We start from the raw sequence: 57,107 nt of genomic DNA on the forward strand, positions 1-57,107 counted from the left end.
ACGCCGCAAACAGCGCTTCCGAAGACAGGAAGATCGCAGCCTGCGCCGAGGTCGTATAACGCTGGCCGATGGCTTGCAGGGTGAAGGCAATGCCGGACGACATCACGCCGGTGAACAGGATTTCCTTCCATGTCAGGGCGATGGCGTTCCAGTTGAAGCCTTCGAGCAGCGATGCGCCAGCCAGACCGATAATGGCTGCGGTGGCAAACTGAACGCAGCTCAGCATGATCGGGCGTCCGGCGCGGTTGGCGCGACCAATCAGCAGCACTTGCATGGCCCAGAAAATTGCTCCGCAGATGACCAGCCAGTCGCCGGTCTTGAGCGCGGTCAGTTCACCGCCCGACAGCAGGAAAATCCCCGCCAGACAGATGACGGCGCAGGGCCAGACAACCGGGTGCGGCCATGTGCGGAACAGTAATACCCCCAGAACCGGCACCATCACGACATAAAGGCCAGTCAGAAAACCGGCATTGGTGACCGAGGTGGTGATGAGGCCAATCTGTTGCAGCAGCAGGCCGGTGAAAAGCACGGCACCCACCAGCATGAAGGAACGATAGTCGGAAGGTTTCAGACGGGCGGACGAGCGACGGCCTTCGGCAAGTGCCCAGGGCAGCACGGTGAGGGCTGCAATGCCGGAGCGAACGCCGATGAACAGGAACGGGCCGATGCTGGCCATGGCGGTCGATTGGGCGACGAAGCCCATGCCCCAGATCACGCCAGCCAGAAGCAGGACAATATTGGCTTGCGTGCGCGTCATCATGGCCTCGGATTGCGAAGAAGAAGGTCCGGCCCCATAGGATCGCCGGAAATTGTTTGTCCTATAGGCATTAGCCGGGCCTCGCGGCAAGCGGCGTCTGTATTCTGCGACAATGCTGCAGATGCGGCCTTAAGCTGGCTTCTTGTCTGGAGATTTGACAGGGTTCGATTTTTTCCGCGTGAAAAGATCGCCAGAAATGCTATAGTTCGGCGAATTAGTCGTTTGAACGGTTCCGAAACGGGTGTTTCGGTGACCGTTTTCTTTTTGTGTATCGGGGGGTGTTGCAGCTCCCGGAAGGGCACCTTGCAGCGCGGTTGTGCAGGCAGGGTGCGGCGGGCAACCAAACTGCCGGCGCGTTCAGTTCTTGGGAAGAGACGGGCGCCGGGCGAAGGAAAGGACTGGGTATGGAAAAGTTCCCTATGACCCCTCGCGGTTTCGAAAAGCTCAAGGAAGAGCTCCGCTGGCGTCAGCAAAACGAGCGTCCTCGGATCATCGAGGCTATCGCCGAAGCGCGTGCCCATGGCGATCTGTCGGAAAACGCCGAATATCACGCGGCCAAGGAAGCCCAGAGCCTCAACGAAGGCCGCATCAACGAACTGGAAGATGTCGTTGCGCGTGCCGAAGTGATCGACGTTACCAAGCTGAGCGGCGACCGAATCAAATTCGGCGCGACGGTCACGCTGATCGACGAAGACACCGAAGATGAGAAAATCTACCAGATCGTTGGCGACCAGGAAGCTGACGTGAAGGAAGGCCGCATTTCGATTTCGTCGCCAATCGCGCGCGCCATGATTGGCAAGACCGAAGGCGATACGATCGAGGTCAATGCACCGGGCGGCTCGCGTTCCTACGAGATCGTGACACTGAAGTTCATCTGATCACCGTGCCCCATTCAAATCCGGTTCCGGTTGAGAGTGTCGAGGTTGTAGCTCCCAACTTCAAGCAGCGCCTTTCCGGCGTGACCTCGACGATTGTGCAGCTCATTCCTTTGCAACGTGCGAAGGGGCTGAACATTGCCACAATGGGACCGGGTTTGCCGGAAAGCCTGCCGCATTTGGGCTGGGGCGCGCTTTTGTCCTTCTGGTCAGTACCGAAAAACCGCCGCTTCCGGATCTGGCATGCGCGGCGTAATATCGAAATGCTTGCCGGTATTTTCATGCGCGATGTCTTGCGCATGAAGCTGCGGCTGGTGTTCACCTCGGCTGCGCAGCGCAACCACAAGCCTTTCACCAAATGGCTCATCCGCCGCATGAATGCGGTCATCGCCACCAGCGGGCGCTCGGGCAGTTTTCTGGAAGTGCCGCATGAAGTCATCATGCACGGTGTCGATCTGGAACGCTTTCATCCCCCGTTGGTGAGGAAGACATGTTTGCCGCCTCTGGTCTTCCGGGCAAATATGCTGTCGGTTGTTTCGGGCGCGTGCGGCATTCCAAGGGCACTGATCTCTTTGTCGATGCGATGATTGCGCTTTTACCGAAATATCCCGAATGGACGGCGATCGTCACCGGGCGAACGACCGCTGAGCATCAATCTTTCGAGGATGACCTCAAGACGAAGATTGCCGCCGCCGGTTTGCAGGATCGGATCCTCATTCTGGGTGAAGTCCCCGATATTCGGGTCTGGTATCGCCGCCTGACGCTTTATGTTGCGCCGTCGCGCAATGAGGGTTTCGGCCTGACGCCGCTGGAAGCCATGGCGTCAAAGACCGCTGTGGTGGCAAGTGACGCTGGCGCCTATGCCGAAATGATCGTGGACGGAACCGGCCGTTTCGTGCCCGCCGGAGATGGCGATGCCTTGCGCAAGGCCATTGAGCCTTATCTCGCAGACCCGGCCATGGCCGAGCGTGACGGCGAAACCGCTCTTGCGCATGTGCGCGCCAATTTCCCGCTCGAAAAGGAAGCCGCTGCGATCAGCTGTGTCTATGAGAGCGTATTCGCCGGGCGTGTCTGATCCAAAAGTCGCCATGCCGGTCTGCAAATGGTGATTTCTGCGCTTCCGGTGCTCACGTACCCAAATGTACGCTGCACTCCGGTACTCGAAAATCACCATTTTCGCCACGGCCTGCCGATTTTTGATTCAGATACTAAAGGCCACGGTGATTCAGAGAATCATCAGCGGTTCGTCCTTGACCGGACGAATGGTCAGCGCGGTGCGGACGGAGTCCACATTTGGTGCTGCGGTTAGTTCCTCGATCACGAAGGTCTGGAACGTGTTCAGATCACGTGCAACGCAATGAAGCAGGAAGTCGGACTCGCCCGAAACCATCCATGCGCGGCGTACCAGCGGCCACTGCTTGGTTTTCTCCGCAAAAGCCTTCAGATCGGCATCAGCCTGACGGTGCAGACCGACCGAACAGAATGCGACCAGATCCTGACCCAGCGCATTGCCGTTGAGAATGGCGCGATAGCCCCGAATGACGCCGCTTTCCTCGAGTTTACGGACCCGGCGAAGGCAGGGAGGTGCCGAAATGCCGACCCGTTCGGCCAGCTCGACATTGGTGATGCGCCCGTTGTTCTGCAGCTCCCGCAGGATTTTCCAATCGATTTCGTCCAGATCGGCCTTGATCGGCATGCATGACTCCGCGCGCAAGGAAATTTCATTCAAGGGTAATTATAGAATATGTGACGCCGTCATGGCGCAATCTAATCATGCTAATATCAAATGAATCCGTGGCGTGTAAACCGTCTAAAGCTCTGTCAACGCACCCAAAAAGCGCGTGTGAACAGGATATATACCGTCACAAGCTCCAGTCGTCCTGCCAGCATCAGGAAAGACAGCACCCAGAGAGCCGGGTCCTGGATGGTGGAAAAATTGCCAACCGGACCGATTGTTTCACCAAGGCCGGGGCCAATATTGGACAGGGCGGTCAGTGCGCCGGTGAAGGCCGATACGAAGTCGAGGCCGAGTGACGCCAGCAGCACCGCGCCGATCACCAGCGATGCGCAATAGAGGAAGAGATAGAGCAGCACGTTCTGGGCGATTTCGCCCGAGATTTCCGATGAGCCATAGCGCATCTTGGTGACGGCATGCGGCACGATTAGGCGCGACAGGCTCGCTTGTGTCAGGCTCCACAGGATGATGAGGCGGTTCATCTTGATACCGCCCGACGTGGAGCCCGCGCAGCTTCCCAGAAACGAGGCGAGGAAGAAAATGCCGAGAGCGGGTGGCCCCCAGAGCGAATAGTCTTCGGTCGCATAGCCGGTGGTCGTGATGACGGACACGAAATGGAACGAGGCCGAAATCAGCGCGTCGCCAAAAGGCACGTCCAGACCAAGCCGCAAAACGACGGCGAGGATGAAGCTGAAGCCGATGACGATGCTGAAGAACAGTTTGACCTGCGGATCTGCCAGCGATTCCAGCCGCTTGGGCATGAAAGCCTTGATGTAGAGCACGAAGGGCAGGGCCGAGAGAATCATGAACACCGTCGCGACAACCAGCAGCAGGCGGTTGCCGTGGTAGAAACCGAGCGAGTTGTCATGCGTGGAAAAGCCAGCCGTGGCTACCGTCGTCAGGCCATGATTGATGGCGTCGAACACGCTCATCCCAACCATGAAATAGCTGATGATGCAGGCAGCCGTCAGGCTCAGATAGGCGAGAATAATGCCAAGCGCGATCTGGTTCATGCGCGGCAGGATTTTTTCTGACTTGTCGGAATTTTCCATGTGAAAGAGCGCAAGGCCACCGGCGCGCAGCGACGGCAGCATCAGAAGCGCCAGGCCGATGAAGCCGATACCACCGATCCAGCAGAGCAGCGACCGCCAGAGCAGAATGCCGCGCTGCATATTATCCAGGCCGGTCAGCGCCGTTGCGCCAGTGGAGGTCACGCCGGACATGGCTTCGAAAAAAGCGGTGGCATAGCTGATCGGCAGATGCGAGAAATAAAGCGGTATCGAGCCGAGGAAAGCTGCGGTCAGCCAGATGCAGACCGTGAGCAGAAAACCGAGGCGGGGCGTGAAACGCACAGACTGGTTCTGCGTCGCAAAAAGGATGAGCGCGGAAAGCGCGCCCGTCGTTGCTGCCGAACGCAGGAAAATCAGCCAGTCGTCGCTGCCGTCGCGCAAGTCGATTGCGGCGGGCAAAAGCATGGCGGCCGCCATGATGAGGCCGAAGCGCGCGCATATGTTGGCGACAGTCTTATAGATGGCGGTCGTCTCCGGCCGTTTGTGGGGCGATTGGCGGACAGTTGAGCGTTGTTTTTCCTGTCTGTTTAACGCGAGATCGACCCGGTCGCAATGCGGGGAGGCGCTTCCTATCGCCTAACTGTCACAAGCTGTGGCTAAAGCGCAGCAAATGCCCGTCAAACCTTGCAAACGGAAAAGGGCAGACCTACCTTGGCCATAATATCAGGGCACAGTTAGGCCGGGTGCGCAGGCGATTCCGGTCAGTCGTGCACCCGCTGCTTTAAATCGATTTTAGGACCGGAGAGGAACCTCATGTCACAGCGTCATGCGCCCGTTATTGTTATCGGCTCAGGTCCTGCTGGTTATACCGCCGCGATTTACGCAGCGCGCGCCATGTTGAAGCCTATCGTCATTGCCGGTCTGCAGCAGGGCGGTCAGCTGATGATCACCACCGATGTGGAAAATTATCCGGGCTATGCCGAGCCGGTGCAGGGCCCATGGATGATGGAACAGATGGCCAAGCAGGCAGAACATGTCGGCGCGGAAATCGTACACGACATCATCACCGAGGTTGAAACCACGGTGCGCCCGTTCCGCCTGAAGGCCGATTCCGGCGCAGTCTATACCTGTGACGCGCTGATCATCGCGACTGGTGCGCAGGCCAAGTGGCTTGGCCTCGACAGCGAACAGACCTTCATGGGCGGTGGCGTCTCGGCTTGCGCGACCTGCGATGGGTTCTTCTATCGCGGCAAGGACGTGGTTGTGGTCGGCGGCGGCAATACGGCTGTCGAAGAAGCGCTTTACCTGTCGCATATCGCCAAGAGCGTGACCGTGGTGCATCGCCGCGACGGTTTCCGCGCCGAAAAGATCATGCAGGATCGTCTCCTGTCGCGCGCCAATGTCAGTGTGGTCTGGAACAGCGTGATCGATGAAATTCTCGGTACCGAGGCCAAGCCTCCGATGGGCGCGACCGTTACCGGTGTGCGCCTGAAGAATGTCGTGACGGGCGAGACCACGGAAGTCGATACACATGGCGTCTTTGTCGCCATCGGTCATGCGCCTGCCGTGTCGCTGTTCGAAGGCAAGCTGAAGCAGAAGCCGAACGGCTATCTGTGGACGGCGCCCGATTCCACCGCCACGGATGTTCCGGGCATTTATGCCGCTGGCGACGTCACCGACGATATCTACCGTCAGGCCGTGACCGCCGCCGGTATGGGCTGCATGGCAGCGCTCGAAGCCGAGCGCTGGCTGGCCGCACAGGAACCGCTGCACGAAGCAGCGGAGTAACGAGGGGGAAATCGTGGTCGCACCGCTCGACTGGGATAAACTGCGCATTTTTCATGCTGCGGCAGAAGCAGGGTCGTTCACCCATGCCGCGCAGACATTGCATTTGTCGCAATCGGCCATCTCGCGTCAGGTCAGTGCGCTGGAACAGGATGTCGGCGTGCCGCTGTTCCACCGCCACGCGCGCGGGCTGATTTTGACGGAACAGGGCGAAACGCTTTATCGCACGGCGCATGACGTGTTGATGAAGCTGGAAAATGTTCGCTCCAAACTGGCCGAGAGCAAGGAAAAGCCGACGGGACGCCTGCGCGTCACCACGACGGTGGGGCTCGGCTCCGGCTGGCTGATCGAACGTATCCAGGAATTCGTCGAGCTTTATCCGGATATCCAGCTTCAACTGATCCTCGATAATGAGGAACTGGATCTGACCATGCGTCACGCAGACTGCGCCTTGCGTCTGCGCCAGCCGCAGCAGCCGGACCTCATCCAGCGCCGCCTGTTTACAGTGCATATGCACCTTTACGCTTCGGCGGGCTATGTCTCGAAATACGGCAAACTGAATTCGATCGACGAGATCGACCAGCATCGCATCGTGACCTTCGGCGAACCGGCGCCGAGCTATCTGACCGGGTTGAACTGGCTGGAAGTGGCAGGCCGCACCGATGGCAGCACGCGCATCCCGGCCTTGCAGGTCAATAATCTTCTGTCGGTGCGCCGCGCCGTACAGCGTGGCGTCGGCATTGCCGTGCTGCCGGATTACATGGCCGACAAGGAATCCGGTCTGGTGCAACTCGTGCCGGAACTGGAGGAAATCCCGTCCTTCGATACATTCTTCTGCTACCCGGAAGCATTGAAGAATTCCGCCAAGCTGCACGCGTTCAGGGATTTCCTGTTTTCGAAGGCACGCAACTGGACCTATTGATCCCAACCATATGTATGCAAAAGGCCGCCTTGGAGAACCCAACGCGGCCTTTTGTTTTGGGATATCGATTGGTAGCGAGCGTACCGTAGCTCCCTCATCCTGAGGAGCCGCCGAAGGCGGCGTCTCGAAGGGCGAGGGAGCCTAGACTGGACCTCGCCCTTCGATCCTTCAACGGGCTCAGGATGATGCTGCGCTCCGCTCCGCACCTCACCCTTCGAGGCTTCGCTCCGCTCCGCACCTCAGGATGAGGGCGTGCGTTGACGCGGAGCGCCCGTTTGCCTGTTACTGGCGCGGCAGGAGGCGCTGCACGTCCTTGGCGGTGTCGGCGAGGACGTCTTCCGGGGTGGCGGACTGTTCGATCAGACGGGAGAGGCCGTCGACGATGGTCTGCGTTACCTTCACGCCGTTGGAGCCGGGGAAGGCATACCACGGCACCATGATCGACATCTGGCTGAGACCGGCCTTAAAGAGCGGGTTTTCTTCGTAGAACTTGCCGAGATATTCATCCGACTTGGCGGCGAGATCGTTGTTCGGCACGTAGCCGGTGCCCGGAACCACGACCGAAGCGCCGTAAGGACCGGCGGCGAACTTGGCGAATTTCCAGGCGGCATCGACCTTGGACTGGTCTTCGGTGAGGATTACGACCGCGTTGCCACCGGTCGGCAGACGACCCTTTTCCGGGTTGATGAGCGGGATCTTTGCGGTGCGCAGATCAAACTTGTCGCCGACATTCTTGATCGTGTTGCGCAGTGCGCCGGTGGTCTGGAAGGCAAAGCCCACCTTGCCAGCGGCAAAGGCCTGTTCGCCCGCAGCCTTGGTCAGAACCGGCATGCCGCCTTCCTTGACCATGCGGTCGACGAGCTTCAGCGCAGCAAGGCCTTCGGGTCCGTCGAAGGCGACCTTCTTCTCGTCTTCGGTCAGCATGGTGCCGCCTGCGCCGAACAGAAGAGCGGAGAACATCCAGTCATCGCCCTGCCAGCGGAAGTCGATGCCTTCATTGCCGTTGCCGAGCGCCTTGATCTTGCCGCCGAGCGCGATCACTTCGTCCCAGGTGGTGGGCGGCGTGTCGGGGTTGCCACCGGCAGCGCGCACCAGATCGGCATTATAATACATGATCGGGTTGGAGGTCGCGAAAGCAAGGCCGACCTGGCGGTTGCCGACGCGGGCGAGACTGAGGATATGATCGGTGAAGCCCTGCGCTTCCATATCCTTTTCCTTCTCGACCAGTGGCTTCATGTCGACGCCGATATTGCGTTCGGCCAGAACGCGCAGGCGATTGAGACCGGTGAAGGTGATATCCGGCATTTCCGACGTGCCAGCCTGACGCATGATCGTCTGGATGCCTTCTTCATAGGTGGCGGAAGGGCTGACGAAGTTGATCTTGATGTCCGGATTTTCTTCCATGAATTTTTTCGAGATGTCGGCCATGACATCCTTGAAGAAGCCGGGCATCGGATAATGCACATTGAGCGTGGTGTCTGCGAAAGCGGGCGAGCCGAGGCCGGTTGCGATGGCCAGAGCGGCAAAAGTGCTTGCGAGGCGTTTCATGGATAACTCCTGTATGTGAGATAGGCGAAAGGGTCAGCCTTTGAGGCCGGTCAGGGTGATGCCCTCGATGAAGCGGCGCTGGGCGGCGAGAAAGGCCAGCAGCAAAGGCAAGGTGATGATGAGCGTTGCCGCCATCAGCGCGCCGTAGTCGTCACCGGCTTCGGCAGCGCGGAAATAGAGCAGGCCGAGCGGCGGCGTGGCGCGTTCCATGCCGTTGACGACGATCAGCGGCCAGAACAGATCGTTCCAGTGCGCAACAACCGAGAAGATCGAGAATGCCGTGATAGCGGGCCAGGCATTAGGCACGATCACACGCATGACAATGCCTGCTTCCGACATGCCATCGAGGCGGGCGGCGCTGATGAGATCGTCGGGCATGGCGCGGAAGAATTGCAGGAACAGGAATATGCCGAATACCGAGATGAAGAACGGTGCGCTGAGCGCAAAATAGCTGTTCAGCACGCCAAGCTGGTTGAAGCCGACATAGAAGGGCAGCGCGGTTGCGTGGATCGGCACCAGCAGTCCCAGCATGACGAGAACCATCATGGTGCGCTGGCCGCGAAAGTTGAGTTTCGCCATGGCATAGGCGCATGGAATGGCGATCACCACCTGCACCACCAGCACCAGTCCACAGACCACAACGCCGTTGAAGAGCAGCAGCCCCATGGGTACGCGGGTGAGGGCTTTGGCGACATTGTCCCAAAGCGCCCAGTTCTGCGGGATCAGCGAGAGCGACGACGAGAAAATGTCCTGCTGCGACTTGGCTGCGGTGGACAGCATGAAGATGTATGGCGCGAGGAAAAGCAGCGCGCCGAACGAGAGAAGACCGAGGCGAAACGAACGGGCAAGTGACATGGGAGGTCCCCTCAATAATGCGTGCGGCGGTCCAGCACACGAAACTGGAGCAGCATCAGGACGATCAGCACGGCGAGGAAAATCACGGTCATGGCCGAGGCGTAACCGACGCGGAGAAAGACGAAGCCTTCCTGATAGATGCTCCAGAGCAGCACTTCCGTAGCCTTGTTCGGACCGCCTTCGGTGAGCGTCTTGACGGTTTCGAACACCTTGACCGCATTGATGATGCTGATGGTCGTGACAAACAGCGTCGTCGGCCCGAGCAAGGGCCAGGTGACGAGGCGAAAGCGCTCCCAACTGCTTTTCACGCCATCCACTTCGGCGGCGGAATAAAGCTCGCGCGGAATGGCGGTGAGGCCGGCCAGAAACAGCACCATGTTGAAGCCGACGCTTTGCCAGACGCCGATCAGCGCAAGGCTGACAAGCGCCGTATCGCTGGAGCCGAGCCAGTTGGGACCGGTAATGCCGATCATGCCAAGCAGTGCATTGACGGGGCCAAGGGTCGGATGCAGCAGATATTGCCAGACGGTCGCCATGGCGACGAGCAGCGACGCCACCGGCAGAAAATAGACGGTGCGGAAGAACGATTTCCCGCGCACTTCGCCTTCGATGAGAAGCGCGACGCCAAGGCCGAGAAACACCGAAGCCGGTGCAACAATCGCCGTATAGATCGCCGTGTTCTTCAAAGAGATGAGAAAAGTGCGGTCGCTAAACAGTTCGACATAATTGTCGAGGCCGATGAATTCGAAACCGGCATAGCCGAGTTCGTAATTGGTGAAACTCCAGAAGACAACCGCTGCGGTCGGCAGCAGGATCAGCAGCACCGTCAGGAGAATGGCGGGGGAGGCGAGTTTCCAGGCCAGTCGCTCCTCGCGCCGCCGCGCATTTTCGGCGGCAGTGCGGGCGCTGACCGCGCCGGGCCTAGCAAGAGCGAGATCAGACATGAGCCGGAGCCTTTTCCGCCGGTGCGAGGGTCACCACATTTCCGGCAGGCTGGCGCAGGCGCGCGCCGTCATCGCCGAAGAGATAGGCGTTTTCCGCATCGAAATACAGGCCAACAGGCAGACCGGGTGCAATGTGATCGGCCTTGACAGGGTCGAGCTTCACGATCAGCTCCTGCGCGGAGCCGGGCGCTTTCAGGTAAACCAACACTTCGGAGCCGAGGAATTCGATGCGCGAGACGGTTCCGGCAATGCCGGTCTTGTCATGCGGGTGCAGACGGAAATGTTCCGGGCGGATGCCGACACGGATCGTTGTGCCCGCATAGGCGGCGACGTTTTGCAGGATCGGGCGGCCCGCGAAATGGACACTGCCCTGATCGCTGACCAAGGCGTCCAGAATGTTGATGCGCGGGGTGCCGATGAATTGCGCCACTTCGATATGGCGCGGATCGTTATAGATCGCGGTGGGCGTATCGATTTGCAGCAGCTTGCCGCCCATCATCACCGCCACACGGTCGGCCATGCTCAACGCTTCAGCCTGATCGTGGGTGACATAGATCGTCGGAACCCCGGCGCGGCGATGCAGATCGACAATCTCGGCGCGGGTATGAACGCGCAGATTGGCATCGAGATTGGACAAAGGCTCGTCCATCAGGAAAACGCCGGGCTGGCGCACGAGCGCACGGGCAAGCGCAACGCGCTGGCGTTGGCCGCCCGACATCTGGCCGGGCTTGCGGTCGAGAAGATGGTCGATTTTCAGGCTGGCGGCGGTGGTTTTCACCTGTTTCTGGATCGCGGCGCGCTTGGCGCGCTGGCCGGGAACCAGCGGTCCCACGAAGGGTAGGCGTTCGGTCGTCGTCATGTCGCGCATGGCAAGCGGCACGGCGATGTTCTGCGCGGCCGTCAGATGCGGATACAAAGCGTAAGACTGGAAGACCATCGCGATATTGCGGTCGGCGGGATGCGCGCCGGTTATGTCGCGGCCCGCCAGTGCGACATTGCCTTCATCGGCATGGTCGAGCCCGGCAAGAATGCGCAAAAGCGTGCTCTTGCCGCAGCCAGACGGGCCGACGAGGGCGATGAATTCGCCCTCCGCCACGTCGATGCTGATGCCGTCCAGAATGCGGTTGCCGCCATAGGACTTCCCGATATCGCGGATGGCAAGCGTGCTCATTGGCTTGCCTCTTCCGTGACCTTCTCTCCGTCGCCCGCATGATGCGGATAGACCTCATGCACCACATCGTCGATCACGTAGGGCGTCAGTTCATCAATGCGCACGATGGCGCTGGTAGCTGCTTCGCCAAGTTCATGCACGACAGCGCCGAGAATACGCTCGCCCGGCAGATCGCGTTCCATCGCGCCGACGATGAAGGCCGCCGCCGGTCCCCAGACATAGCGGGTGCCGAACGCTTCGCCCTTCCATGCCCGGTGCAGGTGGCCGCTGGCGTGAAGCTGCACGTTATACTGCGCGAAGAGATCATAGAGACGCTGGCGCGCCACCGGGCGGATGCCCCAATAGCCGCTGTCGCCTTCTTCCGGATCGTCGACGAAGAGTGGCTTGTGCGCGAAAACGGCGACGGGCTTGCCGTCTGCGTTTTCCAGAACGTTTTCCAGCCACTGGAACTGGTCTTCTTCCTGTTCGCTGCCGGTGCCGATGATAAGGCTGTTGAGGCCGACGATCAGCCAGTCACCGAGGTCCTTGGCCCAGCGGTCTGGACCGATATGGCGCTGCCAGCGCGCAAGGCGCTCGGCATTGACCGGCTGGTGGCTTTCCGGCAGATGGCCGATGTCGTGATTGCCCGGCACGCTGAGGATGGGCGCGGAGAGCTGTTCGAAACAACTGCGGCAGAATTCGAGATCAGCTTCGATATCGGCGCCATCGACGGCAAGATCGCCGGTGTGAATGATTAGATCGGGCTTCTGCTGCTCGATCCACGCCACGAGCGGTTCCCAGTTCGGGTTGAAATGTGTCTTGATCGGGCTGAGATGGGTGTCGGTGATTTGAACGATCCGCATGGGCGCGCTCCCTCATGGCTTGTGAGATGTTCGCAGCGATCACCGTCTTCTCCGGTGGCCGCTTCACGCCGGATGCGTTCTCCCCGCATCGGCTCTGCCGGGGCTTTTAGGCCTGTTTTGTGACAGTCCTGATGCGCCGCAATGACAGTTGGATGACATCTTCTGTGGGGAATCAGTGGAAGGTGATTTGCTGATTTTGCAGGCAGTTTGGTTGTATCGATGCCTGTTCCGTAGGCGCTCTGATTTGCATCCAACCGCTCATTGGGCGGGCAAGATTTGGCTAACAATTTGATTATATTTAAAATAATTGCCTGAACGAGCTATGCGCAGGATGCATGGCAGCATTGCGCTAAAGTTGCATTGCAAAAATGATGAGCAGAGAGCATATAACAATCATCTCAGCGCCGCGTTTCCTCCTCCCATTTGCGCGGGCTGAGTGTTCCCCTCTGGAGGTTTGCCTCAAAGGCACCTTCAAAACTCAAAGCCAGACATTTGTCTGGCTTTTTTTTTGGCTTTTCGCCTGTTATTGGCCGCGACGGCTGACCGCAACAAACTACAAATGCTGATCACCTTCCAGCTGTCTGTTCTGACAGGGTGAAGCCACGTGCTGTTTTTCCGTGAAAGTGCGGATACGAAAAAGGGCCTTGCGGCCCCTCTGTCATTCGCTATTCAGAAGCTTTTGTTCTTACGCATGTCTTTGTCCCGAAACCGGTTCCCATTTTCGGGAGACATGCTTAGCGCAGGCTGGCGCAGAAGCGCTGGATACGGGTGCAGGCTTCTTCGAGCAGCTCATCGGACGTTGCATAGGAAATGCGGAAGTTCGGTCCAAGACCGAAAGCCGAACCGTGAACCACGGCAACGCCTTCTGCTTCCAGCAGTTCGGTGACGAAATCTTCGTCCGTTTCGATGACCTTGCCAGCTTCGGTTTTCTTGCCGATCAGGCCAGCGCAGGACGGATAGACGTAGAATGCGCCTTCCGGTGTCGGGCACTGGATGCCCTTGGCCTGATTGAGCATCGATACGACCAGATCGCGACGAGCCTGGAAAATTTCCTTGTTCTTCGGGATGAAGTCCTGCGTGCCGTTCAGCGCTTCAACCGCTGCCCACTGGGCGATCGAGCAGGCACCGGAAGTCTGCTGACCCTGCACCATGTCCATGGCCTTGATGAGTTGCAGCGGGCCAGCGGCGTAACCGATGCGCCAGCCGGTCATGGCATAGGCCTTGGAAACGCCGTTCATGGTCAGCGTGCGGTCATAGAGCGACGGCTCGACCTGAGCAGGGGTCGTGAAGACGAAATCGCCATAGACCAGATGCTCATACATGTCGTCGGTCAGGATCCAGACCTGCGGGTGACGCACAAGAACGTCTGTCAGCGCCTTCAGCTCGGCTTCCGTATAGGCAGCGCCCGTCGGGTTCGACGGCGAGTTGAAGATCAGCCACTTGGTCTTCGGCGTGATCGCCTTTTCCAGATCGGCAGCGGTTAGCTTGAAATTGTCTTCGATCTTGGTGTTGATGAACACCGGCGTACCGCCGTTGATCGCAACCATTTCCGGATAGCTGACCCAGTAAGGGGCAGGCACGATGACTTCATCGCCGGGGTTCAGCGTGGCCATGAAGGCGTTGAACAAAATCTGCTTGCCGCCGGTGCCGACGATGACCTGATCCGGCGTATAGTCGAGGCCGTTTTCGCGCTTGAACTTGGCGACGATGGCCTTGCGCAGCTCAGGAATACCGGCCACAGGCGTGTACTTCGTTTCGCCGCGATTGATCGCGTCGATGGCGGCCTGCTTGATATTGTCCGGCGTGTCGAAATCGGGTTCGCCCGCACCAAGACCGATCACGTCCTTGCCTTTGGCTTTCAGTTCGCGTGCTTTCTGGCTGACCGCGATGGTCGCAGATGGCTTTACACGGGAAAGGGCGTCGGCGAGAAATGCCATGATAGATCTCCATAGATGGCAGGCTCTGTTAACCGCACTGGGAACGGCGCGGTTTTGCGGATTTTCTATGTCGCATCGGCACGGGAATCGCAACAGATGGATTGACTTTTCGCCGGTGAATCCGGGTTTTCTCGAAATTGTGTTGCGAAAAGTGTCGGATAGATCAGTCTTGCTGACATAATATCTCAAAGAAACTGATTAGACAGGACGCAGTCCGCGCGTCGATATGGTTTTTTGAAACAGGAGATTTTCATGCTGACCATTTACGCCCAACCCGATTCAGGAAATTGCTACAAGCCCCGCCTTCTGCTTGCCTTGCTGGGCAGGCCTTTTCGGCATGTCACGGTTTCGTCGCTCGACGGCTCAACGCGCAAGCCGGACTATCTCGCCAAAAATCCCAACGGAAAGGTGCCATTGCTGGAGCTGGAGGACGGGCGACTGCTGGCAGAATCGAACGCCATGCTGCTCTATCTGGCGGAAGGAACGCCGTTTCTGCCCAAGGACGCCTATGAGCGGGGGCTTGTCTATCAATGGCTGTTCTTCGAACAATATAGCCATGAGCCCCATGTGGCCGTGCGCCGGGCGCTGATGATCTATCCGGAGCGGGCACGGGATGCGACGCCGGAACGTCTGGCCTCAACGCTCGCCGGTGGCAACAAGGCGCTTGGCGTCATGGAAACACAGCTTGAAAAGACGCCCTATCTGGCGGGCGAGACTTATACGGTCGCCGATATCGCGCTCTATGCCTATACGCATGAGGCGCATCTGGGCGGCTTCGACATGCAGCAATATCCGGCGGTTCAGGCCTGGCTCAAGCGCGTTGCGGCCCATCCGGGCCATGTGGCGCTTGACTGGCTGCCTTGAGAATTTTCTCTGATTCCAAAAAATTAGAGCGCCGGTCAGACCGGCGCTCCAATGTTTTCATGTCACATTCGTGCACAAGCCAGATGAAACATCCGGCGGCAAAATGTCTTAGGCTGCGACGAGGTTGTCGGCAGACGAACGGCCCGAACGGCGGTCCTGCACGATCTCGTAGGTGACCTTCTGGCCTTCGTTGAGCGTGGCAAGGCCAGCGCGCTGAACGGCAGAGATGTGAACGAAAATGTCCGTGCCGCCCTGGTCAGGCTGAATGAAGCCGAAACCCTTGGTCGTGTTGAACCATTTAACTGTTCCCGTAGCCATGGGAATGTCCTTTGTAACGATAGTAATTTTTAGTCCGCATGCTCCGCATACGTCCCTGTGGATCGAATTTATGGACAGGAGATCGTCAGGAAGCACGGCAGGCCGCACGGGTCTCAAAGTCACTCGACCGAAAAATCGATTGCCGGACTATATGCGACAAATTTGACCAGCACAAGAGAGCTAGGATGTGTGTCTGGCCATGGTTTTGCTAAAAAAAATCGCAGCTTTAACGTCAACGCTAGGTATTTTTTATCTAAAACGCCGCCGTATCAGCGATTGCGCGCATGGTCGCTCTTTATTGAAGGTGTTGCGACCTTACTATTAAGACGGGCAATAGATCGGTCCTGCCAGAAAAGACAGATCTAAAGTCACAGCCCGAACGAGACATCGCTTTTCTTTGACTTTTGCGTGATATGCATAATGCGCATGTTGCGAATGGCCCGCGATTTCGTCACAGGGATCTGCGAACGGCACGTGGCGAGGCAAATATGACGTCTGAACCGGAACAGAAGCAGCCGAAGCGCAGCGCGCAAAGGAAAAGCCGCAAGCGAGGGAAGTCCCAGCGCGTTGGTATCAAGGGCTTGCTCACCCGTCAGCCGGTCCGGGACGGCAATGATCTGTTCTCACAGGTCTCGATGATGACCGGCGCTTTCTGGAATTCGCCAGTGCGCACCACGCTGATTGCACTCGGAACCGGCATTTTCGTGCTGATCGTGCTGATTGCGATTGGGCAGGTGGCCATCAACCGCTGGAACGAGCCGTTTTACGATGCGCTGGCGCGCAAGGATTTGCAGGCGTTCTTCCAGCAGCTGATGGTGTTCTTCGGTATTGCGGGCACATTGCTGGTGCTCAATGTCGCCCAGACATGGCTGAACCAGATGTTCAAGCTTAAGATGCGTGAAGGGCTGGCGCGCGATCTCGTCGGTCAATGGCTGGTGCCGGGGCGCGCCTTTCGGCTCGCCAATGCGGGCGAGATCGGCATTAATCCCGATCAGCGCCTGCATGAAGATGCGCGCCACCTTGCCGAAACATCCTGCGATCTCGGTATCAACCTGCTGCAATCGACCGTGATTCTGTTGAGCTTTGTCGGCGTATTGTGGTCGCTGTCGAGCGGATTTATTTTCAATATTGGCGGTTATAGCTTCCCGATTCCCGGCTATATGGTGTGGGCGGTGATCATATATGCCGCGTCCGCATCGTGGCTGACATGGATCGTCGGGCGCAACCTCGTCAATATCAATGCCAATCGTTATGCGCGCGAGGCGGATTTCCGCGCCTCGCTGATGCGCGTCAATGAGCATCTCGATTCGGTCACCCTTTCGCGCGGTGAGGTGGATGAGCGCCGCCGTCTCGATCTCGATATCGACGCCGTGCTGGCTGCGATCCGCAAGATCGTCTATGCGACCACGCGACTGACATGGGTGACGGCTGGTTATGGCTGGCTCACCATTGTAGCGCCGATTCTGGTCGCCGCACCGGTGTATTTCTCTGGCGGACTGACCTTCGGTGGTCTGATGATGGCCGTCGGCGCGTTTACGCAGGTGCATAATTCACTGCGCTGGTTCGTGGATAATTTCGGTGCCATTGCCGACTGGCGCGCCACACTGCTTCGTGTCGCCACTTTCCGTCAGGCAATTCTGCGCATGGATGAGTTGGGTCATCTCGACCGGCACGTCGATCTGGCCGTCAACGAGGACGATAGAATCAGTCTCGACGATGTGTCGATTGCGGCACCCGATGGCTGTTTGCGCCTGTCGAAGAGCGCCTTCGCGGTCAAGCCGGGCGAACGGGTGTTGGTAACCGGCGGCACCGAAACCCAACGCACCTTGCTGTTTCGGGCGCTTGGCGGTCTGTGGCCATGGGGCGAGGGGCGGATCGGCATGCCAGCCAATGACGGCGTAGCCTTCATGCCGCGTGCGCCTTATTTCCCGCCCGGGACATTGAAGAGCGTGATCGTCTATCCATTCGACCTGAAGAAATTCTCGCCCGAAGCGCTGGAGGGCGTGTTGCAGCGCGCCGGGCTTGACCGGCTTATCGGCAGTCTCGACTACGCCACACGCTGGGAACGGGTGCTGACCGATGACGAGCGGCAATGTCTCGCTTTCGCCCGCCTCATTCTGCAAAAGCCGCAATGGATCATCATCGATGGCGCGCTGGATGGTCTCGATGCCGAAGCCTATGATCGCATCCGGGACATTTTGACCACTGAGCTGAAAGACGCTGCTGTGATCCATCTGGGCAAGCCGCATCTGCATAACGGGTTTTTCTCCCGGCAGGTCAATCTGGAAGATGATCCCGATGGCAAGCCGCTGGAAATTCCCGCTTTAAAGAGCGCATGAAAAAAGCCGCCGGATCGCTCCGGCGGCTTTTTTCATTATCTGTAAAACAGATTATGCGCGGAAGTAATCCTGCAGCGGACGCACTTCCAGCGAACCGGCCTTCAGCGCCGCGATGGCTTCGGCCGCTGATTCTGCGCCTGCCATCGTGGTGTAGTAAGGCAGCTTCTGCATCAGCGTTGCGCGGCGGATAGACTTGGAGTCGGACACGGCGCTGGCGCTGTCGGTGGTGTTGAAGACCAGATGGATCTGACGGTTGCGGATCGCATCTTCCACATGTGGACGGCCTTCGATGACCTTGTTGACCTTGATCGCCTCGACGCCATTGTCAGCGAGGAAACGCTGCGTGCCGCCGGTTGCCATCACGCGGAAGCCGAGGCTTGCGAGCTTGCGCACAGGTGCCAGAACGCGTTCCTTGTCTTCGTCGCGCACCGACACGAACACCGTGCCTTCACGCGGCAGTTCCACGCCGGCACCAAGCTGCGCCTTGGCGAAAGCCAGTGCGTAGTCGTAGTCGAGGCCCATGACCTCGCCGGTTGAGCGCATTTCCGGTCCGAGCAGCGTATCGACGCCCGGGAAACGAGCGAACGGGAACACGGCTTCCTTGACCGCGATATGCGGGCGCGATGGGGCCTGCGGCTTGCCGCCATAAGCGCCGAGCGCTGCTTCAAGGCTTTCGCCAGCCATGATGCGGGCCGCGACCTTGGCAATCGGGGTGCCGATGGTTTTGGCAACGAACGGCACCGTACGCGAAGCGCGCGGATTCACTTCGAGGATGAAGATTTCGCCATCCTTGATCGCGAACTGAACGTTCATCAGGCCGCCGACATTGAGCGCCTTGGCCAATGCTTCGGTCTGACGTTCGAGTTCGGCGACGGTTTCAGCCGAGAGCGAGTGAACCGGCAGCGAGCAGGCGCTGTCGCCGGAGTGAATACCGGCTTCTTCGATATGCTCCATGATGCCCGACACAAAGCTGTCCTTGCCATCGCAGAGGCAATCGACGTCCACTTCGATGGCCTGGGTGAGATAGGTATCGAACAGCAGCGGGTTCTTGCCGAGCAGGGTGTTGATCTGGCCGGTCTTGTCGTTCGGATATTTCGCCTTGATATCTTCCGGGACCAGTTCCGGCACGGTGTCGAGCAGATAGGCTTGCAGCGTGCGCTCGTCATGGATGATCTGCATGGCGCGGCCACCCAGAACATAGGACGGGCGAACGACCAGCGGGAAGCCGAGGTCAGCGGCGACGAGGCGAGCCTGTTCGACCGAATAGGCAATGCCGTTCTTCGGCTGGTTCAGGTCGAGCTTGACCAGCAGCTTCTGGAAGCGGTCGCGATCTTCCGCAAGGTCGATGGCGTCCGGCGAGGTGCCGAGGATCGGAATGCCGGCCTTTTCAAGCGCATTGGCGAGCTTGAGCGGGGTCTGGCCGCCGAATTGGACGATCACGCCGTGCAGCGTGCCCTTTTCCTGTTCAACGCGCAGGATTTCCAGCACGTCTTCCGCCGTCAGCGGTTCGAAATAGAGGCGGTCCGAGGTGTCGTAATCGGTCGAAACCGTTTCCGGGTTGCAGTTGATCATGATGGCTTCGTAATCGGCGTCGCCGAGCGCGAAGGCAGCATGGCAGCAGCAATAATCGAACTCGATGCCCTGACCGATACGGTTCGGCCCACCGCCGAGAATGACGACCTTCTTGCGATCCGAAACTTCAGCTTCCGAACGTGGCTGGCCGACGAAGGGCGTTTCATAGGTCGAGTACATATAGGCGGTCGGCGAAGCGAATTCGGCAGCGCAGGTATCGATGCGCTTATAGACCGGATGCACGTCGAGATCGGCGCGCAGCTTAGCCACGTCCGCAGCGTCCTTGTTGGTCAGGCTGGCAAGGCGCGCGTCGGAGAAGCCCATTGCCTTCAGCATGCGCAGGTTTTCAGCGTCCTGCGGCAGACCATGTTCGCGAATGCGCACTTCGGTCAACACGATGGCTTCGATCTGTTCGAGGAACCATGGGTCGATCTTGGAGGCGTCATGCACCTGCTCGACAGTCAGGCCGAGGCGCATGGCCTGCGCGACCATGCGCAGACGATCCGGCGTCGGCGTGCCGATGGCGGCGCGGATGGCGTTCTTCTCGTCGCCGTCCTCGATGCCGGGAATGGCGATTTCGTCAAGGCCGGTCAGGCCGGTTTCAAGACCGCGCAGCGCCTTCTGCAAGCTTTCCTGAAAAGTGCGGCCAATGGCCATCACTTCACCGACCGACTTCATGGCGGTGGTCAGGATCGGCGAGGAGCCGGGGAATTTTTCGAAAGCGAAACGCGGGATCTTGGTGACGACATAGTCGATCGACGGTTCGAACGAGGCTGGCGTCGCGCCGCCGGTGATGTCGTTGTCGAGTTCGTCCAGCGTGTAGCCGACAGCGAGCTTGGCCGCGACTTTGGCAATCGGGAAGCCGGTAGCCTTGGAAGCGAGCGCCGAAGAACGTGAGACGCGCGGGTTCATTTCAATGACGATCATGCGGCCATTGGCCGGGTTGATCGCGAACTGCACGTTGGAGCCGCCGGTTTCAACGCCGATCTCGCGCAGCACCGCAATCGAGGCGTTGCGCATGATCTGGTATTCTTTGTCGGTCAGCGTCAGCGCAGGCGCGACGGTGATCGAATCGCCGGTGTGTACACCCATCGGATCGAGGTTTTCGATCGAGCAGATGATGATGCAGTTGTCCGCCTTGTCGCGGACGACTTCCATTTCATATTCTTTCCAGCCCAGAACCGACTCTTCGATCAGAACTTCGGTGGTCGGCGATGCGTCCAGACCGCGTTCGATGATTTCGAAGAATTCCTGACGGTTATAGGCGATGCCGCCGCCGGTGCCGCCGAGCGTGAAGCTCGGGCGGATGATGGCCGGAAGGCCAACCACGTCGAGCGCCTGCGCCGCCTTGGCGAGCGCGTGGGTCATGTAGCGCTGCTTGCGTTCGACTTCGCCGAGCTGCCATTCGGTTTCCAGCTTGTCGAGGGCCTTGTCCAGCGCGTCGCCCGAATATTGCGACTTCACTTCAGCGCGCTTGGCTTCATGACGCTTGCGGTCTTCGTCCTTGATTTCGGTGGCGTTGGCGAGGCGGGATTCCGGCGTATCGAGGCCGATCTTGTCCATGGCTTCGCGGAACAGCGCGCGATCTTCGGCCTTGTCGATGGCCTCGGCATTGGCGCCGATCATCTCGACATTGTAGCGCTCCAGCACGCCCATGCGGCGCAGCGACAATGCGGTGTTCAGCGCGGTCTGGCCGCCCATGGTGGGCAGCAGCGCGTCCGGGCGTTCCTTGGCGATGATCTTGGCGACGACTTCCGGCGTGATCGGCTCGATATAGGTCGCGTCCGCCAGATCGGGATCGGTCATGATCGTGGCCGGGTTGGAGTTGACGAGGATGATGCGGTAGCCTTCCTCTTTCAACGCCTTGCAAGCCTGCGTGCCCGAATAGTCGAATTCGCAAGCCTGGCCGATGACAATGGGGCCCGCGCCGATAATCAGGATCGATTTGATATCTGTACGTTTCGGCATGGGCGCTCATCCTATCTTCTTCGCGCGCATGATCTTGTCCGAAAACCGGTTCCCATTTTCGGGATCATGCTCTTGTTTCACGCATATCTTGGTCTCGAAACCGGTTCCCACTTTCGAGAGACATGCTGCTTAGCCTGCCAGAAAAGCCCGCACGGTTTTCCGGCGGGTTGGCAGCTTATGAATTCTGTGGGCTAAGCGGGCCTTATAGGCAATGATGACCCAAAGCGGAACCCCACAAATACGCTTATTTCAAAGAAAATGCGGGCATTCACGAAAAATCTTGCCCGGCCGCTGTTTTCTTGCGCGGTGATGCACCAATGCGGTAACGCTCCAGCGCCGTTTTCTGGCTCGACCGGCTGACCGGAAGCAGCGTCCCGTCGCGTGTTTTGAGACTGAGCGCGCCGTTGACGCGCTGCAATTCCTCAACATGAATGTCAGCCACCCAATGCGAGCGGTGGATCTGCAAACCCGGCGTTTCGCCGATTTCCTTCACTGCGTCGGAAAAGCGGATGAGGATCAGTTCCTTGCCCCGGTTGGTGACGACTTGCGTGTAATGGTCGTCTGCCGACAGACGCAGCAACTGACCACGATTGCCCGGTTGCAGGCGATTGAGCAGGGCAGGGGCTTCGGGGCTGTTGTTTGAAACGGTTTCGATGTCTTTGCGAACTGTCATATAGGCAAGGACGCAGAAGAGCGCGCTGAGCGGCAGCGAGACCGCCATGCTTCCGACAACTGTTTTGAAGGTTGGGAGTCTGGTCAGAAAACCGTAATCGACGAGGCCGACCCATAGGCCGATGGGAACCGCGGCCAGAAGAGCACCCGTCATCATGCGCGCAAAAGTGCTGGCGACCCATGGCTTCAGCAGGGAATCCGCGAGAACGGCGAATAAAATGGCGATGGACCAGCCGCCAAACTGAATCAGCAGCCAATAGAAAAAGCGGATAGCGACGGGCATCGAACCCGTGCCAAGGGCCGCCGTTATCGTCAAGATCAGCACCACGACAAGAAACGTCATCCAGAGGCGGAGCGCGCGCGAAATGACCGTCATTTCACGAAGCGCGAATTGCATAAAGCCGCCAGCCACGAAGTTTTCCTGCATTCCACGTCATTCCAATTGAGCCGAGCGCAGTGTTGTCGAAGGAAGGTGGAAATTCAACCGGAGCTTCACCATGAATTTCGCCCCGCTTCTCCAAGCACCACTTGCTGTCCAGCTGCACGTCGCCACCGTCGTACCCGCAGCGTTGCTGGGCGCATTCATTCTCCTGCGCAAAAAGGGCACGCGACGGCACAAATATCTCGGGCGCATATGGATGGTGCTGATGGTCGTCACCGCAATGACAAGCTTTTTCATACACCAGATCAACCTGCTCTGGGGCTTCAGCCCGATACACATCCTGTCCGTGCTGGTCATCGCCGGATGCATCCGGTCGGTTATCGCCGCGCGTCAGGGCGATATAGTCATTCATCGCAGAATCACGCGACGGGTCTATTTTCTGGGTATAATCGGAGCGGGGCTCTTTGCCTTCATGCCGGGGCGCATCATGAATGCGGTCGTATTTACGGATATGAGCGCTTCCAGCCTCGCAGTCGGCGCGGCGACAGTGGTCGCATCCGCGCTGGGTTGCTGGCTTTTTAGGCAGAAGTTTAAAGCCGCGCGATAAGGCAATCCCGAACAGCAATTATTGCGTGCGAGTCTTCGTTTGTGATTTGCATGCCATTTACTTTTTATATTGCGGTGGCAACTCTTTATGCGACAATTATACGAGATAATATTTTGCGCCGCGGGGTTTACAGCGGCCGGTGTTGAGGGAGTGGGTGCATGCGCTGGCAAGGTCGTAGGCAAAGTGACAATGTGGAAGACCAGCGTAGCGGCGGTGGCGGCACAGGCGGTGGCCAGGGCGGCGGTTTTGGCGGTGGCGGGCCGGGCTTCAAGGTCGTGCGCGGCGGCGGGCTTTCCGGCATTCTCATTCTGGTCGTGATGTTCTTCGTGCTGCGCGCCTTCGGTATCGATCCGATACCGATTCTGTTCGGCGGCGGTGGCATGGACTCGTCCGTGCAGACGCAACAGCAGTCCAGTGGTCGCACGGCTGCCGAGGGCGGCGCCGTCGCCAATGACGAGATGACTCAGTTTGCCCGCACGGTGCTTGCCGAGACAGAAGATGTCTGGAGCGGTATTTTCCAGTCGCGCGGCCAGACCTATACCAAGCCGACCATGGTTCTCTTCACCGGGCAGGTTCGTTCGGCCTGTGGTTTCGCTTCGGCGGCATCCGGGCCGTTCTACTGCCCCGGCGACCGCAAGCTCTATATCGATCTGAGCTTCTATGACGAACTGGCGAACCGTTTCGGCGCGTCGGGCAATTTCGCGCAGGCCTATGTGCTGGCGCATGAAGTCGGGCACCATGTCCAGAACCTGCTCGGCATTCTGCCGAAGTTCAACCAGATGCGTCAGCAGATGAACGAAGTGCAGGCCAACCAGATGTCGGTTCGCGTCGAGCTTCAGGCTGATTGTTTCGCCGGAATCTGGGGCTATTACACCGAGCAGAAGGGCATTCTGGAAACGGGTGATCTTGAAGATGCGCTCAATGCGGCGCACCAGATCGGCGATGATACCTTGCAGCGCCGCAGTCAGGGCTATGTCGTGCCGGAAAGCTTCAACCACGGCACATCGGCCCAGCGCGCCAAGTGGTTCAAGCGCGGCTTTGATACAGGCAAGCTCGAATCCTGCGATACATTCAGCGGTGACGTCTAATCCGCCCGGAATATGCGGTAAAAGGCGGCTACGGCCGCCTTTTTCTTTGCAGCTTAAGCGGTGTTTGGCAGCAATTTCGCCGAGTTTCATCAAGCAGGCTTGTCGTAGAATAATTTTCCCTATAAAGGGTCTGCATCGGCGCGGCCCTTTTCCAAATCATGCGTGACGCTCAGTTTTGAGCGGCGATGACGCGCGATCCTTTCCAACAATCAAAACATGATGCTGTCTGCGGCACATCCGCATGAGCATATTTCAGGTGTTCCAATGCTTGACCCCAAATTCGTAAAGCGGGGCCTTTGGCTGGTCTTCATGACGCTGTTTCTCGATATTATCGGGATCGCGATCATCATGCCGGTTCTGCCAGCCTATCTCGAAGAACTGACCGGCGCGGATGTCAGCACCGCTGCAGTCGATGGCGGTTGGCTGCTTCTGGTCTATGCGGCGATGCAGTTTCTGTTCGCGCCGCTGATCGGAAATCTCAGCGACCGTTTCGGACGGCGGCCCGTTCTGCTGGCCTCCATTCTGACATTTGCAATCGACAATCTCATCTGCGCGCTGGCAACCTCATTCTGGATGCTGTTCGTCGGACGTGTGCTGGCGGGCATCAGCGGCGCAAGCTTTGCGACCGCATCCGCCTATATTGCGGATGTCAGCGATGACAGCAATCGCGCGCGCAATTTCGGCCTGATCGGCATTGCCTTCGGCGTGGGCTTTGCGCTCGGCCCGGTTCTGGGCGGCCTGCTTGGCGAATTCGGTCCGCGCGTTCCGTTCTACGGGGCGGCGCTCTTGTCCTTCATCAATTTCGTGCTGGCTTACTTCCTGTTGCCGGAAACGCTGTCCTTGCAAAACAGGCGCAGTTTCCAGATCGGACGCGCCAACCCACTCGGTGCGCTGAAGCAGTTGCGCAGCTATCCCGGCATCGGCTGGGTGATGGCGGTCTTCTTCCTGTACTGGCTGGCCCATGCGGTTTATCCGTCGGTCTGGGCCTTTGTCGGCGCGTACCGCTATAATTGGAACGAGGCACAGATCGGCCTGTCGCTTGGCATGTTCGGTATCGGTACAGCGTTCGTTATGGCAGTCGTGCTGCCGCGCGCTCTGCCTATTCTGGGCGAACGGCGCACGGCGATCATCGGCGTGCTGTTTGCCGGTCTCGGTCTGACGGGCTATGCAATCGCCTGGGAGGGCTGGATGGTCTATGCGGTCATCTTCCTGACCGCTCTGGAAGGCTTCGCCGATCCACCGCTGCGCAGTATCGCTGCGGGCAAGGTGCCGCCTTCCGCGCAAGGTGAGTTGCAGGGTGCGCTGACCAGCGTTTCGAGCATCACGACGATTATCGGGCCGCTGCTCTTCACGCAGTTGTTCAGCCATTTTACCGGCGCGAATGCCCCGTTCGACTTCGCCGGTATGCCCTATGCGGTTGCAGCTGGGTTGATCTTCATTGCGCTGGTCGTGGTGGTGGCGCGGGTGCATCCGAAGCCAAAGTCGAAGCCTGTGGACGCTTAAACGCCCACATTGGAGCATGAAAAAAGCCGGGGTGTTTGCCCCGGCTTTTTTATTTTTCGCACAATAAGTTAACCGCAAAACCTCAGTTTTGGATTCACGCAGCCTGTTCGCGTTCCGGCAGAAGAGCTTCGCCCTTCTTTTCGCGGATCAAATTGATGAACCGGCGGAACAGGTAGTGTGAATCCTGCGGGCCGGGCGATGCTTCCGGGTGATGCTGCACGGAGAAGACCGGCTTGCCGATGACGCGCAGGCCGCAATTGGTGCCGTCGAACAGCGAGACATGGGTTTCTTCGACATCTTCCGGCAGCGATTCGGAATCGACTGCAAAGCCGTGGTTCATCGAGACGATTTCCACCTTGCCGGTCGTGTAGTCCTTCACCGGATGGTTGGCGCCGTGATGGCCCTGATGCATCTTCTCGGTGCGACCGCCAAGCGCCAGCGCCAGCATCTGGTGACCGAGGCAGATGCCGAAAACCGGTAGGCCACTGTCAACCAGTTTGCGGATGGTCGGCACGGCATATTCGCCGGTGGCTGCCGGATCGCCGGGGCCGTTCGACAGGAACACGCCATCGGGATTATAAGCCAGCACGTCGTCGGCGGTTGCCGTTGCGGGCAGAACCGTGACCTTGGCGCCGAGGCCCGAGAGCAGACGTAGAATGTTGCGCTTCACGCCGAAATCGAGCGCGACCACATGATATTGCGGGTTGTTCAGCTCGCCGAAGCTCTCGCCCTTGATCCAGGGCGTTTCGTTCCAGACCTGGCTCTGGCCGATGGTGACATCCTTGGCGAGATCAAGATTCTCCAGACCGCTCCAGCCAGCCGCGCGGGCTTTCAGGGCGTCAATGTCGAACTTGCCGTTCGGGTCATGCGCGATGACGGCATTCTGCGCGCCTCGTTCGCGGATCAGCGCGGTGAGGGCGCGGGTGTCGATGCCTGCCAGCGCGATGACGCCGCGCGCCTTCAGCCAAGCATCGAGATCTTCGCTCGAGCGATAATTGGATGGTGCGGTGATATCGGCCTTGAAGATCGCGCCGACGGCGCCGTGGCGGTTGGCTGGCGTCAGGTCTTCGATGTCTTCGACATTGGTGCCGACATTGCCGATATGCGGGAAGGTGAAGGTCACGATCTGTCCGGCATAGGACGGATCGGTCAGGATTTCTTCGTAACCGGTGAGCGCCGTGTTGAAGACAACTTCCGCTTCGATTGCGCCGGTCGCGCCGAGGCCCTTGCCTTCGATCACGGTGCCGTCGGCAAGAACCAGAACGGCGGTTCGCTTTTCGGTTGTCCAGGGTGCGGTTTTCGGGGTCGTTTCGGTCATGTTTGCACTCCTGTTTAAATTGCAGCACCTAAATCCGTGCCACGTTTAATGTTTTAGCTTCCGCACACGCTCGCGTTCCAACCCGCCAGCTCCACCCCTGTTACCGGGCGAATGGCTTGAAAGATGGGGCGTCAATGGTCATATACGCGCCAACGGGCGACGGGATCATATATGCGCCAAAAAGCAGCGGGGATTTCAAACCTCCCACTGCCAGCATGTACCGATGTCCTGCTAAGCCTTGATCAATAAAGAAACTTGGTTGCCGGGTCAATCGTCCGAGCGCACCCAATCGGGAAATAATCGCGATAATGATCGCATTATTGTTCTACGGGCGGGTAGTTCGGACAGCTCGTAGCAGCACGCGATTGCTTTATGGATCACGTTGCGGGTAAGAAGAGACAAACACCGTCAGGAGACATTCGATGCTTCGCCAGGAGATTTCCCAGGCCCTCACAACCGCGCTCAAGGCGCATGAAAAGCGCCGCACATCGACGCTGCGCCTCATCCTGGCCGCCGTGAAGGACCGCGATATCGCCAACCGTTCCGCCGGCAAGGACCCGGTCGGCGATGAGGAATTGCTGGGCATTCTCGGCAAGATGGTCAAGCAGCGCGAAGAATCGGCGCGCATCTATGAAGAAGGCAGCCGCATTGAGCTGGCGGAAGCCGAGCGCGAGGAAATCGTCATTATCTCCGAGTTTCTGCCGCAGCAGATGACTGAGGAAGAAGTGAAGAAGGCTTGCGAGGACGTCATCGCCGAAATCGGCGCGCAGGGGCTGCGCGACATGGGCAAGTGCATGGCGATCCTCAAGGAACGCTATGCAGGCCAGATGGACTTCACCAAAGCAAGCGCGCTGATGAAATCGCTGCTGCAATAAGCAGCGCTTGTGACCGAAAAGCCCCTCGCCAATGGCGAGGGTTTTTTCATTTCATGGCAAATTAGCCCTGCTTGGCGGTCTTGAGCCGCGTTTCGCTCAGGAGGCCCTGTTCTTCCAGCACGGGATAGGCCATCGAGGCCAGCAGCGAATTGATCTGCTTCAGGTCGCGGATGGTATCGAGATGGATTGTGCTGGTCTCGATGCTGCGGGTTGAGCCTTCGCGCAGACGCGAGAAGTGGCGCAGGCTGGTCTGCTTTTCCAGTTCGCGCAGCCGATCCTTTTCCTGAACGAGCTGGCGCGCCGTGCGCCCGTCACGTGAGACGACCACGTTGAACGCCAGATGCGCATTGGCCAGAACCATGGCGTGGAAGTGGCTGAGTTCTTCCCAGCCTTCCTCGGTGAATTCCAGCTTGTGGTCCATCTTCTTTTGCACCTGCGCCAGCATGTTGCGCACGATGATGTCGCCCACCTGTTCGAGCTTCACGCAGGCGCCGAGCAGTTCCTGCATCCGAAGCGCCTCAAACTCGTTGAGATCATGCGAGGCAAGCCGCGTCAGATAAAGCTTGATCGCGGCATGTTTCTTGTCCACGCGATCGTCGAGGGCGGCGAGTTCGTTGATGCGGGCCTGATCCGGCTTTTCGTAGAGATCGATGATGCGGCGCAGCATCACCTCGACGGTATCGCAGACGCCGACGACTTCGCGGGTGGCGTTGGCCAGCGCCTGCGATGGGCGGTCGAGTACGCTTGTGTCGAGGGCGCTATATTCTTCCATTTCCAGCGGCTGCGCCGGTGCGGTCTTATCCGCATTGAGGCGAACGAGCGCTTCTGTGGTGCGCAGAACCAGCCCGGAGAGCGGGATACCCGCCACCATGACAATCACGTTGAACAGGATATGCGCGTTGACCACCTGCGACACCGGATCAGCGCCAAGAAAGGCAATCGACGGCTTGAAAGTCTCGTAAAGCACCAGCATCACCAGCGAGCCTGCACCGCGCATCAGAAGATTACCGAGTGGCACCACGCGGGTTTCCGGCGGAGCATTGCGGGTGAGGATCGGCGCGATGATCGAGGAACCGAGATTGACGCCCAGCACCATGACCACGGCCAGTTCCGGATCGATGAGACCGCGCGATGCGAATGTGGTCAGCAGGATGACCGCCGCGACGCTGGAATGGAACAGCCAGGTCAGCAGTGCGGCCAGCAGATAGGTGGTGATCGGGTCGTTGGACAGATAATCGACAATGACCGGCAGAAGCGCGCTTTCGCGCAGCGGTTCGGTGGCCTGGCCGGTCATTTCCAGCGACATGATCAGAAGGCCGATGCCGACGAGAATGCGCCCGATCTGCCGCCAGTCGCGGCGCTCGGTGGTCATGAAGATGCCGGTGCCGATAACAAGGCAGAGCGGCACGAGGATTGTCAGGTCGTAGCTCAGGATCTTGACGACGAGCGCCGAGCCGAGTTCGCCGCCGCGCACTGCCATCAGTCCGGCCACGCCGCTGACGAAGCCCGACCCCACGAAGGAGCCGACGAGCAGCGTCACCGCCGTCGAGCTTTGCAGCGCGACAGCCAGCGCAAGGCCAAAAGCGACCGACAGGATCGGGTTGTGCATCTGGTTGCGCAGGCGTCTGCGCAGGCGGTCGCCATAAGCGCGCTCTACCCCGGTTCGCACCATGCGGGTGGCCCACAAAAGAAGGGCGACAGCGCCGGCAAGATGCAAAAGGACCAAAGAACCGTTCACGGCGAAATCCCTTCGGTTGGCGGTTGACGTTGAAAGCTAGAATTATCTCATAAAACGAAGAAATTATGTTCCGGCTAATTAAATATCCAAGAGATATGGGCTTATTCGCGCATAAAATCAACCGGCTTACGCTGAATGTAAAAGTTATATGACAGTTTTGTGACAGTTGCATGACCGTGAGCAGGCTCGTCGAAAAGGTTGTCAAACAGTCTGGGCAGAAGACTGTGATTAGCGGGGAGGGTTATGCGCGCGCGATGGACTGTCAGAGCCTGCGCGCCTATATACTCTATGGAAGACACGCCCGCTGTCGGGCCGAGCTGAAAGTGAAATCTGTAATGCGTTTCCCACCCTCCTTTCTCGATGAGATCAGAGATCGTGTGCCGATCTCGACGCTGATCGGAGCACGGGTTTCGTTCGACCGCAAAAAGAGCAATCCGCCGAAGGGCGATTTCTGGGCCTGTTGTCCGTTCCATGGCGAAAACACGCCGAGCTTCCACTGCGAAGACCGCAAGGGACGTTACCACTGTTTCGGTTGCGGCGTGACTGGCGATCACTTCAAGTTTCTGACCGAACTGGAAGGCTTGAGTTTTCCAGAAGCCGTGGAGCGCGTGGCCGATATGGCGGGGGTGCCCATGCCTGCGCGCGATCCTGAAATGGAAAAGCGTGAGGCTGAGCGCGCAACGCTTTATGACGTCATGGAACTGGCGGCGCAGTTTTTCGAGGCGCAGCTACAGAGTACTGCCGGTGCCAAGGCGCGCGCCTATCTGCGCGACCGTGGCCTTTCCAGCGCGACGCAGCAGGCGTTCCGCATGGGCTATGCGCCGGAATCGCGCAATGCCCTGAAAGAGTTTCTGGCGGGCAAGGGCGTATCGCGCGAGCAGATCGAGGCTTGCGGCCTCGTGGTGCATGGCGAGGGCATTGCCGTTTCCTATGACCGCTTCCGCGACCGCGTGATGTTCCCCATCGAGGATTTGCGCGGACGCATCATCGCATTCGGCGGCCGCGCACTTTCTGCCGATGCGCCTGCCAAATATCTGAACTCGCCGGAAACCGAACTCTTCCACAAGGGGCGGGTGCTTTATAACGGTCTGCGCGCACGCAAGGCCTGCCAGCCACAAAATGGCGAACCGGCCAAGCCGATCATCGCCGTCGAAGGCTATATGGATGTGATCGCGCTGGCGCAGGCGGGTTTCCACCACGTCGTGGCGCCGCTCGGTACGGCGCTGACCGAAGAACAGCTCGAACTTCTCTGGCGCATCAGCCCGGAACCGGTGCTTTGCTTCGATGGTGACGGTGCGGGGCTTCGCGCTGCCTATCGCGCCGCCGATCTTGGTCTGCCGACCTTGCAGCCGGGCAAGTCGCTGCGCTTTGCGCTGTTGCCGGAAGGACAGGACCCGGACGATCTGGTCAAGGCGGAAGGTCCGGCGGCGTTTCAGGCCGTGCTGCGTGACGCCAAGCCGCTGGTCGACATGATCTGGACCCGCGAAACCGTGGGCGGCGTGTTCGACACGCCGGAAAAGCGCGCCGAACTGGAAGCGCGTTTGCGCGAGATCACCAGCCGCATCGCCAATGAGGATATTCGCCGCCATTACGGTCAGGATATGCGCGAACGCGCCCAGGCATTCTTCGGGCAGGGGCGGCAGCAGGGCGGCCAGCGCAATGGGTCGTTCAACCGCCGCAACGACAATGGGCGCGGACGTGGCGCCCCTGGCATGGGCGGCGGCGGGCGATTGACGATCTCCGACAGCCTTGTTCGTTCCACGCTGGTCAAAGGCGGGCGTCCCGGTGCGGGCACCCATGCGCCGCTGCGGGAAACGGCAATCGTACTCACGCTGATGAACCATCCGCGCCTGATCGAAGAAGATTTCGAAACGATTGCCGGGCTTGATCTGGCGCATGATGCGTTGAAGACGCTGCATCTGGCCATGCTCGACGTTCTGGCCTCCGACCATGTGGACGATGGTCTGGCCATGCGTCACGCGCTGGTCGGCGCCGGGCATCGCGATCTGATCGAAACGCTGGAACAGGCGGTGAAGGGCGCAAGGCTCTGGACCGCATCCGCGCTTGCGGCGGAAGACGATGCGCGGGAAGCTTTGCGGCAGGCGCTTCACTTGCATCAGCGCGCCCGCACACTACATAAGGAGCTGCGAGCCGTGGAGGCCGCACTGGAAACCGATGAGACGGGCGAACTTTATGCGCGCCTCATCGATATACAAAATCAGATTTTAAAGGCAGATGCGACCGAAGCCCTGATCGACGGTTTCGGTCTGTCGTCCGGACGCTCTCCCGGCGGTTTTTGATTCGGATTGCCCGAATCACTTTATGGGAAAGTACCGGGAATACGGGGTTGCGGACGGCCAATAGCGCTCTAATTAGAGCATTTCCAGCAAAAGTGCGTAGCGGTTTTGCGTAGGATAATGCGTAAAAACAAAAAGATAGAGCGGTTTCACGATTCCGTTTTAACCGGAACAGTTCTAGCCCGCGGATGGGCCGCGACAACAAATGATTCGCTTTTTGAGGGCGAATCAGGTGAGTCGCTCTTGACGAATGGCGTAAATGACGGAATCACGACAGTTCGAACAAGGATAGAACGGATACCGATGATGTTCCGATACCTCTGCTCCGTGGGAAGCGGGATGCGGAACAAGGGCAAAAAACCGTTGCGATGACGTGATGTCACCGGCTCTGCCCACAGAAAATCGATCACGATGGAGCCTGATACCGAGGGCAGGGTTAATCCGCCATTAACGGCAAATCAGCTACTCGCAGAATCAACCGGCGGCTTGCAGGCTCGCAAAACCGTTCGGACACTCTATATATCTTAAAAGCGACCGGGGTCGCCTGGAGAAGAACATATGGCAACGAAGGTTAAGGAAAACGAAGAAGCCGAAGTCGAGCGCGAAGGTGCTGCCGACGGTCCGCTTCTCGACCTTTCTGACGATGCTGTCAAGAAGATGATCAAGGTCGCGAAGAAGCGTGGCTATGTGACCATGGACGAACTGAACGCCGTTCTTCCTTCCGAGGAAGTGACGTCGGAGCAGATCGAAGATACCATGGCCATGCTTTCCGACATGGGCATCAACGTCGTTGAAGACGACGAGCAAGACAACGATCGCGAAGAAAACAACAACGACGACGACGCGGAAGAAGGCGGCGATCTGGTCGAGGCTGGCGGTACTGCCGTTGCCACCACGACGACCAAGAAAGAGCCGACGGACCGCACCGACGACCCCGTGCGCATGTATTTGCGCGAAATGGGTTCGGTGGAGCTTCTGTCGCGCGAAGGCGAAATCGCCATCGCAAAGCGCATCGAAGCCGGTCGCGAAACGATGATTGCCGGGCTGTGCGAAAGCCCGCTGACTTTCCAGGCCATCATCATCTGGCGCGATCAGTTGAATGAATCCAACATTCTCCTGCGCGAAATCATCGATCTCGAAACCACCTATGCCGGTCCGGAAGCCAAGCAGGCGCCGGTGATCGAGCGTGTGGAAGAAGAACGTCCGCGCGACGACAAGCCCGCGCGCCGTTCGCGTGACGACGACGACATCACCAATGTCGGCGGCGACATGCCAGCGGAAGAGGAAGAAGAGGACGAAGACGAAGCCAACCTGTCGCTGGCGGCCATGGAAGCCGAACTGCGCCCACAGGTCATGGAAACGCTCGACCTCATCGCCGATACCTACAAGAAGCTGCGCAAGCTGCAGGACCAGCAGGTTGAAGGCCGTCTGGCCGCGACCGGCGAACTCTCCTCCAGCCAGGAGCGCCGCTACAAGGAACTGAAAGACGAGCTGATCACCGCCGTGAAGTCGCTCTCTCTCAATCAGAATCGTATCGAACAGCTCGTCGAACAGCTCTACGATATCAATAAGCGTCTGGTTCAGAACGAAGGCAAGCTTCTGCGTCTGGCTGAATCCTTCGGCGTGCGTCGCGATGAGTTCTTGAAGGAATATCAGGGCCACGAACTCGACCCGAACTGGGTTGAGCGCGTCGGTCTGCTATCGGCTCGCGGCTGGAAGGATTTTGCCGCCAAGGAAGTGGGTACGATTGCCCGTCTGCGCAGCGAAATTCAGAACCTCGCCACTGAAACCGCGATTTCGATCGGCGAATTCCGCCGCATCGTCAATCAGGTACAGAAGGGCGAACGCGAAGCCAGCATCGCCAAGAAGGAAATGGTCGAGGCCAATCTGCGTCTCGTGATTTCCATTGCCAAGAAGTACACGAACCGTGGCCTTCAGTTCCTCGATCTCATTCAGGAAGGCAATATCGGCCTGATGAAAGCGGTCGACAAGTTCGAATACCGTCGCGGTTACAAGTTCTCGACCTATGCGACCTGGTGGATTCGTCAGGCAATCACCCGTTCGATTGCCGATCAGGCGCGCACCATCCGTATTCCGGTGCACATGATCGAAACGATCAACAAGATCGTCCGCACGTCGCGCCAGATGCTGCACGAAATCGGTCGTGAGCCGACGCCGGAAGAACTGGCCGAAAAGCTTGCCATGCCGCTCGAAAAAGTGCGCAAGGTGCTGAAGATCGCCAAGGAGCCGATCTCTCTCGAAACGCCAGTCGGCGACGAGGAAGATTCACATCTGGGTGATTTCATCGAGGACAAGAACGCACTGCTGCCGATCGACGCCGCCATTCAGGCGAACCTGCGCGATACGACGACCCGTGTTCTCGCTTCGCTGACGCCGCGTGAAGAACGCGTTCTGCGTATGCGGTTCGGTATCGGTATGAACACCGACCACACGCTCGAAGAAGTCGGCCAGCAGTTCTCGGTTACCCGTGAACGTATCCGTCAGATCGAAGCGAAGGCGCTACGCAAGCTCAAGCATCCGAGCCGTTCGCGCAAGCTGCGTTCGTTCCTCGATTCTTAAAACCGGAGGAAACCATGTCGTTCCTGAAGCGTCTGTTCGGCGGCGGTGGTGAAGCCGCTGAGAAATCAGCGGAGCCGAAAGAGGCCGGTCGTACCGAGCACAAGGATTTTCTGATCGTCGCCACGCCTTACAGCGAAGGCGGTCAGTATCAGGTGTGCGGTGTGATTTCCAAAACGATCAATGGTGAATTGAAGGAATATCGCTTCGTTCGCGCTGACCGTTGCCCCGGCATCGAGGATGCCGCCAGCATTGCGCTGAACAAGGGTCGCCAGATCGTTGACGAGCAGGGCGAGCATATCTTCCGCTGATCGTCTCGATTGCAAATGAAAGCGCCGCGCATGGGTCCATGCGCGGCGCTTTTTATTGAGTTTGCCCCGATGATCGGATCAATCTGGATGGCACACAAAGGCAACCATTTTGCGCACAATCGGCAGAAGCATCAGCAGAACCGGGAAAGCCACGATCCACGAAACCACCCATGAACTCATCCAGTTGGATGCGAGATCGGGATGGGTGAGGCCGAGGCTTTTCGCGGTTGCGATCAGCGAGACCACCAGTGTCATCAGCATCGAAAGAATGAGCGGCATGACGAAAGACGCATAATGCGCTGGCAGTTTCCTGCGACGCGGCGTGTCAGAATTTGGCATGATAGTACCTGGAATTCAGAGCGGAAAACGGAACACAACGTCAGTGCATCGGCGGCCGTTTCCGGTCGGTTGATGCGTTGCCTGACGTTAGACGCTTACGATCATGGGAATGATGCTTCTGACTTAGCCCAGGCAGGCCGGGCTTTCAATAGTCAATTAGCCGTACGCATCAGCTCCAGTCAGGGCGGCGATTTGTCCACGCTATTCCCGACATATTTCCGATATAGGCTCAGACATGACCGACAAACCATTCTGGAAAACCAAAAAGCTCAATCAGCTGACCCGCAGCGAGTGGGAAAGCCTGTGCGACGGTTGTGGCCAGTGCTGCCTGCATAAATTGCAGGACGACGACACCAACGAGATTTACTGGACGAGCGTGGCCTGCACTTTGCTCAATGCTGAAACCTGCCAGTGCCGCGATTATCCAAACCGCAGGGCCACCGTGCCGGATTGCGTATTCCTGACGCCGGAAATCGTCGATGAAGTGGACTGGTTGCCGGTGACCTGCGCTTATCGTCTCGTTGCGGAAGGCTCCGACCTTTACTGGTGGCATCCGCTGGTTTCCGGCTCGCGGGACACTGTGCATGAGGCGGGCGTTTCGGTGCGCGGCAAGGTAACCGCCTTCGATCATGACATGGAAGATGACGAGGATTATCTCGATCATATGGTCATGCCCGATTGAATGCGCATTCTTTATAACATTGCTTAAATTTAATAGAGAGCAGGCAGCACTTTTCAGTTCTCTTAATTCTTTGAATTTGAATGGGTTTTACCAGTGGTTTCCTGCCTTATCCGTCTCGCTCGTCTTAACTGAATGTCAGATGAACGGAGGCTTTTCGTTTCGTTCATCTTCCTCGTTCTAATTATCGGGTGTCTCAGGCGGAGGGCCTGACACTCAATTGGAAGAGGTTCAAAATGTCCGCTATTTCGCTCAAGTCGTTTGCCGTTACCGCTGCACTTGGTCTTGCCGCCGTCTTTTCGGCTGGCGCATCGGCGAATGCCGCGCCTGCAATGACAACACCGGCTGTCAGCACTGCCGCCCATGGCGCAGTTATCAATGTCGATTATCGCGGTCGTCCACATCATGGACGTCCGGCCTATCGCGGCCCTGCCTGCTCTGTTGAATCCGCCAAGATGAAGGCGCATCGCATGGGCATTCGCAATGCGCGCGTCGCTTATCGCGGCAAATCCGTGCAGGTGCGCGGCTTCCGCCATGGCCGTCCGAGCGGCGTTGTATTCGCCAATGCGCGCGGCTGTCCGATCATCCGCTAATGTGATGTAAAGATAAAAGAAAAGGGGCGCCTGGCGCCCTTTTTTGTTGGCCGAAACTGTCGTTATTGCTTGATCTCGTAGACGACATTGACCGAAACATTGAAGCTGTTTTCGCCAGCTGCGACCGGAACGGCATCTTCCGGAGCGGCGGCAGCCATGGTCTTGAACTGGCCGCGGGCGATTGGCATCGGCATGGGCGGACGGCCCTGTTCGGTGATTTCGATGACACGGCCGAGACCGACGCCTGCGGCATCGGCAAGCGTCTTAGCCTTGGCGGCAGCGTCGGCCACGGCGCGCTTGCGCGCTTCGTTGATGGTTGCAGCCGGATTGTCGTTGACGAAGCTCAGATCTCCGCCCTGATTGACGCCGAGTGTAATGGACTGGTCGAGTACTTCGCCGACCTTGGCAAGATCACGGACGCGCACGGTGAGGCTGTTGGTGACCGCATAGCTTGTGATGCTCGGTTCCTTGAGGCCGTTCTTGTCGTCAGGGAAAACATAGCGCGGCTGGATATTGATGCCGCCGGTCTGGAGGTCGCGCCCTTCGATGCCGGCTTTTTTCATGGCGTCGAGAACTTTGGCCATGGCTTCGTTATTGGCGGTCATCGCCTCGCGGGCCGTCTGGGCTTCGCGCAGAACGGTGAGATTGAGAATCGCCATGTCAGGTGCGGCTGTCGTGGTGCCTTCACCGGTCACGGCAATGCGCGCAGGCTGTCTCGACATCTGGTTCTCCTGGGCTGCGGCGGGCAGGGCGAGAGCGCCTGCGAGCATGATTGCCGAAAAAGAGGCTGCTATGAGCGTGGTAGCGCGGTTTTTCATGAAATCTCCTGTAGAGAATGTTGAGGCAGCTTATTGAAAGCAATCCGGGTTATCGGTTCGCTTTATCGTTGAAATCGTTTGTTTCTTAAGTTCCCTCTCATGCGCGTCGCCATGATATAAGAATGGAAATGCCCCTTTAATGCAACCGGGGGCTTCAAATCCTGACCATCGTGGCTTGCTGACGCCATCCATCGCAATCGAATATGTGCGCATTAGGGCGACTGGCAGATTTGACAGTTGTATCTTCCGTTTCTTTAGGGTACGTGCAGTGTTGCGTGGGGCCTGTAGCTCAATTGGTTAGAGCCGGCGGCTCATAACCGCTTGGTTGGGGGTTCGAGTCCCTCCGGGCCCACCATTTCCTTTAAAAGCAAAGACTTGCAGATCGGCTTTCGTGTTTCGAAAGCCGCGCGCCGACCACGTTCGTGCTGCTTCGCCCGTCATTTCCCGATCATATCCATTGTTCTGTCTGCCGGGCTGATATCGCGCTGCTGTGCCCTGTTTGAATTGCGGATTCTTATTCTCAAATTTTCAACAAATTTTTAGGTCTTTGTTAAGGAAATAGTAACGCAATGTTATAATTTTTTAACATGCGTGATTTTGCAATATTATGGAGGTTTTCGGCGATGAGGAAAAATGCAACCACCGTTGCGTTAGCACTGGCAGGGTTGGTGGCGAGTTCTCTCGTGGCTACGGCAAAGACGAATTATATCGGAGAATTTAAGGACTGGGGCGTTTATCAGAACACTGATCTGCCCGGTAACAAATGCTATGCTTTGACGGTTCCGGTTAAATTTCATCCCGTAGATGTCAGGCACGGCGATAATTTCATCATTATTTCCAAGTCGAGCGGACAGTACAGCCCGCAGCTTGTCATGGGCTATGATCTCAAGGCAGACAAAGCCGTGAATGTCATGGTGGATGGCACAGCATTTCCTTTCTTCAGTGAAGGCAATCGCGCCTGGGCGGAAAATGTCGCCGATGAAACGCGGATTATAAAGGCAATGCGTGCAGGCAAGGCGGTCAATGTGCAGGCGGTTTCAGCGCGTGGCACGCAGACGCGCTACACATTCTCGCTGATCGGCCTTTCGGCATCGCTTCAGCGCGTCGATGGCTGCTGACCGGAGCCTCAGTAAAGAAAGACCCCGCCATTGGGCGGGGCCTTGGAGTTCCATCAAAGTCCGAGGAACTTGAACGGTTCGGTTTCCTTGAACTGATCGTTGGCCATGCCGGAGAAGGTGTTGGTCTGGTCGGGCCCGAGATCGAGCTTCTTCACTTTGCCGGTTTCGGGCGAAAAATCGACCTTGTTGAGGTCGATCCAGAATGTATTCGGTGTCAGTGCGGATTCGAAGAAATAGAGCTTCCGCTTGTGGTCGGCCACGGTGCGCCAGCGGGTCGATGAAATATTCGGCTGATCGGGCGTGCTGATGCCGAACGGCACCGAGACATTTCGAATCACGCTGAACACGCTGGCGATGGTTTTCACCGGATCTTCCGTTTTCGGAATGGCATTCACGTAGAAAGAAGCCCGGGCGAAGCGGTCGGCGGCGCGGTTGGTGCCCGGCAGCATCACGGTGCCGCCGATATCCTTCCAATAGGCGTTGAGCGCCAACTGCTGGTCAAAGGTCGGTGAATTGGTCATCACCGGATATTGCTTGCCGTGGTGGATGACCTGCTTGCCGTCGATATATTCGATGATGGCGCTGTCGCCGCTGGAATCCGACATGGCCAGATGCAGCGTGGCGAGGCGATCTTCCCCCGGCACCTTGTCGGTCACGACATTGAACGGATTGTCGCTCAGCGCTTTTACCGCTTCATCGACAGTTGCGAAATTGTCGAGGACATATTGCGTCCAGGCAGCGATGCTGAGGCTTGGATGCTTTTCATCGAAGGGCGGATATTCCGATTCCACCAGCCACAGCACGCTTGCCGAAAGCCCCGCTTCATTGAGGCCGTCCGTGGTTGAAATGTCATAGCCGGAGGCGATGACGCTGCCATATTTGGATTGCCACTGCACGGAATTTGGCCCGGCTTCGCCGGAGCGTTTCATACCGCGTGGAAAAATCCAGAGATTGGTCGCCACGTCGACCTTCCAGTCCATGGAACGGGCCGTGATGATCTGGTCATTGGCACCGTGATAGACGAGGCGCGTGCATGCCTCGGCGACAGGAGCAGCAATCATGCTGCCCGCCACAAGCAATGCGGTGCATGTGGCAGCAAAAGAACGTTTCAATGTCGGCATGGAATGGCCCCTGATGTTCGTTTCAATGCGGGATCGGAACGGATCGGCGTAGAACGCCCCGAAACCGATATAGGGCGGGGGCTGGCGAAGAAAAGCGCGTTAAAAACGTTGTTATGCCTTTTTGTTTAGTGATGATCGCCCGTGTCGCCGGGCTTGCGATTGACACCCTGAAGGATGACTTCGAGAAGCCACGGTTTCTTTTCAATGACTGCGGAAAGATCGTCGGCGCGAATGCTCAAGCCGGCTTCCTTGAGCATCGTATCAGCTGCTGCGCCCGAACCGTTTGTCTTGTCCAGAGCCAGACGGTGCGCGCGGCGCAGCAGCATTTCCGCCGGTGTAAAGCCGCCATCCGCGAGGCTTTTTTCTATCCGGCGTTGGAGCTCTTCAGGAACCACCATTGTGCAATTGCCCTCATCGATCTTTGATATTGTTTGCAGCTGCCCCGCTTCAGGGAGATTCCGCCCGAGATTTTATAGATAGGCCTGTTGAAGAATTTGAGAATATGAAAAGTAAAATCGCGGGATCGCTCGCGTCCGGCGTCTTTCCGCCACATGAACAAAATTTTGCCGTTGTTTCCCTTGTTTGGCGATTTGACGCCTCTTACATAAGGCAATAGCCCATCCGGGGAACAACGTCGTGATTTTGACCGGCGTCGGGAAGGGCTCTGTCTTTAGTGAAAACAATAAAACGGTTTGCAATGGCCACCCTACGCTATTTTACATGGCCCATGATCTTCACAGTCGTGGGTCTCGCAGCTGCTGTCTGGCTCGGATACGAGATGACCGGCACTTTCGGGGGAATGGTCTCCGTTTTCATCATCTGCGCCGTGCTGAGCGTTCTTGAGATTTCGCTTTCCTTCGATAATGCCATCGTGAATGCGCGCATTCTGCGTGACATGACACCCGAATGGCAGCATCGCTTCCTGACATGGGGCATCATCATCGCCGTTTTCGGCATGCGCATCATTTTCCCGCTGGCCATCGTTGCGGTGGCCATGTGGACGGACCCGATTTCAGCGCTCAAACTCGCCATCTGGCAGCCGAATGAATATGCCCGTGTGATCGCGGAAGCCCATACCGGGATTGCTGCGTTTGGCGGCACGTTCCTGCTGATGGTCGGTATGAAATATTTCTTCGACGTCGAGAAGGATGTGCACTGGATCAAGGCCATCGAAAGCCGCATGTCGAAATTCGCGTCCGTGCAGGGCGTTGAAATCGGCGTTGCCGTCGCGCTGATCCTGTTCTTCTCCTACCAACTGGATGCTGTTCATTCGCACACATTCCTCGTTGCTGGCCTGTTTGGTCTCCTGACCTTTCTGGCAGTCGAAGGGCTGGGCGAAGTGCTGGACGCCACGCAGGAACAGATCGACATGGTCCATCGCGGTGGTCTTGGCGCTTTCATCTATCTGGAAGTGCTTGATGCAAGTTTCTCGTTTGACGGCGTCATCGGCGCTTTCGCGCTGACGACCAACCTCTTCATCATCGCGATCGGCCTTGGCATCGGCGCCTTTTATGTGCGCTCGCTCACCATCATGTTGGTGGAGCGCAAGACGCTCGGCCAATACCGCTATCTGGAACATGGCGCGTTCTATGCCATCCTCGTTCTGGCGGTAGTGATGTATGTGCAGACGCTGGTTCACATACCGGAAGTCATTACCGGCCTCATCGGTGCGGTGCTGATCGGCCTCTCCTTCATGTCGTCGCTGCGCTATAACCGGCTCAATCCGCACTGGCAGGACGACAGCGAAGAGGTCATAGGTCACTAAGCAATGACATCAATGACAAAAAGGGCGGCCTATGCCGCCTTTTTTATTGCCCTGGATGATATGGTTTGCCGGTAGCCGATTTGGCCGAATCGACAGAACCATCGAGGGGAACCCATGATCGTTACTCGCTTGAGCAAGACCGCTTTCGTGGCGGCAATCGCCTTCTTCGCAACCCTGGTCGCTTTCGGTAACATCACCGATTACGGCAGCAATTTCGCCTTCGTCCAGCATGTTCTGATGATGGATACGATCTTTCCCGATGCCACGATCAAATATCGCGCTATCGACAATCCAACCCTGCATCATGCGGGCTATATTCTGATCATCGCGGCTGAAACGCTGACCGCCATCCTGTGCTGGATCGGGGCTTTCGCCATGTTGGGGCGGCTCACGGATCGCGCGGCCAGCTTCAATCGCTCCAAGAAATGGGCCATTGCCGGGCTTTCGCTCGGCTTTCTGGTCTGGCAGGTGGGCTTCATATCGGTGGGCGGCGAGTGGTTCGGCATGTGGATGTCGCAGACGTGGAACGGCATCGAATCGGCCTTCCGCTTCTTCATCACCATCATCGCCGTGCTGATCTATGTGGTCATGCCCGATGGCGAGCTAGAGTAAATGCGCGGCTGAGGCAGGCTCATCGACCAGTTCGACGCCAGCCTGCTTCATCTTCTCCAGCATGGTGCTCATGGAGCCGTTGAGGTCGATGCCACGACAGGCATCGAGCCGCACCCGTACCTGAAAACCTTGTGCTACGGTATCAAGCGCGGAATAGGCAACGCAGAAATCGGTTGCGAGACCCGCAAGCGTCAGCGAACCGATGCCGCGCTCGCGTAAATATCCGGCAAGGCCGGTCGGTGTTTCACGATCGTTTTCGAAGAAGGCTGAATAGCTGTCGATGCCGAAACGGAAGCCTTTGCGAATGACGAGCTGTGCGCGCGTCCATTGCAGGGCAGGGTGAAATTCCGCCCCGCGCGTGCCCTGTACGCAATGATCCGGCCACAGTGTCTGCGGCCCGTAGGACATGTCCACCATATCGAAGGGCGCTTTTCCGGGATGGGTGGAGGCGAAGCTCGAATGACCGGCAGGGTGCCAGTCCTGCGTCAGAATGACGTGTTCGCTTTCCTCGATCAGTCGATTAACGGCGGGCAGAATTTCATCGCCATAAGCAACAGCCAGCGCGCCGCCGGGGCAGAAGTCATTCTGAACATCGACGACAATAAGGGCATGACCGATCATAAGCGCTCCTGCTTCATTTCGAGCTTTGTCATGGCGACTATAATCAGCCCATATCACTGAGACCAGCGAATATGCATGTTCTGGTATAACAGGGATAAGGGTGCTACGGACGGCTTCGATCAAAAACCACACAGGGACGACCATGACAGACGAAATCACGCGCGACAGCAACGGCACGCAATTGAATGACGGCGATTCCGTCACGCTCATCAAAGATCTGAAGGTCAAGGGAACCTCGACCACGCTGAAGCGCGGCACGATGGTCAAGGGCATTCGCCTGACCGGAAATCCCGCCGAAGTCGATTGCAGCACCAAACAGGTCAAGGGTTTGGTGCTGAGAACGGAGTTTCTGAAGAAAGCTTAAGCGTCGATCTCCACGCGACCACGCGGGCGACTGCAACAGGCGAGAATGTAGCCTTCCGCGATTTCATCGTCGCGAATGCCGCCATTGTGGTTCATCTCCGTCTCACCGCCGAGGCATTTCACCTTGCAGGTGCCGCAAATGCCGAATTCGCAGGCGCTCGGTATTTTCAGACCGCCATTGCGGGCGGCAAGCAGGATGGTGTCGTTTTCGGTGCATTCCACTTCGACGCCCGAAAGGCTGAACACCACGCTGGCGGCAGCCACGGCGGGCGCAGCCGGAGCCGCAGCAACTGCGGCAGGTGAGGCGGAGGCAAGTGCGCTCGGCACGGGCACCGACGAGATTTCGCTCGCGGGCTGGAAGCTCTCCTGATGATAATTGGCCATGTTGAAGCCGGATTGTTCCAGCAATCCGCGCACGCCGTTCATGAACGGCTCGGGGCCGCAGCAGAAGACCTTGCGATGCTGGAAATCCGGCGCCAGCAATTCGAGCCGCGCCCGGTCGATACGACCGTGCAGGCCCGGCCAGACATGCCGGGCGGAGGACTGCTCGACAATGAAGGCGAGCCGCATCGCATCCATACGACCGGAAAGCAGTTCCAGTTCCTTGCGGAAAATAATGTCGTCCGGTGTACGGGCGCAATTGATGAATGCTATGTCGGTTCCCGGTGCGCAGTCGAACAGCCAGCGGGTCATGGAAACCATCGGCGTGATGCCGGAACCAGCCGAGATGAACAGGTATTTTTCACTCGGATGATTGGCGAGCGAAAAGTCGCCATTCGGCCCGTAGGCCTTGATCTTCATCGGCGGGCGCAGATTGTCGAGCATCCAGCGGGTGCCGATGCTGTCCTTCTGCGCCTTGACCGTCACCGAAATATGGTAGGGCCGCGACGGCGTGGATGACAGCGTATAGGTTCTGAGCACAGGGCCAAGACCGTCCGCCCGCTCCAGCGGCAGTTCCAGCGTGACGAACTGGCCCGGCGTATAGCGGAACCAGTTGCCTTCTTCGGTCCTGAACGAGAAGGTCATCACATCCGGCGCTTCTTCGATGGCCGAAATGCATTCCAGCATTTGCAGCCTGTCGTTCCACGGCAGCATCTCGTCCAGATATTTCAGAGGCTGCATGGCCTTCTCGCTTCTCAATTCGTATTTCGGTCTATGCCGATCAGGCCACGCGGCTAAGCTTGGCCGTTTCACCGCTGAGGCGCGGCGTCATCGTATTGGTGTACCATTCGAGGAACTGCATCACGCCGCCTTCATGCTCGACCGAATAGGGGCCGGGCTGATAGGCGGGCGAGCGGATGCCGACGGCATTTTCCTCGACGATCTGCCGATCCTGATCATTGGTCTGTATCCACACATGGGTCAGTTCGTCCAGATCATAATCGACGCCTTCAACCGCATCCTTGTGCACCAGCCACTTGGTGGTGACGAGGGTTTCTTCAGCACTGATCGGCAAAACGCGGAACGATATGGCGTGGTCGGCCATCAGGTGGTTCCAGGTGGACGGATAATTGAAGAGCAGCATCGCGCCGATATTGGTGTTGCCTGCAACCTGATCGCTCAGCGGCTTCTTGACGGCGGCCTTGCCCGACATTGTATAGCTTACCGCATCGCGCAGAAGCGGAATGCGGGTGATGCGATGACGACCGTCTTCGGACATTTTGAATTCTGCCGGCAGGCCGGCGCTGGCGCAGTTCTTCCAGAGCTGGTTGATTTCCGGGTCTTCCATCACACCCTGAACGCCGGTCGCCGATGGCGCTTCGGGATAGGTGCGGCAGAGTTCCGGGTGGTTCGCGGCGCAGTGATAGCACTCGCGATTGTTTTCCCAGACCAGCTTCCAGTTGCCCTTTTCGATGATCGAGCTTTCGAAAGCGACCTTGGCGTCCTTGATATTGTGCGGCGCGAGATAGGGTTCGACCAGATTGCGGAAGGCGGTGAAATCGGGGGCTTCGTCGGCGACGCAGATATAGATATAGCCTGCGACCGTCTCGCAATGCACCTGCTTCAAACCATATTCGGCGGGCTTGAAATCCGGGCCAACCTGACGCGCGAAGAGCAAGCGTCCGTCCAGCTCATAGGTCCACTGGTGATAGGGGCAGACGAGCTTCGCCGCCGTGCCTTTCTCGGCAGAGCAGATGCGCGAGCCGCGATGACGGCAGGAATTGTGGAAGGCGCGGATACCGCCCTGCGCATCGCGCACGATGACGACCGGATAGGCGCCAACCTGCACGGTCATGTAGGAGCCGGTCTTCGGCAGCTCGCAATCATGGCCGACAAACAGCCAGTCACGATAGAAGATGTTTTCCAGATCCAGCTTGTAAAAATCCGGATCGGTGTAAAACTTCTGCTCCAGGCTGAAATTGGGGTCGCGCCCGGACAAAAGCCCCAGCATTTCCCCCAGCACTTTATTGCGAACGTCCATCATCACGACCCTTGCTTCATCTTCGTTAGGATCGGCATTTGCTGTTCTCCCAGCGACCTTGGCCTGATCCGGTGTTCCCTTAGCCTTCCAGAAGCCCGGCTTTTGCCGCTACATCAATGGCTTGTTCGTTTCCGTTTCGGATTTCGAACTGGCTTCCGTTGTCATGATTCAATCACTGAAATGTCCTAAACGCGCATTGGGATGCGACATGGATTTCGCGTAAAGACGACACGCCAAAATGTCGCTTTTGCGGCAGGCAGTCAGGACAGCAAATATGCGTGACAGCTGACATGCAAAGCATTTCCGGGATTGCCAACAGGCCGAAAAGATAGTTACCACACGAACCAGACAGAAACTGTTTCATTCCATGGGAGGCCCAGAGGTCATGAAACGCTCAGAAATCAATGATATTATCCGCGAAAGCGATGCGTTTATCCGCTCATTTGGCTATGTCATGCCGCCCTTTGCCTACTGGACTCCGGAAGAGCTGAAGCAGCGAACCGGCAGCGATGCCGCAGCCATCCGCGATGCGCGTCTGGGCTGGGACATTACGGATTACGGTCAGGGCAAGTTCAAGGACCTTGGCCTTTTCCTGTTTACGACACGCAACGGCAATGCCGATGACCTGAAGCGCGGCGGCGGCATGCTTTATGCCGAAAAGATCATGATCTCGCGCGAGAACCAGCTTTCGCCGATGCATCGCCATGTGGTGAAGGCTGAAGATATCATCAATCGCGGTGGCGGCACGCTGGTGCTGGAACTGTTCAATTCGCTGCCGGACGGCAGTGTGGATGAGCATTCCGATGTTACGGTTGCGACCGACGGTCGTCTTGTGACGCAGAAGGCGGGCGCGCATCTGAAACTGTCGCCCGGTGAAAGCGTGACGCTTCTGCCCGGCAACTGGCATGCTTTCTGGGGCGAGGGCGGCGACGTGCTGATTGGTGAAGTTTCGACCGTCAATGACGACCTCACCGATAATATTTTCCGCGAGCCGATTGGCCGCTTTTCGAATATTGAAGAAAACGAAAAGCCGCTGCATCTGCTGGTCTCTGACTACGACAAGTGGCTCTAAGCCAAACTGAAGGACTGAACATATGAAGCTGGCGATGATCGGAACGGGCTATGTGGGTCTAGTTTCGGGCGTGTGTTTTGCCGAATTCGGCTTCCACGTCACCTGCGTCGACAAGAACCCGTCGATCATCGAACGCCTTGAGGCGGGCAAGGTCACGATCTTTGAGCCGGGCCTCGATGAACTTCTGACCCGCAACATTCGTGACGAACGGCTGGATTTCAGCACCGATCTTGCGACAAGCGTGGCCGATGCCGATGTAATCTTCATCGCTGTCGGCACGCCGTCGCGGCGCGGCGACGGCGAGGCGGACCTGCAATATATCGAGGCAGCGGCGGATGAAATCGCGGCAGCGATGAAGCCCGACGCCGTTGTTGTCATCAAGTCCACAGTCGTCGTCGGCACCAATGCGCGTATCCGCGACCGTATTGCCGCAGCACGCCCCGGTGTGCCTTTCTCCATGGTTTCCAATCCGGAATTCCTGCGCGAAGGCTCGGCCATCGAGGATTTCATGCGGCCCGACCGCGTTGTGGTGGGCGTTGAGGACGAGCGCGGCAAGGCTGCGATGCAGCGTCTCTATCGCCCGCTTTATCTGCGCGAGACGCCGATGGTCGTCACCTCGCTCGAAAATGCCGAGATCATCAAGTATGCCGCCAATGCGTTTCTGGCCATGAAGGTCACCTTCATCAATCAGGTGGCGGATTTGTGCGAGAAGACCGGCGGCAATGTGCAGGAAGTCGCGCGCGCCATCGGTATGGATAACCGCATCGGCTCCAAATTCCTCCATGCGGGACCGGGCTTCGGCGGCTCATGCTTTCCGAAGGATACGCGTGCTTTTGCCGCCACCGGCAAGCGTTACGACGCGCCGCAATCGCTGATCGAGGAAGTGATCGCCATCAACGAAACGCGCAAGCAGTCGATGGCGGAGCGGATCGTTTCCGCAGCGAAGGAAAGCGGCGCTGCGACGGTTGCGGTTCTGGGCATCGCGTTCAAGCCGAATACTGACGATATCCGCGGATCTCCGGCCCTGGATATCGTGACCGCGATCCAGAAGGCAGGCATTTCGGTGCGCGCGCACGACCCCGAGGCGATGGAAGCCGCCAAGGCCGTTCTGCCGGATGTGATCTGGTGCAACTCGGCCTATGAGGCAGCGGAAGGGGCTGGCGTGGTGGCGCTTCTGACCGAATGGAACGCCTATCGGGCGCTGGATTTGAAGCGCGTCGCAAAAGCGATGGCTGGCAACGTGCTGATCGATTTGCGCAATGTCTATAAGGCGGAAGACATCGCCGATACTGGCCTCGACTACCGTTCGGTAGGGCGCCAGCTGAAAAGCTGATCTCGGGGCGAGTTATTCGCTCGCCACGATCCGCTTCTTTTCATTGGCGATAAGCCAGAGATTGCGGACATAGACCAGCAGGCCGAAACCCTGTCCAGCAATGAAAACCGGGTCTTTGCGCTGGACCGCATAGATCAGCAGCAATGCGCCGCCGAACAGCGAGAAAAACCAGAACGCCACTGGCATGACACTGCGTTTGGCTTTTTCGGAAGCCAGCCATTGCACGACGAAGCGCATGGTGAAGCAAGCCTGTGCGACGAAGCCGAGCACGATCCAGCCATCCCACTGCGCGACGAAGACTTCGTGCAGCCACTGCGACAGGCTGTTGAAAATATCAGTCATGGGTAATCTCCGTCACGCGCGGCACGACCTTGCGGCGCTTGCGCAGCCACCAGACGCCGTAAAGATCGAGTATGCCACGCAGTCCGCGATCAAGGATGCCGTAATTGGATTTGCCATGGCGGCGTTCGCGGTCAACCACATCCACATGCACGACATCGAAACCTTCGCGCAGCGCCAGCGACGGCAGATAGCGATGCCAGCCGTCGAAGAACGGCAGCTGACGGAACAGGTCGGTATGCAGCGCCTTGAGGCCGCAACCGGAGTCGCGCGTCTTGTCCTTCAGGATCGCGCCACGCAGATTATTGGCGAAGCGGGACGACATTTGCTTCAGCTTGGTATCGGTGCGCTTCAGACGCTGGCCAGCGGCAATGCCATAGCCTTCGCCCGCCTCAACCAGCGCATCGACCAGAACCGGCAGATAGGCCGGGTCGTTCTGGCCGTCGCCATCCATCGTCACCACAATCTTGCCGCGTGCGGCAAAAACACCGGAACGCACTGCAGCACTCTGGCCGGATGAACGGTCATGGCGCAGATGGCGCAGCGGCTTGCCTGCATGGATGCGCCGGGCGATGACGTCGCTGGTCGAATCCGTCGAGCCGTCATCGACGACAATCACTTCATAGGCGCGGCCCTGCATCGCGGAATCCACCTCATCCAGCAGAAAGGCGAGATTGTCCGCCTCATTGCGGCAGGGGATGACCACAGAAATTGTCGGTGTTTCCACGCAGAGTGTTCCTTCGTTCCTTGCGCTATTTTTCAAGCGCAGGCTCCATTTTCATTGTCTGGAGCCCCGATATTCGCGCAAGCCGCGCCAATTTTTGATCAGCATTAGCTTTTCCCGAAACCGGCAATGGCTTTCGGGGCCGATGCTCTAGCACTGAATACCCGGCGAAGCCAAGATGCTTCAAGAAATCGTGAGCCGAGCTCGATACAGAAGATAATAGCCGCTTTTTAACTGGACATGGTTGAAGACGGAAGGGTCTCCACCAGCCAATCCAGAAATTTCTGTGTTACGTCGTCCCGGTTGATCTCATTCAGGCTTTCATGGCGGGTGTCGGGCAGGATCGTGCAGGTGACCCGCGTGAACCCCATGCGCCGCATCCGCTCCGCCAGTCGCGCGACGGCAGTGCCTTTGGCAGTAGCGGGATCTTCGCTGCCGCCGACCAGATGAAAGGGCAGGCTGCGCGGGATGTTGCCGAAGGTGCGATCATCCGCGCCGCGTGCGGTCATGTGCACGAGATCGAGCCACAGCGATACAGTCGCATCGAAGCCGCAAAGCGGATCGGCGACATAGGCATCGACCTCCGCCGGATCGCGCGACAGCCAGTCGAAGGGCGTGCGATGGCCGGGGATGGAGCGGCCCCATGCACGAAAGGTCAGCTTCGGTAGCAGGCTGCTCGGAACATCCGACCCTTTCAGCATGCGCTCCATATAAAGAAGAGCGGCAGCGGCTTTGGCTTCAAGGCCGCCGTCGAAATTGGCATTCCAGATCGCAGCGGCATCCACCGTGTCGGCATGGTCCAGCACATAGTTCAGCGCGATCAGGCCGCCCATCGAATGGCCGAACAGCACCACCGGCAATCCGGGGTGCTCAAGATGAATGTGGCGGTTCAGCGCCAGAATATCCTCGATCGCCACATCATGGCCTTGCTTTTGTGAAAACATTCCTCTCGGTGCATGGGCGCCGATATTCACGCCGTGTCCACGGTGGTCGTGCGCATAGACATGATAGCCAGCCTGTGCCAGCGCGTCTGCGAACCGCCGATAGCGCGCGGAATGTTCCGCAAGCCCGTGGCAGATTTGAACGACCGCGCGTGGTGCGTCGGCAAGCGCGTTTCGAAACGGCAGTTGCGTCGCGTCGGACAAGGAGAGGTGATGGACGGTTTCAAACGACATTTCACCATCTGATTTTATGCCGCGCAAATAGTCAATTCCCCGGTTGGGCACGATATTAAAAGAGGCATGACAACGTTGTATGAGGGAATTTTAGGCAAAAGCTTTTTTTTGTGCAAATTCTGCTTGAAATGCGGAAAAAGCTGGGCAAATCTAGCTTCAACGGGGAAATACAGGGGCTTTGACGGTTATAAAAGGCGTCATTTAGAGAATTTCAAGCCATCATTTGCAGGCCGTCCGATGAAAGGGAGGAAACTTTCGCGGACGGTGGCCAGAGGGGAAACCGGGTGACGGAAATATCCGCGCCCGGTTTCATTCTTTTAAGCTCAATTTTTGAAGCGTGTGCTGCCGGGGGCCATGCCTCAATCGGCATATTTGTTTTGCGTGATGGCGTTTGCGTCCGCTCACTATTTGGCCTACATACGCGTCAGCAATTTCCGCGCGGCTCGGCTTCGTTTGGACCGCCCGCGCTTTCCAACCAGTGGAGACGACGCGCTTTATGGCACGCCAATTCATCTATCATATGTCCGGGCTGAACAAGGCCTACGGCGCCAAGAAGGTTATCGAAAACCTTCACCTGTCATTCTATCCCGATGCGAAGATCGGTATTCTCGGCCCCAACGGTGCCGGTAAGTCGACCATCCTCAAGATCATGGCCGGTCTCGACAAGGAATATACCGGCGAAGCCTGGCTCGCAGACGGCGCCACTTGCGGCTATCTCGCGCAGGAACCGCATCTCGACCCGGACAAGACCGTCCTCGGCAATGTGATGGAAGGTGTGGCTGCGAAGACAGCCATTCTCGACCGTTACAACGAGTTGATGATGAACTATTCTGATGAAACCGCCGACGAAGGTGCGGCGCTTCAGGATATCATCGACAGCCAGAACCTCTGGGATCTGGAAAGCCAGGTTGAAATGGCAATGGAAGCGCTGCGCTGCCCGCCAGCCGACGCCGATGTTACCAAGCTTTCGGGTGGTGAACGTCGCCGTGTTGCGCTTTGCAAGCTGCTGCTGTCGAAGCCTGACTTGCTGCTGCTCGACGAACCGACCAACCACCTTGACGCTGAAACCACCGCATGGCTGGAAAAGCATCTGCGCGAATATCAGGGCGCTGTCCTGCTCATCACGCATGATCGCTACTTCCTCGACAATGTAACCGGCTGGATTCTCGAACTCGATCGCGGTCGCGGCATTCCTTACGAAGGCAATTACTCGGCTTATCTCGAAGCCAAGGCCAAGCGTATGATTCAGGAAGGACGTGAAGAAGATTCGCGTCAGAAAGCGCTTGAGCGCGAACGCCAGTGGATTGCGGCAAGCCCGAAAGCTCGACAGGCCAAATCGAAAGCCCGTATCAAGGCTTATGATCAGCTGGTCGAAGCTGCGGAAAACCAGCGTCCGGGCGATGCCCAGATTCTGATCCCGGCAGGCGAGCGTCTCGGTCAGGTGGTTATTGAAGCGGAAGGTCTGACAAAGTCGTTTGGCGATCGCATGCTGATCGAAAACCTGACCTTCAAGCTGCCTCCCGGTGGCATTGTTGGTGTTATCGGCCCGAACGGTGCCGGTAAGTCGACGCTGTTCAAGATGATCACCGGTCAGGAAAAGCCGGATTCCGGTTCGATCCGCATCGGCGACACGGTTCATCTCGGTTACGTCGATCAGAGCCGCGATCACCTCGATCCGAACAAGAATGTCTGGGAAGAAATTTCCGGTGGCAACGACATCATCAAGCTCGGCAAGTTTGAAATGAACTCGCGCGCTTATTGCGGTGCGTTCAACTTCAAGGGTGGCGATCAGCAGGCTAAGGTCGGCAATCTGTCTGGTGGTCAGCGCAACCGCGTGCATCTTGCCAAGATGCTGCAGGCAGGCGGCAACGTTCTGCTGCTCGACGAACCGACCAACGATCTTGATACGGAAACGCTGGCAGCGCTCGAAGACGCGCTTGAAAAATACGCTGGTTGCGCCGTTATCATCTCCCACGATCGTATGTTCCTCGATCGTCTGGCAACGCATATTCTCGCTTTCGAAGGCGACAGCCATGTCGAATGGTTCGAAGGCAATTTCGAGGATTATGAAGCGGATAAGGTCCGTCGTCTCGGACCGGAAAGCGTCAACCCGAAGCGGGTGACGTATAAGCCGCTGACAAGGTAATGATTTTAAGGCCGGTGCATCGCACCGGCCTTTTCATTTGATGAAAGGAAAGACGATGAAAGACTGGTCCGCAAAACAGTATCTGAAATTCGAAGATGAACGCAGCCGCCCGGCGCGCGATCTTCTGGCGCAGATACCTCTGGCAACTCCACGCAAGGTGGTGGATATCGGCTGCGGACCCGGCAATTCAACCGAGCTTCTGGTCGAGCGCTGGCCGGACGCGCAGATTTCGGGCTTCGACACCTCGCCGGATATGATCGACAAGGCGAAGGCGCGTTTGCCGGATGTCGAGTTCTTCATCAGCAATGCCGCCAGTTTCGAGCCGGACGCCGAAACGGACGTGCTGTTTTCCAATGCCGTCTTTCAATGGCTGCCAGACCATATCGAGCAATTGCAGCGGCTTTTGTCCTTGATGCAACCCGGCGCATTTCTGGCGATCCAGATGCCCGACAATATGGGCGAGCAAACCCATATCGGGATGCGCGAGGTTGCCAAGACTGCGCCTTTTGCAGCCAAGATCGGCACGACGGGCAGGGGGCCTTTGCCGCCGGTCGCGACTTATTACGACGCTTTCGCTGGCGATGCGGCGCGGATTGATATCTGGCACACGATCTATAATCACCCGCTGGCGGGCGTGGATGCCATCGTGGAGTGGGTCAAGGGCACGGGTCTCAGGCCATTCCTCGACCCGCTGGATGCGGACGAGCAGGCGGCCTATCTTGCAGCCTATAGGGAGCGCATCACCCCGCACTATCCGACGACTCGCGACGGCAAGGTGCTGCTTCGATTCCCGCGTATTTTCATGCTCGTCCAGAAGCGATAATCATGCCGAAACCGGCCACTACACGGGGATGTGATTGACGCTCGCCGGGGCAGCGGTCGGGCGCATTTATAATTTTTCCAATTATTTCAAAGAACTGCGACGGATGATGGCAGGTGGATCGCCATCGTCCGCCTTGCTATTGGTTACAAGTCAATAGATTGCATGCAAATGATTTTGCTCCTATGGTCTGATCGCATTCTGGAACCGATGCTAATTTAGTAAGTTAGCAGGCATCCTTATAACGCTGCGCTTCATCCAAAATTTTCGCTGTCGTTCGATGTGGGTAACAGAATCCGCTTTTGGGAGTTTTCAACATGAGCAATGCAAATACGCATGTCGATGCCAATGGCGAGTTCGAAGCGGCGCATGACGCCCACGATACACGCCGTCGCGTCTATGCGATTGTGGCCAGCGCCTCGGGCAATCTGGTCGAATGGTATGATTTCTATGTTTATTCGTTTGGTGCGCTTTACTTCGCGTCGCAGTTTTTCCCGGCCGAGGATCAGACCAGCCAGCTTTTGAATGCAGCTGCGATTTTCGCGGCCGGCTTTCTGATGCGCCCGATTGGCGGCTGGTTGTTCGGTCGTATCGCCGACAAGCTGGGTCGCCGCACATCGATGCTGATTTCCGTCACCATGATGTGCTTCGGCTCGTTTGCCATCGCCATCCTGCCGACCTATGCATCGATTGGCGTGCTGGCGCCGGTGCTGTTGCTGATCGTGCGTCTGTTGCAGGGCCTTTCGGTCGGTGGCGAATATGGCACCACGGCAACCTATATGAGTGAAGTTGCGCTTGCAGGCCGTCGCGGCTTCTTCTCGTCGTTTCAATATGTCACGCTGATCGGTGGCCAGCTTCTGGCCGTGCTGGTGATCGTGCTTCTCCAGTTCTTGCTGACGTCTGAACAGCTTCACGCCTGGGGCTGGCGCATCCCGTTTGCAATTGGTGGTCTCGCGGCCATCGTGGCGCTCTTTTTGCGCCGCACGCTGCATGAAACGACCACGGAAGAAACCCGCAACAGCAAGGCTGCCGGCAGCTTCGCCACCATCTGGAAGCATCATCGCAAGGCGTTTCTGGTTGTTGTCGGCTTCACGGCAGGCGGTTCGCTCGCCTTCTATACGTTCACAACCTATATGCAGAAATATCTGGTCAATACGGCCGGCATGAGCAAGGAAACCGCCAGCGAAACCATGACCTTCGTGCTGCTGGCCTATATGCTCATGCAGCCGCTATTCGGCGCCTTGTCCGACAAGCTCGGCCGCAAGACCATGATGATCGGCTTTGGCGGCATCTCGATCTTGACCACGATCCCGTTGATGACATTGATTGGCTCGGTGCAGAGCTCGACCATGGCTTTCATCTATATCGTGATCGCGCTGGCCGTGGTGAGCATGTACACCTCCATCAGCGGCATCGTGAAAGCCGAGCTTTTCCCGGCGGAAGTGCGCGCCCTTGGCGTCGGTTTTTCCTACGCCATCGCCAATGCGATCTTTGGCGGCACGGCGGAATATGTCGCGCTGTGGTTCAAACAGCAGGGCATGGAAAGCGGCTTCTTCTGGTACGTGACCATCATGATGGTCATCGTGTTTGCGGTCAGCATCTTCATGCCGAACCCGCGTAAGCACGGTTATCTGCAGGGGCATGGGTCCGTCGATTAAACGGGCCGAGGTTCTCTAGGATCAAGACGCCGCCTCCGGGCGGCGTTTTTACATCTCCACGGCTTCGTCGTCTTCCGGCGACAGAAGCCGTGTCGCGCGCCATTCCGTCAGCTTTGAGTTGATCGCGTCTAGCACAAAGAAGCGCGCGGAATCCTTGTCATATCCGTCATCGCGCAGCGTATCATAATCCGTATGGGCGTGGCGCACATGCGCCACGGTGGCAAGCCAGACCGCCGTGGACGGCGGCAGCGTCTTCATATGCGGGGCGAGAGCCGCCGCTCTGATCGGTTCCGAATCCGAATAGGGAACTGCCGGAAGCAGCAATGTGAGCGATTTGGCGATTGCCTTTTGACGCGTTGTGCCCGCACGCATGGCGCTTTCCTTTCCCGCACTCGCTGTGAACGAATCCCCAGTTCCCTTTCATTCTGCCATGAAAAGCACTTGCATAGGAATGCCTTTCCATATAAACATATCTTTATATGTTTTTGAGCGCAGCCAAGGTTGTGCCGCAACGGAAGAGCTGAGGACATGGCCGGTTTGCAATTGCAACTCGATCAGATGGTGGATGTGTTGAAGGCGGTGGCAGAGCCAAGCCGTCTGCGCATTCTGGCGCTTCTGGCGCGGGGCGACCTGACAGTTTCCGATCTGACGACAATTCTCGGCCAGTCGCAGCCGCGTGTATCGCGCCATCTCAAGCTGTTGGGCGAAGCCGATCTCATCGACCGCTATCAGGAAGGGGCATGGGCCTATTTCCGGCTGGCGGATAATGCGATCAGCGGCGATCTGGCACGTGGTTTGCTGGCGCGGCTCGACCGCTCTGATGCGCTGGTCGAGCGCGATCAGGAGCGGCTTTCGCAGGTCAAATCCAGCCGTCAGGAAAAAGCCGCGGCCTATTTCAGCGCCAATGCTGGCAGCTGGGGCGAAATCCGCAAGCTGCATGTTTCCGAGAATGCGGTCGAAACCGCCCTCAAGAAGATCGTCGGTGAAAAGCCGTTTCAGGCCATGCTCGATGTCGGGACCGGCACCGGGCGCCTGCTGGAGCTTTTCGCGCCGCTTTATGCGCGCGGTCTCGGCATCGATATCAATCGCGACATGCTGGCGGTGGCACGGGCCAATCTCGATCTTGCCGCCATCGGCAATGCTCAGGTGCGCCAAGGCGATGTTTATGCCCTGCCGGTCGAACGCGAAAGCTTCGATCTGGTGACGATCCATCAGGTGCTGCACTTTCTGGACGATCCGCTTTCGGCAATCCGTGAAGGCGCGCGTGCGCTGCGCCCGGACGGTCGCTTGCTGATTGTCGATTTTGCGCCGCATACGCTCGAATTCCTGCGCGAAGACCACGCGCATTTGCGCCTTGGCTTCAGCGACGAGCAGATGCTGAGCTGGATGAAGGAAGCGGGCCTTGAGCCTGAAAAGACGCTGGAATTAAGCCCGAAAGGCGCAAGCGGCGATGAGGGGCTGACCGTCAAGCTTTGGCTTGCACGTGATCCGCGTCTTCTCATTGCCGCTCCGGCAACGAATGAATCAAGCATGACGGAGACAGTGTGATGGGTTTTTATGGTCTTTCCCGCCGACCGGATGTCGGCCAGACCACCCGGGTATCGTTCGAATTCTTTCCGCCCAAATCGGAAGAAATGGAACAGCGCCTTTGGGAAACGGTCACACGGCTGGCACCGCTGCAACCGGAATTCGTCTCCGTGACCTATGGCGCGGGCGGTTCCACGCGTGAGCGTACGATACGGACGGTGGCGCGAATCCTGAAAGAAACCGACATCAAACCTGCGGCGCATCTGACCTGTGTGGATGCAACACGTGAGGAAGTCGACCGCGTGGTGCGCGAGTTCGCCGATCTTGGCGTGAACCGCTTCGTGGCCCTGCGCGGTGATCCGGCAGCGGGGATTGGTGAAAAATATGTGCCGACAACCGGTGGTTATCTGAACGGTGCCGATCTGGTCGGCGGCCTGCGTCAGATTGCGGATTTCGACATTTCGGTTTCCGCCTATCCGGAAAAGCATCCGGAAAGCCCGGATTTCGCGACCGATATCGACATGCTGAAGCGCAAGGTCGATGCTGGCGCCACCCGCGCCATCACGCAGTTCTTCTTCGAGAACGATCTTTATGAGCGTTATGTCGAGCGCGTGCGCCGGGCGGGGATTTATATCCCGATCGTTCCGGGTGTTCTGCCGGTGCATAATTTCAAGCAGGTCAAGAATTTCTGCGCCCGTTCCGCGACGCATATTCCGGCCTGGCTGGCAGAGCGTTTCGACGGGCTGGAAAACGACCCGCAGACGCATCAGCTCGTGGCTGCGGCCATCGCCGCCGAACAGGTGATGGATCTGATCGAGCGCGGTGTGCAGGACTTCCATTTCTATACGATGAACCGCGCCGATCTGCCCTATGCGATCTGCCATATGATTGGCATTCGCCCGAAGACGGAAGCGGTGCTGGAGCCTGCCTGAAAATAAAGAAAGCCCGCCGAAATGGCGGGCTTTCTGTTTCTTGCGAGACCGGTCTATCCTCGAAACCCGTGTCGCCGTAATGGTCTGATGCGTCTGCTTTACGGTATGACGCCTGCTATC

The 57,107-nt window shown here is 58.0% G+C and carries 50 protein-coding genes, 1 tRNA gene and 1 pseudogene (1 of these 52 only partly in view); 27 read left to right on the top strand and 25 right to left on the bottom strand.

Features of this window, described 5'->3' with window-relative positions; genetic code table 11:
- Positions 1-757, bottom strand: the 5' portion of a protein-coding gene (locus QLQ11_RS00800) for a DMT family transporter (RefSeq protein ID WP_121536630.1). Its footprint begins 152 nt before the window's first position; only the first 757 of its 909 coding nucleotides appear in the window; its start codon is at positions 755-757; the stop codon falls past the left edge of the window.
- A gap of 404 nt (positions 758-1,161) precedes the next feature.
- On the opposite strand from QLQ11_RS00800, the gene greA reads away from it, so the two are divergent.
- Together greA and QLQ11_RS00810 are read left to right on the top strand one after the other, a co-directional pair.
- Positions 1,162-1,635, top strand: a complete 474-nt coding sequence (gene greA, locus QLQ11_RS00805; RefSeq protein WP_109369473.1) for a transcription elongation factor GreA — start codon at positions 1,162-1,164, stop codon at positions 1,633-1,635.
- 5 nt (positions 1,636-1,640) lie between these two features.
- Positions 1,641-2,707, top strand: a pseudogene (locus tag QLQ11_RS00810) (glycosyltransferase family 4 protein).
- Positions 2,708-2,857: 150 nt separating this feature from the next.
- Here the strand turns inward: QLQ11_RS00810 and QLQ11_RS00815 are convergent.
- Together QLQ11_RS00815 and QLQ11_RS00820 are read right to left on the bottom strand one after the other, a co-directional pair.
- Positions 2,858-3,328 (bottom strand): Lrp/AsnC family transcriptional regulator, encoded by a 471-nt coding sequence (locus QLQ11_RS00815; RefSeq protein WP_095447076.1) that lies wholly within the window; start codon positions 3,326-3,328, stop codon positions 2,858-2,860.
- A 125-nt stretch (positions 3,329-3,453) separates the two neighbouring features.
- Complete coding sequence (locus QLQ11_RS00820; RefSeq protein ID WP_109369471.1) at positions 3,454-4,854, bottom strand: TrkH family potassium uptake protein; 1,401 nt, start codon at positions 4,852-4,854, stop codon at positions 3,454-3,456.
- 336 nt (positions 4,855-5,190) lie between these two features.
- Between QLQ11_RS00820 and trxB the strand changes: the two genes are divergently transcribed.
- Positions 5,191-6,165: a thioredoxin-disulfide reductase gene (gene trxB, locus QLQ11_RS00825; protein WP_109369470.1), complete on the top strand. Its 975-nt coding sequence runs from the start codon at positions 5,191-5,193 to the stop codon at positions 6,163-6,165.
- A 13-nt stretch (positions 6,166-6,178) separates the two neighbouring features.
- A complete protein-coding gene (locus QLQ11_RS00830) occupies positions 6,179-7,084 on the top strand; it encodes a LysR family transcriptional regulator (protein ID WP_109369469.1) in 906 nt (301 codons plus the stop codon).
- A gap of 282 nt (positions 7,085-7,366) precedes the next feature.
- Here QLQ11_RS00830 and QLQ11_RS00835 read toward each other — a convergent pair whose 3' ends face one another.
- The 6 genes from QLQ11_RS00835 to QLQ11_RS00860 all read right to left on the bottom strand — a co-directional run bounded on the left by QLQ11_RS00835 (position 7,367) and on the right by QLQ11_RS00860 (position 14,381).
- Positions 7,367-8,632, bottom strand: coding sequence for an ABC transporter substrate-binding protein (locus QLQ11_RS00835; protein WP_283735924.1), 1,266 nt, complete (start codon positions 8,630-8,632; stop codon positions 7,367-7,369).
- A gap of 33 nt (positions 8,633-8,665) precedes the next feature.
- Positions 8,666-9,487, bottom strand: coding sequence for a carbohydrate ABC transporter permease (locus tag QLQ11_RS00840; protein WP_121536472.1), 822 nt, complete (start codon positions 9,485-9,487; stop codon positions 8,666-8,668).
- A gap of 11 nt (positions 9,488-9,498) precedes the next feature.
- A complete protein-coding gene (locus tag QLQ11_RS00845) occupies positions 9,499-10,431 on the bottom strand; it encodes a carbohydrate ABC transporter permease (RefSeq protein WP_121536470.1) in 933 nt (310 codons plus the stop codon).
- On the bottom strand, positions 10,424-11,602 hold the full coding sequence (locus tag QLQ11_RS00850; RefSeq protein WP_121536468.1) for an ABC transporter ATP-binding protein: 1,179 nt from the start codon (positions 11,600-11,602) through the stop codon (positions 10,424-10,426). The genes QLQ11_RS00845 and QLQ11_RS00850 overlap by 8 nt, the downstream gene beginning before the upstream one ends.
- Entirely contained in the window at positions 11,599-12,444 is an 846-nt protein-coding gene (locus tag QLQ11_RS00855) for a metallophosphoesterase (RefSeq protein WP_283735923.1), read from the bottom strand. The genes QLQ11_RS00850 and QLQ11_RS00855 overlap by 4 nt, the downstream gene beginning before the upstream one ends.
- 734 nt (positions 12,445-13,178) lie before the next feature.
- Positions 13,179-14,381 carry a pyridoxal phosphate-dependent aminotransferase gene (locus QLQ11_RS00860; RefSeq protein ID WP_109369463.1) on the bottom strand — a complete coding sequence of 401 codons (1,203 nt, stop codon included), beginning with the start codon at positions 14,379-14,381 and terminating at the stop codon, positions 13,179-13,181.
- A gap of 252 nt (positions 14,382-14,633) precedes the next feature.
- Between QLQ11_RS00860 and QLQ11_RS00865 the strand changes: the two genes are divergently transcribed.
- Complete coding sequence (locus QLQ11_RS00865; RefSeq protein WP_121536464.1) at positions 14,634-15,245, top strand: glutathione S-transferase family protein; 612 nt, start codon at positions 14,634-14,636, stop codon at positions 15,243-15,245.
- A 108-nt stretch (positions 15,246-15,353) separates the two neighbouring features.
- On the opposite strand, the gene QLQ11_RS00870 is transcribed toward QLQ11_RS00865, so the two are convergent.
- Positions 15,354-15,563 carry a cold-shock protein gene (locus tag QLQ11_RS00870; RefSeq protein ID WP_109369461.1) on the bottom strand — a complete coding sequence of 70 codons (210 nt, stop codon included), beginning with the start codon at positions 15,561-15,563 and terminating at the stop codon, positions 15,354-15,356.
- Between the two features lie 488 nt (positions 15,564-16,051).
- Between QLQ11_RS00870 and QLQ11_RS00875 the strand changes: the two genes are divergently transcribed.
- Positions 16,052-17,902: an ABC transporter ATP-binding protein/permease gene (locus QLQ11_RS00875; protein WP_121536462.1), complete on the top strand. Its 1,851-nt coding sequence runs from the start codon at positions 16,052-16,054 to the stop codon at positions 17,900-17,902.
- Between the two features lie 51 nt (positions 17,903-17,953).
- Here the strand turns inward: QLQ11_RS00875 and carB are convergent, their stop codons facing one another.
- Positions 17,954-21,442 (bottom strand): carbamoyl-phosphate synthase large subunit, encoded by a 3,489-nt coding sequence (gene carB / locus QLQ11_RS00880; protein ID WP_121536460.1) that lies wholly within the window; start codon positions 21,440-21,442, stop codon positions 17,954-17,956.
- 268 nt (positions 21,443-21,710) lie between these two features.
- A complete protein-coding gene (locus QLQ11_RS00885) occupies positions 21,711-22,541 on the bottom strand; it encodes a LytTR family DNA-binding domain-containing protein (protein WP_121536458.1) in 831 nt (276 codons plus the stop codon).
- 70 nt (positions 22,542-22,611) lie between these two features.
- Between QLQ11_RS00885 and QLQ11_RS00890 the strand changes: the two genes are divergently transcribed.
- The 3 genes from QLQ11_RS00890 (at position 22,612) to QLQ11_RS00900 (ending at position 25,694) form a co-directional block, all read left to right on the top strand.
- Positions 22,612-23,103, top strand: a complete 492-nt coding sequence (locus QLQ11_RS00890) for a DUF2306 domain-containing protein (RefSeq protein ID WP_121536456.1) — start codon at positions 22,612-22,614, stop codon at positions 23,101-23,103.
- A 158-nt stretch (positions 23,104-23,261) separates the two neighbouring features.
- Positions 23,262-24,191, top strand: coding sequence for a neutral zinc metallopeptidase (locus QLQ11_RS00895; protein WP_121536454.1), 930 nt, complete (start codon positions 23,262-23,264; stop codon positions 24,189-24,191).
- A gap of 264 nt (positions 24,192-24,455) precedes the next feature.
- Positions 24,456-25,694, top strand: coding sequence for a TCR/Tet family MFS transporter (locus QLQ11_RS00900; protein ID WP_109370268.1), 1,239 nt, complete (start codon positions 24,456-24,458; stop codon positions 25,692-25,694).
- Positions 25,695-25,788: 94 nt separating this feature from the next.
- Here QLQ11_RS00900 and carA read toward each other — a convergent pair whose 3' ends face one another.
- Positions 25,789-27,012: a glutamine-hydrolyzing carbamoyl-phosphate synthase small subunit gene (gene carA / locus QLQ11_RS00905; RefSeq protein ID WP_121536452.1), complete on the bottom strand. Its 1,224-nt coding sequence runs from the start codon at positions 27,010-27,012 to the stop codon at positions 25,789-25,791.
- Positions 27,013-27,434: 422 nt separating this feature from the next.
- Between carA and QLQ11_RS00910 the strand changes: the two genes are divergently transcribed.
- On the top strand, positions 27,435-27,887 hold the full coding sequence (locus QLQ11_RS00910) for a GatB/YqeY domain-containing protein (protein WP_121536450.1): 453 nt from the start codon (positions 27,435-27,437) through the stop codon (positions 27,885-27,887).
- A 61-nt stretch (positions 27,888-27,948) separates the two neighbouring features.
- Here the strand turns inward: QLQ11_RS00910 and QLQ11_RS00915 are convergent, their stop codons facing one another.
- Positions 27,949-29,625 carry a Na/Pi cotransporter family protein gene (locus QLQ11_RS00915; protein WP_121536448.1) on the bottom strand — a complete coding sequence of 559 codons (1,677 nt, stop codon included), beginning with the start codon at positions 29,623-29,625 and terminating at the stop codon, positions 27,949-27,951.
- Positions 29,626-29,960: 335 nt separating this feature from the next.
- Here QLQ11_RS00915 and dnaG point away from each other — a divergent pair, with 335 nt between their 5' ends.
- The 3 genes from dnaG to QLQ11_RS00930 all read left to right on the top strand — a co-directional run bounded on the left by dnaG (position 29,961) and on the right by QLQ11_RS00930 (position 34,810).
- Positions 29,961-31,925: a DNA primase gene (gene dnaG / locus QLQ11_RS00920; protein ID WP_121536446.1), complete on the top strand. Its 1,965-nt coding sequence runs from the start codon at positions 29,961-29,963 to the stop codon at positions 31,923-31,925.
- Positions 31,926-32,480: 555 nt separating this feature from the next.
- Positions 32,481-34,502: an RNA polymerase sigma factor RpoD gene (gene rpoD / locus QLQ11_RS00925; RefSeq protein ID WP_109369452.1), complete on the top strand. Its 2,022-nt coding sequence runs from the start codon at positions 32,481-32,483 to the stop codon at positions 34,500-34,502.
- A 14-nt stretch (positions 34,503-34,516) separates the two neighbouring features.
- Entirely contained in the window at positions 34,517-34,810 is a 294-nt protein-coding gene (locus QLQ11_RS00930; protein ID WP_078338696.1) for an HlyU family transcriptional regulator, read from the top strand.
- Positions 34,811-34,888: 78 nt separating this feature from the next.
- Here QLQ11_RS00930 and QLQ11_RS00935 read toward each other — a convergent pair whose 3' ends face one another.
- Positions 34,889-35,149, bottom strand: a complete 261-nt coding sequence (locus tag QLQ11_RS00935; protein WP_109369451.1) for a DUF2798 domain-containing protein — start codon at positions 35,147-35,149, stop codon at positions 34,889-34,891.
- Between the two features lie 235 nt (positions 35,150-35,384).
- Between QLQ11_RS00935 and QLQ11_RS00940 the strand changes: the two genes are divergently transcribed.
- Together QLQ11_RS00940 and QLQ11_RS00945 are read left to right on the top strand one after the other, a co-directional pair.
- Positions 35,385-35,831: a YcgN family cysteine cluster protein gene (locus QLQ11_RS00940; protein ID WP_109369450.1), complete on the top strand. Its 447-nt coding sequence runs from the start codon at positions 35,385-35,387 to the stop codon at positions 35,829-35,831.
- 233 nt (positions 35,832-36,064) lie between these two features.
- Entirely contained in the window at positions 36,065-36,421 is a 357-nt protein-coding gene (locus QLQ11_RS00945) for an antifreeze protein (RefSeq protein ID WP_121536444.1), read from the top strand.
- A gap of 62 nt (positions 36,422-36,483) precedes the next feature.
- Here QLQ11_RS00945 and QLQ11_RS00950 read toward each other — a convergent pair whose 3' ends face one another.
- Entirely contained in the window at positions 36,484-37,239 is a 756-nt protein-coding gene (locus tag QLQ11_RS00950) for an SIMPL domain-containing protein (protein WP_121536442.1), read from the bottom strand.
- Between the two features lie 278 nt (positions 37,240-37,517).
- On the opposite strand from QLQ11_RS00950, the gene QLQ11_RS00955 reads away from it, so the two are divergent.
- Both QLQ11_RS00955 and QLQ11_RS00960 read left to right on the top strand, forming a co-directional pair.
- Positions 37,518-37,594: transfer RNA gene (locus tag QLQ11_RS00955), tRNA-Ile, on the top strand.
- Between the two features lie 268 nt (positions 37,595-37,862).
- Positions 37,863-38,357, top strand: coding sequence for an invasion associated locus B family protein (locus tag QLQ11_RS00960; protein WP_109369447.1), 495 nt, complete (start codon positions 37,863-37,865; stop codon positions 38,355-38,357).
- 53 nt (positions 38,358-38,410) lie between these two features.
- Here QLQ11_RS00960 and QLQ11_RS00965 read toward each other — a convergent pair whose 3' ends face one another.
- Together QLQ11_RS00965 and QLQ11_RS00970 are read right to left on the bottom strand one after the other, a co-directional pair.
- Positions 38,411-39,478 carry a linear amide C-N hydrolase gene (locus QLQ11_RS00965; RefSeq protein WP_109369446.1) on the bottom strand — a complete coding sequence of 356 codons (1,068 nt, stop codon included), beginning with the start codon at positions 39,476-39,478 and terminating at the stop codon, positions 38,411-38,413.
- A 125-nt stretch (positions 39,479-39,603) separates the two neighbouring features.
- Positions 39,604-39,876, bottom strand: a complete 273-nt coding sequence (locus tag QLQ11_RS00970; protein WP_121536440.1) for a hypothetical protein — start codon at positions 39,874-39,876, stop codon at positions 39,604-39,606.
- A 299-nt stretch (positions 39,877-40,175) separates the two neighbouring features.
- Between QLQ11_RS00970 and QLQ11_RS00975 the strand changes: the two genes are divergently transcribed.
- Positions 40,176-41,243, top strand: coding sequence for a DUF475 domain-containing protein (locus QLQ11_RS00975; protein ID WP_109369444.1), 1,068 nt, complete (start codon positions 40,176-40,178; stop codon positions 41,241-41,243).
- A gap of 114 nt (positions 41,244-41,357) precedes the next feature.
- Positions 41,358-41,855, top strand: coding sequence for a DUF2165 family protein (locus QLQ11_RS00980; RefSeq protein WP_121536438.1), 498 nt, complete (start codon positions 41,358-41,360; stop codon positions 41,853-41,855).
- On the opposite strand, the gene pncA is transcribed toward QLQ11_RS00980, so the two are convergent.
- Entirely contained in the window at positions 41,847-42,476 is a 630-nt protein-coding gene (pncA, locus tag QLQ11_RS00985) for a bifunctional nicotinamidase/pyrazinamidase (protein WP_121536436.1), read from the bottom strand. The genes QLQ11_RS00980 and pncA overlap by 9 nt on opposite strands.
- Before the next feature lie 142 nt (positions 42,477-42,618).
- On the opposite strand from pncA, the gene QLQ11_RS00990 reads away from it, so the two are divergent.
- Positions 42,619-42,840, top strand: a complete 222-nt coding sequence (locus QLQ11_RS00990; protein WP_121536434.1) for an alkylphosphonate utilization protein — start codon at positions 42,619-42,621, stop codon at positions 42,838-42,840.
- On the opposite strand, the gene QLQ11_RS00995 is transcribed toward QLQ11_RS00990, so the two are convergent.
- Both QLQ11_RS00995 and QLQ11_RS01000 read right to left on the bottom strand, forming a co-directional pair.
- The gene (locus QLQ11_RS00995; RefSeq protein ID WP_121536432.1) at positions 42,837-43,961 is read right to left on the bottom strand and encodes a hybrid-cluster NAD(P)-dependent oxidoreductase; all 1,125 of its coding nucleotides are present in this window, start codon (positions 43,959-43,961) and stop codon (positions 42,837-42,839) included. The genes QLQ11_RS00990 and QLQ11_RS00995 overlap by 4 nt on opposite strands.
- A 40-nt stretch (positions 43,962-44,001) precedes the next feature.
- A complete protein-coding gene (locus QLQ11_RS01000) occupies positions 44,002-45,261 on the bottom strand; it encodes an aromatic ring-hydroxylating dioxygenase subunit alpha (protein ID WP_121536628.1) in 1,260 nt (419 codons plus the stop codon).
- Positions 45,262-45,646: 385 nt separating this feature from the next.
- Between QLQ11_RS01000 and QLQ11_RS01005 the strand changes: the two genes are divergently transcribed.
- A complete protein-coding gene (locus QLQ11_RS01005; RefSeq protein WP_109369439.1) occupies positions 45,647-46,333 on the top strand; it encodes a D-lyxose/D-mannose family sugar isomerase in 687 nt (228 codons plus the stop codon).
- Positions 46,334-46,355: 22 nt separating this feature from the next.
- Entirely contained in the window at positions 46,356-47,666 is a 1,311-nt protein-coding gene (locus QLQ11_RS01010; protein ID WP_371835885.1) for a UDP-glucose/GDP-mannose dehydrogenase family protein, read from the top strand.
- 12 nt (positions 47,667-47,678) lie between these two features.
- On the opposite strand, the gene QLQ11_RS01015 is transcribed toward QLQ11_RS01010, so the two are convergent.
- From QLQ11_RS01015 to QLQ11_RS01025, 3 genes are all read right to left on the bottom strand, one after another.
- The gene (locus QLQ11_RS01015; protein ID WP_283735921.1) at positions 47,679-48,008 is read right to left on the bottom strand and encodes a lipid-A-disaccharide synthase N-terminal domain-containing protein; all 330 of its coding nucleotides are present in this window, start codon (positions 48,006-48,008) and stop codon (positions 47,679-47,681) included.
- Positions 48,001-48,732: a glycosyltransferase family 2 protein gene (locus QLQ11_RS01020; protein ID WP_121536428.1), complete on the bottom strand. Its 732-nt coding sequence runs from the start codon at positions 48,730-48,732 to the stop codon at positions 48,001-48,003. The genes QLQ11_RS01015 and QLQ11_RS01020 overlap by 8 nt, the downstream gene beginning before the upstream one ends.
- 227 nt (positions 48,733-48,959) lie before the next feature.
- Complete coding sequence (locus tag QLQ11_RS01025) at positions 48,960-49,904, bottom strand: alpha/beta fold hydrolase (protein WP_283735920.1); 945 nt, start codon at positions 49,902-49,904, stop codon at positions 48,960-48,962.
- Between the two features lie 496 nt (positions 49,905-50,400).
- Between QLQ11_RS01025 and ettA the strand changes: the two genes are divergently transcribed.
- The 3 genes from ettA to QLQ11_RS01040 all read left to right on the top strand — a co-directional run bounded on the left by ettA (position 50,401) and on the right by QLQ11_RS01040 (position 54,528).
- Positions 50,401-52,050, top strand: a complete 1,650-nt coding sequence (gene ettA / locus QLQ11_RS01030) for an energy-dependent translational throttle protein EttA (protein WP_121536424.1) — start codon at positions 50,401-50,403, stop codon at positions 52,048-52,050.
- A 55-nt stretch (positions 52,051-52,105) separates the two neighbouring features.
- On the top strand, positions 52,106-52,873 hold the full coding sequence (gene tam, locus QLQ11_RS01035; protein WP_121536422.1) for a trans-aconitate 2-methyltransferase: 768 nt from the start codon (positions 52,106-52,108) through the stop codon (positions 52,871-52,873).
- 314 nt (positions 52,874-53,187) lie between these two features.
- A complete protein-coding gene (locus QLQ11_RS01040) occupies positions 53,188-54,528 on the top strand; it encodes an MFS family transporter (RefSeq protein ID WP_109369432.1) in 1,341 nt (446 codons plus the stop codon).
- A gap of 48 nt (positions 54,529-54,576) precedes the next feature.
- On the opposite strand, the gene QLQ11_RS01045 is transcribed toward QLQ11_RS01040, so the two are convergent.
- On the bottom strand, positions 54,577-54,900 hold the full coding sequence (locus QLQ11_RS01045; RefSeq protein WP_109369431.1) for a DUF2293 domain-containing protein: 324 nt from the start codon (positions 54,898-54,900) through the stop codon (positions 54,577-54,579).
- A gap of 156 nt (positions 54,901-55,056) precedes the next feature.
- On the opposite strand from QLQ11_RS01045, the gene QLQ11_RS01050 reads away from it, so the two are divergent.
- The gene (locus QLQ11_RS01050; protein ID WP_121536420.1) at positions 55,057-56,076 is read left to right on the top strand and encodes a metalloregulator ArsR/SmtB family transcription factor; all 1,020 of its coding nucleotides are present in this window, start codon (positions 55,057-55,059) and stop codon (positions 56,074-56,076) included.
- Positions 56,076-56,987: a methylenetetrahydrofolate reductase [NAD(P)H] gene (gene metF, locus QLQ11_RS01055; protein ID WP_121536418.1), complete on the top strand. Its 912-nt coding sequence runs from the start codon at positions 56,076-56,078 to the stop codon at positions 56,985-56,987. Before QLQ11_RS01050 ends, metF begins: the two co-directional genes overlap by 1 nt.
- The last annotated feature ends 120 nt before the right edge of the window (positions 56,988-57,107 follow it).

The sequence above is a fragment of the Ochrobactrum sp. SSR genome (genome assembly GCF_030067775.1).
GTDB classification, from domain to species: domain Bacteria; phylum Pseudomonadota; class Alphaproteobacteria; order Rhizobiales; family Rhizobiaceae; genus Brucella; species Brucella teleogrylli.

Bases quoted from the DNA above. Each gene is read 5' to 3' on its own strand.
- greA (WP_109369473.1), top strand. From the start codon at position 1,162: ATGGAAAAGTTCCCTATGACCCCTCGCGGTTTCGAAAAGCTCAAGGAA.
- QLQ11_RS00815 (WP_095447076.1), bottom strand. From the start codon at position 3,328: ATGCCGATCAAGGCCGATCTGGACGAAATCGATTGGAAAATCCTGCGG.
- QLQ11_RS00820 (WP_109369471.1), bottom strand. From the start codon at position 4,854: ATGGCGGCCGCCATGCTTTTGCCCGCCGCAATCGACTTGCGCGACGGC.
- trxB (WP_109369470.1), top strand. From the start codon at position 5,191: ATGTCACAGCGTCATGCGCCCGTTATTGTTATCGGCTCAGGTCCTGCT.
- QLQ11_RS00835 (WP_283735924.1), bottom strand. From the start codon at position 8,632: ATGAAACGCCTCGCAAGCACTTTTGCCGCTCTGGCCATCGCAACCGGC.
- QLQ11_RS00840 (WP_121536472.1), bottom strand. From the start codon at position 9,487: ATGTCACTTGCCCGTTCGTTTCGCCTCGGTCTTCTCTCGTTCGGCGCG.
- QLQ11_RS00845 (WP_121536470.1), bottom strand. From the start codon at position 10,431: ATGTCTGATCTCGCTCTTGCTAGGCCCGGCGCGGTCAGCGCCCGCACT.
- QLQ11_RS00850 (WP_121536468.1), bottom strand. From the start codon at position 11,602: ATGAGCACGCTTGCCATCCGCGATATCGGGAAGTCCTATGGCGGCAAC.
- QLQ11_RS00855 (WP_283735923.1), bottom strand. From the start codon at position 12,444: ATGCGGATCGTTCAAATCACCGACACCCATCTCAGCCCGATCAAGACA.
- QLQ11_RS00860 (WP_109369463.1), bottom strand. From the start codon at position 14,381: ATGGCATTTCTCGCCGACGCCCTTTCCCGTGTAAAGCCATCTGCGACC.
- QLQ11_RS00865 (WP_121536464.1), top strand. From the start codon at position 14,634: ATGCTGACCATTTACGCCCAACCCGATTCAGGAAATTGCTACAAGCCC.
- QLQ11_RS00870 (WP_109369461.1), bottom strand. From the start codon at position 15,563: ATGGCTACGGGAACAGTTAAATGGTTCAACACGACCAAGGGTTTCGGC.
- QLQ11_RS00875 (WP_121536462.1), top strand. From the start codon at position 16,052: ATGACGTCTGAACCGGAACAGAAGCAGCCGAAGCGCAGCGCGCAAAGG.
- carB (WP_121536460.1), bottom strand. From the start codon at position 21,442: ATGCCGAAACGTACAGATATCAAATCGATCCTGATTATCGGCGCGGGC.
- QLQ11_RS00885 (WP_121536458.1), bottom strand. From the start codon at position 22,541: ATGCAGGAAAACTTCGTGGCTGGCGGCTTTATGCAATTCGCGCTTCGT.
- QLQ11_RS00890 (WP_121536456.1), top strand. From the start codon at position 22,612: ATGAATTTCGCCCCGCTTCTCCAAGCACCACTTGCTGTCCAGCTGCAC.
- QLQ11_RS00895 (WP_121536454.1), top strand. From the start codon at position 23,262: ATGCGCTGGCAAGGTCGTAGGCAAAGTGACAATGTGGAAGACCAGCGT.
- QLQ11_RS00900 (WP_109370268.1), top strand. From the start codon at position 24,456: ATGCTTGACCCCAAATTCGTAAAGCGGGGCCTTTGGCTGGTCTTCATG.
- carA (WP_121536452.1), bottom strand. From the start codon at position 27,012: ATGACCGAAACGACCCCGAAAACCGCACCCTGGACAACCGAAAAGCGA.
- QLQ11_RS00910 (WP_121536450.1), top strand. From the start codon at position 27,435: ATGCTTCGCCAGGAGATTTCCCAGGCCCTCACAACCGCGCTCAAGGCG.
- dnaG (WP_121536446.1), top strand. From the start codon at position 29,961: ATGCGTTTCCCACCCTCCTTTCTCGATGAGATCAGAGATCGTGTGCCG.
- rpoD (WP_109369452.1), top strand. From the start codon at position 32,481: ATGGCAACGAAGGTTAAGGAAAACGAAGAAGCCGAAGTCGAGCGCGAA.
- QLQ11_RS00930 (WP_078338696.1), top strand. From the start codon at position 34,517: ATGTCGTTCCTGAAGCGTCTGTTCGGCGGCGGTGGTGAAGCCGCTGAG.
- QLQ11_RS00935 (WP_109369451.1), bottom strand. From the start codon at position 35,149: ATGCCAAATTCTGACACGCCGCGTCGCAGGAAACTGCCAGCGCATTAT.
- QLQ11_RS00940 (WP_109369450.1), top strand. From the start codon at position 35,385: ATGACCGACAAACCATTCTGGAAAACCAAAAAGCTCAATCAGCTGACC.
- QLQ11_RS00945 (WP_121536444.1), top strand. From the start codon at position 36,065: ATGTCCGCTATTTCGCTCAAGTCGTTTGCCGTTACCGCTGCACTTGGT.
- QLQ11_RS00950 (WP_121536442.1), bottom strand. From the start codon at position 37,239: ATGAAAAACCGCGCTACCACGCTCATAGCAGCCTCTTTTTCGGCAATC.
- QLQ11_RS00960 (WP_109369447.1), top strand. From the start codon at position 37,863: ATGAGGAAAAATGCAACCACCGTTGCGTTAGCACTGGCAGGGTTGGTG.
- QLQ11_RS00965 (WP_109369446.1), bottom strand. From the start codon at position 39,478: ATGCCGACATTGAAACGTTCTTTTGCTGCCACATGCACCGCATTGCTT.
- QLQ11_RS00970 (WP_121536440.1), bottom strand. From the start codon at position 39,876: ATGGTGGTTCCTGAAGAGCTCCAACGCCGGATAGAAAAAAGCCTCGCG.
- QLQ11_RS00975 (WP_109369444.1), top strand. From the start codon at position 40,176: ATGGCCACCCTACGCTATTTTACATGGCCCATGATCTTCACAGTCGTG.
- QLQ11_RS00980 (WP_121536438.1), top strand. From the start codon at position 41,358: ATGATCGTTACTCGCTTGAGCAAGACCGCTTTCGTGGCGGCAATCGCC.
- pncA (WP_121536436.1), bottom strand. From the start codon at position 42,476: ATGATCGGTCATGCCCTTATTGTCGTCGATGTTCAGAATGACTTCTGC.
- QLQ11_RS00990 (WP_121536434.1), top strand. From the start codon at position 42,619: ATGACAGACGAAATCACGCGCGACAGCAACGGCACGCAATTGAATGAC.
- QLQ11_RS00995 (WP_121536432.1), bottom strand. From the start codon at position 43,961: ATGCAGCCTCTGAAATATCTGGACGAGATGCTGCCGTGGAACGACAGG.
- QLQ11_RS01000 (WP_121536628.1), bottom strand. From the start codon at position 45,261: ATGGACGTTCGCAATAAAGTGCTGGGGGAAATGCTGGGGCTTTTGTCC.
- QLQ11_RS01005 (WP_109369439.1), top strand. From the start codon at position 45,647: ATGAAACGCTCAGAAATCAATGATATTATCCGCGAAAGCGATGCGTTT.
- QLQ11_RS01010 (WP_371835885.1), top strand. From the start codon at position 46,356: ATGAAGCTGGCGATGATCGGAACGGGCTATGTGGGTCTAGTTTCGGGC.
- QLQ11_RS01015 (WP_283735921.1), bottom strand. From the start codon at position 48,008: ATGACTGATATTTTCAACAGCCTGTCGCAGTGGCTGCACGAAGTCTTC.
- QLQ11_RS01025 (WP_283735920.1), bottom strand. From the start codon at position 49,904: ATGTCGTTTGAAACCGTCCATCACCTCTCCTTGTCCGACGCGACGCAA.
- ettA (WP_121536424.1), top strand. From the start codon at position 50,401: ATGGCACGCCAATTCATCTATCATATGTCCGGGCTGAACAAGGCCTAC.
- tam (WP_121536422.1), top strand. From the start codon at position 52,106: ATGAAAGACTGGTCCGCAAAACAGTATCTGAAATTCGAAGATGAACGC.
- QLQ11_RS01040 (WP_109369432.1), top strand. From the start codon at position 53,188: ATGAGCAATGCAAATACGCATGTCGATGCCAATGGCGAGTTCGAAGCG.
- QLQ11_RS01045 (WP_109369431.1), bottom strand. From the start codon at position 54,900: ATGCGTGCGGGCACAACGCGTCAAAAGGCAATCGCCAAATCGCTCACA.
- QLQ11_RS01050 (WP_121536420.1), top strand. From the start codon at position 55,057: ATGGCCGGTTTGCAATTGCAACTCGATCAGATGGTGGATGTGTTGAAG.
- metF (WP_121536418.1), top strand. From the start codon at position 56,076: ATGGGTTTTTATGGTCTTTCCCGCCGACCGGATGTCGGCCAGACCACC.